We start from the raw sequence: 56,323 nt of genomic DNA, 5'->3' as shown, positions 1-56,323 counted from the left end.
CATTCCCCAAGCTAAGCGCTGGGTAGTAAAAATCGGCAGCGCTCTCCTTACCAATGATGGTAAAGGTCTTGATGCCGAGGCCATTGCCGGTTGGGTCAAACAAATGGCTGAGCTGCGTCTGCGCGGCATTGAATTAGTGTTGGTATCCTCCGGTGCGGTGGCCGCTGGTATGCGCCGTTTGGGTTGGGCGGCGCGCCCGACTGAAATCCATCAGCTGCAAGCCGCGGCGGCCGTTGGTCAAATGAGTTTGATCCAAACCTACGAAGTGGAATTCCAGCGCTACGGTTTGCTCACCGCGCAAGTGCTGCTCGACCACGACGATTTATCCTCCCGCCAGCGCTATTTAAATGCACGCTCCACCTTAAAAACTCTGGTGGGTTTAAATGTGGTGCCGGTGATTAACGAAAACGACACAGTGGTTACCGACGAAATTCGCTTTGGCGATAACGACACCCTCGGTGCGCTGGTGGCCAATTTAATTGAGGCGGATTTGCTGGTCATTCTCACCGACCAAAAAGGCATGTACGACAGCGACCCGCGCTCCAATCCCGATGCGCAACTGCTGAGTGAAATCGCCGCTGATGATAATCGCCTGGAGCAAATGGCTGGGGGTACTGGTGGTGCCTTGGGGCGCGGCGGCATGATTACCAAAGTGCGCGCCGCACGAGTTGCTGCGCGCTCCGGTGCCGACACAGTAATTGTGGGAGGGCGCATTGAAAATGCATTGCTGCGTATTGCGGACGGTGAAAGCCTAGGCACTTTTTTGTGGGCCGAACAACAGCCACAAGCCGCACGCAAACGCTGGATCTCCGGCCAGTTGCAAACCCGCGGCACCATTATTCTGGACGACGGTGCAGTGCGCATGGTGCGCGAGAAAGGTAAAAGTATTTTGCCAGTGGGCGTCAAAGAAGTGCGCGGTGATTTCACCCGTGGTGATATGGTGATTTGCGAAGATTTAAACGGCAAAGAAATCGCGCGCGGATTAATTAATTACCACGCCGATGAAGCGCGTAAAATTATCGGTAAACCCAGTAGCCAAATCGCCGATGTTTTAGGTTATCGCGATGATAACGAATTGATTCATCGCGATAATTTGGTTGTCGGCTAAGTTTTTTATTGAATCTGTAAATATAAAAAAGTCCGCGCTAAAAACGCGGACTTTTTTGTTGTGTATTTACTTCTGCGATTGCGCTAGTTTGTTGCGCAGTGCGATAAATGCAATCATTCCCAGTAGCAGTAACATGCTGGACGGCTCTGGTACGGAAACGCTGTTGACCACCACGGATAAATTGTTAATGGGTGCAATAAATAATTCCTCGCCATAGGCATCGCTCAATGAGTTTGCGGTCAATGAAAGAATGCTGCTGCCGTCTGCGATGGCATTAAGCAGCACGGTGAATAAAATAAACTCTCCTGCTTGCAGTAAATTCAAATCTGCTGCGCTATCAAAAGATAATTCAAATAAATTTAACCATCCGTTGCCAGAGCTGCTGTCTTGAAGGCTGCCGTAGTTCATTAAGTCCAATTGATTACCTTGTGTGGCGTCGCCCCACATGATGCTGTGAATAGCAAACAGGTTCGGGTCGTAATTAAAGTCGAGGTCGTAAGCGCCGAGTGATGGTGAGCTGCCATGGTTCAGCCCGCTAATGCGTACGTCGATTGCAAGCGTATCGCTCAGGGTTAAGGCATTTTTATCGGTTGTTAATTCGATATTGATGGCATTGGCATTGGCATTCAGCGACAATGCCAAGCCAAGGGTAACTAAAAGTGCTAGTACTTTTTTCATAAAAAACTCCGGTTAAGAATAAGCGCCTCCCTTTACGGGAGGCTTTGTCAATTAATGAGTGGCGCAACCCGGGCGGGTGCATTGCAATGTGAGTGTGCGTGCATCGAGTGCATTGATGACGGCGTCGCCGTTTACATCGCGTTGATCAAATGCAGTTGGCGTTACCCCGCGTGCGTTGGTGACGAGTTGCACATCGTTTTTATCCACATCGCCGTCGCCATCGAGGTCCAAAATTAATTTCAATGAAACTACTAACGGATCATGATCGGATGAGCGATATGCGTCGGCGCTATAAAAGTTGGCAATTTGTGTGGGCGATTTAAATTCAGTGTTGTAGTCGAGGCTGATAGGTTCGTCGGCATTGATATGCCAGTCAGCAGTGAATAACACTTGTGGTGTTAATGAGCTGCTTGCCAAGCTGTGATCCAAATAACCGGCTTGCCCGTCGAACACATAAGAGTAAGCACTGCTGCCGCCGAATTTATGGATCAGATCGGTATAACCCGCATTGATAATCTGCGTGATGGGATCTTCTTTGGCGTACGCATTTAAATCGCCAATGATTAAATAATCCGGATCATTAACGCCGGTTGGATTGGTGCTCAGCCAATTCACCAAGGCGGTGGCGGCTTGGGTGCGAGTGATATTGCAGTTGCCTTGGCCATCGCCGATATCCAAATCGCCTAGGTCATTACAATCCGAACCTTTGGATTTAAGATGATTGACGACAGCTGTCGCAATTGCACGGTTGCTGTTGGCGCGAAAACTTTGCGCGAGCGCGGGGCGATTTTTGGTGTCGATAAATTGTTGGTCAATGCTTGAATCCAAAATTGCGGTTGTGCCAATCGCAGTAGCTTTGTCGCTGCGATAAATAAACCCGACCGCAATTTCATCGGTGCCGATTTTATTTACGCCTGGATTGATATATTTCCAAGTGTTGATTCCGTTAGCGGTATTCAGTGCTGACGCTAATTCGGCAATTGCGCTGGTGCTGCTGTAACCATCGTTTTCAATTTCAACCAAGCCGATTACATCGGCGTCCAGTCCAACAAGAGCACTAACAATTTTTGCTTTTTGCCGCGCAAATTCCACTGCTGTATTGGCACCGCGTGAGGTGGGGAAGCCACCGCCAGTGCCATTACCGTTGAAAAAGTTTAAGACGTTAAAACTGGCGATTTTTAAATTCGCCGCTGAATCTGTTACCGGTGTGAGTGGGCGTGCATTGGTGTGTAAAAAATTGGGTGTGACGGTGGGTAGTATGCGATACACACCAAAATCGTAAGTGATTACACCTTGTAGATTTGCCACAGTATCGCCGCTGCGCAGTGTGTTCTGTGCAGACAAACCGGGTGCGGGGAAAATAACCGGATCAGGATTTTGCAGATTGCTGGCGTCATCCATCATCAATTTATTTAAATTATTTTGCGCTTGTAATGCATTAGCCGCTGCACCGGGTTCAACCACATTGGTGGGCTGTTGCAAACGGCCATTGGCGAGCAGCACTTGGCCGAAGCGACCTAATTGATAGGTTTCGTTTACGGTGAGTGTTTGTGCAATAGCCACGGACATGCCTTCAATTTTTTCAAAGGTATCCAGTGAGGTAACCGGCAGTGAAAGAGTGGCTGGCGTCGGCAGGGCTTGATTGCTCGCGCACACGGCTACCGTTGTTTCGCTGAGTTGGGTTAATTGAAAAGTCTCTGCGATTTTCCCATATACGCGTACCCGATCACCCACTGCAACAGGTGTAGTACTGGCGATATAAATGCCTTCGGATGTGTCTGCATTGCCATCGCTGTCGGTATCTTCTTCTTGCACAAAAAATCCGCCGAGCTGATTGGCATTTTGGAAATCCGCAACCACGATGGCTTCAATGCTGACGCCGCTAGCCAGTAGCGGGCTGCTTGCGCCGGCGCCCTGAACAGTGCTGATCAAGGTGGCAGCGTCGCCGCAACTGCCGGTTGTTCCGCCATTGTCGCCGCCATTATTGCCACCGCCATTGCTGCTGCCTTGATAGGTGCCGAGATGATCAAAAGTATCTTGCGCGAAACCTTCCCACTCCAGCGCGGGGTCAAAACTGTTATTGATGATTGCATCGCCAGCGGTGATGGAGGTTTTGCGGCGCAGAGTGTTGTCGGCGGTGCTGGTAAAACCCGTGCCCCATTCGCTGCCGGGGTCAACGCCGACTTGCCCGATGCTATCCAAAATTGTGTTGCCATTTTTCAGCACAATCGCATCGTCACCATTAAACCAGCCGGAACTGTTGGTTTGGTTGGCAAGGGCAAGAATGCTTGCATTGGCGCTGCCATGGGCGAGTACAAAGACGCCGTTTGCGGGGATGTTGCCGATGAGGTTGATGGTCAGGCCAGCGCTATTGCTGCCGTTGAAATACATCTCCACTTTATGGCCGCTCAGGGCGATGTCATTGGTACTGCTGTTGTAGATTTCCAATGCTTTATTGTTGCTGCTGCCTTCTATGTATTCAGAAAAATACAGCGTGGCGGCGGCGGGGAAGCTGGCGCTTGCAATCAAGCAGGCCAGCGACAGGTGAATCGCTCTTACTGAACTCATGGTGTGCGCTCCCTTGGCAAATGCCCGATATGGGCAATTAACTGTGTCAGGGGCGCAGCTTAGGTGGGCTTTGTTACGGAGCTGTGGCGGGATTTGGACTATTTGGTGATGTTTTTGTGACTAGCCCATGGGGGCGTCAATTTTGTGGGCCCTGTTGGGCGATTGTCGCCTCGTCTACTTCCACCCTGTCCAGCGAGCCTATGTCCAAAAAGGGCGAGGCATCAATTGCTTCGGCATCCATCATTTCTGCCACGCGCTGCAGCGAAGCGATAATCATGTGCTGCTCCCAGCTGTGCAGCTGGTCAAACTTGCGCACAAAACTGTCTTGCAGCGGGGTGGGGGCGGTATCCAGCAGGGCATTGCCGCTGTCGGTAAGCTGCGGATGAATTTTGCGTTTATCGGTCAGCGAGCGCACCCGCGCAATCAGGCCACGGCTTTCCAGGCGATCCATAATGCTGGTGACTGTGGCTTGGCTCAGGCTCATGGCGTCCGCCAGCTCTTTTACTGTGCCGCCCTGCTGGCTGCGGATCAGCTGCAACAGGCGCAGTTGCGGGCCGGTGACACTGGCGGTTTTCACCAGTTGGCGCGAGTGGAGGTCGATGGCGCGAATTACACGGCGCAGTGAAGTGAGTACCTGGTCGATCTGGTTCATTTAAGATGTCGTCAGTAAAGGTTAGGGGGCGGGGATAGCAGCATGCCTGTGGGAGTGCTTCTTGTCATCCTCAGCGCAAAGGCCAGGTTATGTCACAAAATTATCACTAGACCTGTGCTGATAAATTTTGTACTATCAAAAATATACTTTGTGTACTAAGTATATTTTAAGGCAAAAAGTTTAATTAAGTGCCAATAAAAACGATTTTGTGCTGTTAATTCGATGTTTACTAAATTTTAATCCTTTCTTAAAGCCTTTTAATCTATTAAAAAGGCTTCCAATTGATTAGTGTTGTAATAATATTGCCGCTATCAAAGACGCACTATGGAGGTTTTTATGAACGCCAGAAACGATCTTTTATGGGACAACCTGGAGCTGCGCCACCCTCTACCAACCGATGGTTATGCTCTCAACCAACTGGTTGCTGCCAGCCCACCGCTAGATACCAACTCCGTCTACTGTAATTTGCTGCAATGCCAGCACTTTGCCGATACCTCGGTTGCCGCCCTGCTCAACGGGCAGTTGGTCGGTTTTATCTCGGCTTATTGCCCGCCGAATGACAGCGAGACCCTCTTTGTGTGGCAAGTTGTGGTGAGCGAGGCAATGCGTGGTTCCGGCTTGGCCAAGCGCATGCTCACGTGGTTGGTGGATCAGCCGGGCACCGAAAAAGCCCAGCGTCTTACGACCAGTATCACCCCCGACAATCACGCCTCCTGGGCGCTGTTTGAAAGTTTTGCCCGCGACTGCGGCGCCATCCCCGTGAAAAGCATGATGTTTGATCGCGATCGCCATTTTGGCGGTGAGCATGACGACGAATACTTGCTGCAAATTGCCCCGCTGCCCAACCGCCCCGACAAATCCATGGCCTATCACCTGGACGATCTGCGTGCAGGTTTGCGCTGCTCCAACCGGCGCTGGCTGGATTAATGATGGGCAACGCGCGCGGTGCAACTCGTTGCCCGCGCTGCGAACATCACCCATAAATCGTTAAACCGTTAAACCTTTAAGGGCCAAGCCCTACCCGAATGGTGATACCTCTGTATCGCCAGGGGAAGCTGCTATCCAAAATTTAGCTATTCCCGTTAGCACAAATCATATTCACCAAGAGGATGACGACAATGAAAATTTTTCAACAAATGGAATCGGAAGTTCGCTCTTACTCTCGCGCTTTTCCCGTGGTATTTCACCACGCGCGCGGCAGCTATTTATTTGATGATCAGGGCAAAGCCTATCTTGATTTTCTCTCTGGCGCCGGCTCGCTGAACTATGGACACAATAATCCGTTGCTTAAAAAAGCACTGCTGGATTACATCGAGCAGGATGGCATTGCCCACGGGTTAGATATGCATACTCAGGCCAAGTCGCAATTTTTGACCAGCCTGCGCGATATTATTTTGGCGCCGCGCGGTTTGGAATATCGCGTGCAATTTACCGGGCCGACGGGCGCCAATGCAGTTGAAGCGGCATTAAAAATTGCGCGCAAAGTCAAAGGCCGTAGCGGTGTAATTGCGTTTACCAATGGTTTCCACGGTGTCTCGCTCGGTGCGGTCGCTGCCACGGGTAATCAACATCATCGCGGTGGCGCCGGTGTGCCGCTGAACAATATTGAGCGCATGCCTTTTTGCGGTTATCACGGGCGCGATGCAGACACCCTCAAAATGATGGACAAATTATTGTCTGACCCTTCCAGTGGTGTGGATATTCCCGCCGCTGTGATTATTGAAGTGGTGCAAGGTGAGGGCGGTTTAAATGTTGCGGCCGATACCTGGTTGCAGGGGTTGCAAAAACTGTGTCGCAAACACGACATGTTGTTAATTGTTGATGACATTCAAGCTGGCTGCGGCCGCACCGGTAGTTTCTTTAGTTTTGAAAGCAGTGGCATTAAGCCAGATATTGTCACCTTGTCAAAATCCCTCAGCGGTTTTGGTTTGCCCTTGTCGATTGTGTTGTTAAACCCCGCGCTGGATCGCTGGTTGCCGGGCGAACACAACGGCACCTTTCGCGGTAATAACCATGCCTTTATCACCGCGACAGCGGCGCTCGAAACCTATTGGCGCGACCAACATTTTGCGCAGGAAATTGCGCAGAAATCCCTCATCGTACAGCAGCAATTAAAAGCCATGCTCGATGCATTCCAGCCGCTCACCCTGCGCGTAAAAGGGCGTGGTTTAATGCAGGGCATTGAATGCGCCAGCGGTGCTATTGCCGATTCAATTTGTCGCCATGCATTTGAACGCGGTTTGGTGATTGAAACAGCCGGTAATCAGGGGCAGGTAGTAAAAGTGTTTTGTCCGCTCACGATTGGTGAGGAGGATCTGCGCAAAGGCCTGAAAATTCTTGAGCTAAGTTTTGCTGCTGCCATGAGTGAATATGTCGCGCGTAAAACGGCATAAGTCTTTTGGCCTGATTAAAAAATAGAGAGGTATCTATGATTGTTAGAAAATTATCCGAGGCAAAACTGCAAGGTCGCACCATTAATGCAGAAGGGTGGGAGAGTAACCGTCTGTTGTTAAAAAGTGATGGCGCCGGTTTTTCATTCCATATCACCCGTATTTTTAAAGACGCGGTGCTGCCTATGCACTACCAAAACCATATTGAGTCGGTGTATTGCATTAGCGGTTTTGGTGAAATAAAAGATGTCGCCAGCGGCGCTATTCACACTATAGAACCGGGCACTATTTATATTTTGGATAAACACGACAAACATATTCTACGTGCGTTTGAAGAAATGGAATTAGCCTGTGTGTTTAATCCGCCGCTGATGGGGCGCGAAGTGCACAATGCCGAAGGTGCCTATGCGCTAGCGGCGGAAGTGATTGTATGAAGCAAGACTCCGCGTTTAAGCGCGCCTTTATTCTGCTGCTAATTGTGCTCCTGCCGCTGTTATTTGCGGCGGGTATTCAGGCGCAAAGTTTGCCGGAAAAAAAGGCCAGCGCTGCGGCAGAGCAGGCACAACAAATTGTAGAGCAGCTGGACGCACCGCTCTACAGTGCGTTTACCGAGCGTTATATTTTGGATGAATTAAAATCCCTGCGTACCGACATGGCCGCGCAGCGCGTGGAATTTATCCAGCAAATTACCGATCGCCAAATTGAAGCGGTTGACCGCAGCGTGAGTTATGCCACCAATACCGTCTCCAATTTTTTCTACATTATCGCCGCGGTAAGTTCGGTATTGGTGATTGTGGGTTGGACATCCATCCGCGAAATGAAAGAAAAAATGGGCACTCTTGCCGATAAAGAACTGCGCAAATTAATTGGTGCTTATGAAGACCGGCTGCGTGAAATTGAACAGCAGCTGCGGGAAAAATCCACCTACATTGATGAAAACCGCGAAGCCATTGAGCGCACCAAAGAAATTCACGCGCTCTGGTTGCGCGCTGCACAAGAGTCGGCGCCCGCCAATAAAATTGCGGTTTATGATCAAATCCTGGCGCTCAACCCACGGGATTGTGAAGCGCTCACGTACAAAGCCGATGCTGCACTGGAATCCAATGAGCCCCAGTGGGCGATTAATTTGTGTCAAAACGCGCTGCAGCTGGATGCTTCCAATGCGCATGCGTTTTATCAGTTGGCCTGCGCTCATGCGGCGCTTTCCCATTTTGACGATGCAATTAATTTCTTAACCAAAGCGCTCGTCAATGGCGATGCGCGTTTGGATGATTTCGCCAAAGACCCCGCGTTAGAACCACTCCACCATTTGCCCGCGTTTGAGCAGTTGCTGCTTGATGCCCATAGCACCGTCTAAAATCCGGGCCTTGTTATGCTGATCAGTTTTATTGTTTGCCTCGTACTTTTTCTGGTTATTGGTTTAGCCTCAGCGCGCGTGCGTAAAAATAATGCGCAGGATTATTATCTCGCCAGTCACAGTGTGCCGCCCTGGTTGGTGGGTTTGTCGGCGGTGGCCACGAATAACAGCGGCTATATGTTTATCGGGGTGATTGGTTATACCTACGCCGTTGGTTTGTCGGCCAGTTTATTAATGATCGGTTGGATTCTTGGGGATTTTCTCGCGTCGCTCTGGGTTCATCAGCGCTTGCGCGCGCAGGCTTTTAATAACGGCGAAACCAGTTATATCGGTGCACTGACGCGCTGGGCCGGTTTTTCGGGGCGTGGTTTTCGGGTAATTGCGGCACTGATTGCGCTGGTGTTTTTATTGTCCTATGCCGGTGCGCAGCTAGTCGCGGGCAGTAAAGCCTTGCAGGTATTACTCAATTGGCCCGCGTGGTTGGGGGCAGTAATCGGCGCGTGTTTGGTGATGCTTTATTGCATTGCTGGTGGTATTCGCGCGTCTATCTGGACCGATGCGGCGCAATCAATCGTGATGATTGTTGCCATGGGTTTGATGTTATTTATCGCGGTGCAAACGTTGGGTGGCGTATCGGCCAGCGTTACCGCCATGAATGATATTCCCGGTTTTCTTTCATTTGCACCTGCGTCGGTGGTATTACCCGGTGCGGCGGGTGTGGGTATATTTTTTATTGGCTGGCTGCTTGCCGGTTTTTCGGTTATCGCCCAACCGCACATTATGGTGCGTTTTATTACGCTCAATGCTGCGCAGAATTTTGTGCAAACCCGCCTGTGGTATTACGCCTGGTTTGTAGTGTTTTATTGCATGGCGACCGCCGTGGGAATGCTCGCGCGAATTTATTTACCTGAGTCGGCAAACTTTGATGCCGAGTTGGCGCTGCCGCAAATGGCGGTGGAATTATTGCCACCACTGCTGGTCGGCTTGGTGCTCGCGGGAATATTTGCGGCCACAATTTCCACGGCGGATTCATTGCTGCTGAGTTGTTCGTCATTTATCTCGCAAGACTTGGCGCCGCGTCTGTTTGCGGCGCGCAGTAGCACCAACATCATCGGTATAAAAATCGCCACACTCTTAGCAACCTGTGCTGCACTCGCGTGGGCGCTGCTGAATCAACAATCGGTTTTTGCGTTAGTAGTGTTGTCCTGGGCGATGCTCTCGGCAGCATTTGTGTCGCTTATTTTATTGCTCTGTCTTGGTAAAACCTTGTCGCAAACTATGGCGCTATGGCTGATGGGTCTTGGCTGCGGCACGGTACTTCTTTTGCATTGGTGTGGTATCGGCGGCGATTTATATTTGGGTTTACCGGCGCTGCTGGTTTCACTGTTGGTTTATGGCCTGGTATCCCTCATTAAGCGCCGCTGATCTTCGCTATTGATCTTTATGGATACCTGCGTTCGCAGGTATGACGAAAATCCTATTTTACCTGCCTCCCTGGTCTCGCCCCTGCGACAATTTGTCACTGTTCGTCGCGCCGCAAACTGCCTACTCTGCTCCTCAGGAAAAACCATTAAAAAGTAGGGTGGGTGAGACTAGTGAGACGGTTGTTGGCGGTTGTGCTGGCGGGTGCTGGTGTGCTGAGTATAGGTATGACCAGCGTTGCGCAGGCACATGAACAGGTGTTGAAAAAAAAGCGCGCTAAAAATCCGCAGCCGGTTGAAGAGGTAAAAGTCTGGGGTGACGCACGCGATGCGAGTCACGCCGGTTATACCAATCCCACCAGTGTGCTGACGCAGGAAGATATGGTCAGCATCAATGCGACCACCACTGAGGACTTGGTGAAATACGAACCCAGCCTGGTGATTCGCAAACGCTATATTGGCGATTCCAACGGCACCCTTGGCCTGCGCGGTTCCAATATGTTTGCCACGCCGCGCTCCATGGTATTTGCCGACGGCGTGCCGCTGCATTATTTGCTGCAAACCCGTTGGAGTGGCGCGCCGCGTTGGACCATGGTGAGTGCGAGTGAAATTGCACAGGTGGAAATTCTCTACGGCCCTTTTTCTGCCGAGTACAGCGGTAACTCCATGGGCGGTGTAGTGCTGATTGAAACCGCCTTGCCGCAAACACGCAAAGTGCATGTGGATCTGGATTATTTCTCGCAAGATTTCTCCGCCTACGGTTTTTCGGATCGCTTAACCGGCACCAAAACTTTTTTTTCCTACGGCGATAAAATTGGCGACTTGAGCGTTTATTTTTCTTACAACCATCTCGAAAACGACAGCCAACCCCAGTCGTTTTATTATGACTATCGCGCAACACCCGCTAGCGGCGCCGCAACGGTTACCGGCGCCATTGTGCAGCGCGATGTCTATGGTAAGCCCGCTTACTACTACGGCGATACCGGCGTTGAACAAGCGCAAACTGATAATTTTAAAATCAAATTAGGTTACGACTTTAGCGACGACTGGTCAGCATTGCTCAACCTTGCCTATGAAGATCGCAATACCCTGCGCGATGCCGCCAACAGCTATTTGCGCAATGCCGATGGCAGCACAGCCTGGGCGGGAAATTTTGTGCAGGACGGTATTGGCATGAATATCGCCGCTGGGCGCTTGGGTAATAGTGAGTTGGAACGCAAAAGTTTATCGACCGGCCTGCGCGTAAAAGGAAAATTGAATGATCAATTGCGTGTGGAAACCAATCTCAGCGATTTCCGTATTCTCAAAGACAATAGCATTAGCTCTAGTCGCAACCCCCAAGATCCACTCTTTAATAACACCGGCTTAACTGCGGATTATGACGATACCGGTTGGCAGACTCTCGATGTGAAATTGGTGCTGGATGATGTGGGATTGGAAGGCATGCAATGGCTGGGTGGTGTGCGCCACGAAGGCTATCGCCTCAATCTGAACCAATACAATTCCAGCAATTGGCTGCAGGGCGACAACGCCGGTTACACCAGCCGCAGCGGTGGTGAAACCAGTATCGATGCTGCGTTTGTGCAATTAAATTGGGATATTAGCACGCGTTGGGATTTAGCTTTGGGTGGCCGTTACGAACAATGGGAAAGTAAAAACGGTTATTTTAGCCGTAAGAATCCCATCAGCTCCGCTTTTGAATTAGTCGATGTGGATGATGCAAAACATAATCAATTCTCGCCAAAATTTTCACTCGGCTTCGTGCCTGCCGATGAATGGCTGGTGCGTTATTCCGCCGCGCGCGCCTATCGCTTTCCAATTGTGGAAGAGCTATTTTCCCAAAGCCAATCCTATTCCGGTTCTACTGTGCCGCGCCCGGATTTAAAACCGGAAAATGGTGTGCATCACAATGTAATGTTGGAAAAACAATTTGATGGTGGCTACGCGCGTATTAATTTATTTAGCGAAACCATAGAGGACGCGATTGAATCGCAAAGCAACTTCTCCACACTGGTAACCACTTTTTCTGCCGTCGATGAAGTGCAAACCGATGGTGTGGAATTGATCCTTAATTATTCTGGCCTGTTGGTGCCCGAGTTGGATGCGCGGTTTAATGTCACCTATACCAAATCAGTCATTGAAGATAACAGCACCGCCGAAGGCCCCAACCCAACCACCACCATTGAAGGCAATGACTACCCACGTATGCCACGCTGGCGCAGCAACTTATTGCTCACTTATCACGTGAATGACAAATGGGATCTCAGTGGTAATGTGCAATATGCCGATAAAAGTTTTGGTCGCCTGCAAAACGACGACATCGCCGAAGGCGTGATGGGCGCACAGGATGGCTATACCCGTGTGGGCGTAAAAACCACATATGATTTCAGCGAGCAAATTGAAGTCGGTTTCGGTGTGGATAACCTCACCGATGAGCAAAGTTATGTGGCACACCCATGGCCAGGGCGCACACTTTATTTAAGTCTTTCTTATGACTTATAACCTATAAAAAGTGGTAAAAATTCCTACCCTGCACAGAAGACGAATTCGAAGAGCCGCAAAAATATGAATGCATTAATTCAAACAAGCAATAATCAAAAAGCTCTTTATCGCACCATTTGGCGCTGGCATTTTTATGCCGGCATTTTTGCTATTCCGTTTGTGATTTTATTATCGCTCACCGGCGCGATTTATTTATTCAAACCCTATTACGAACACTGGCAAGAGCGTGACTATCGGGGCCTGCAAGTAACGGGTGAGGCGCTTGCACCTAACGATCAAATCACTGCGGCGCTGGCAGCGGTCGAAAACGGAAAATTATTAAGTTATCGCCTGCCGCAATCCGCCAATGAAGCCGTGCTAATTAAAGTGCAGGCGGATACCAACTGGATGGTGTTTGTAAATCCCTACACCGGTGCTGTGCTTGCAAAAGAGCGTACTGACGAACAGTTAATGAATATCGTCAAAACCATTCACGGCGAATTGTTGCTCGGTAATGTCGGTTCAATATTGGTAGAGCTGGCGGCCTGTTGGGCAATTGTATTAATCGTCACCGGTTTGTATTTATGGTGGCCGCGCAATACACGCGGCATGGCAGGCATTATTTATCCGCGCCTGCGCGAAGGCAGCAGAACATTCTGGCGTGATATTCACGCGGTGACCGGCATCTGGATTTCTGCACTGGCATTATTTTTATTAGTCACCGGTTTACCCTGGGCATTAGTTTGGGGTAGCGCATTAAAAGAAGTGCGCGCAATAGATTTCTCTGCACAACAGGATTGGAGCCAAAGCCGCGCACAAGAACACCAGCATTGGCGTGCGCAGGCCAGTGAGGTTTTTAATTTAACGCCCGCTGTGATCACTACTGCGCAACAATTGCAGCTCGCACCGCCCGTGGAATTAAGTGTGGCAGCCTCTTCTCAGGCTTCACATCACACAGATCACAGCGAGCATAATCATCATGAGTTGATGGCGCAAAGCTGGAAAGCCTCCTCGCAGACGTCTAATCGCCCCCAGCGTGCGGATGTATGGATCAATGGCGATGGCAGCATTGAAAAGCGCAGCGATTTTGCACAGAAAAAATTACTGGATCGCGCCATCGGTATCGGCGTGGCAGCGCATGAAGGTTATTTATTTGGCTGGTTTAATTTAGTGTTAGGCGTACTCACCTGCGCAGGCTTAATACTCATCAGCGTTAGCGGATTTATTTTATGGCGCAAACGCAAACCCGAATCAGCATTGGGCGCACCACCACCGATGCCCGCCCGTGTTGGTTTTACAGTAGTGGCAATCACCCTTGGTCTGGCAATTTTTCTGCCGCTATTGGCGATTTCATTGATTGTGCTTTTGGTAATTGAATTTTTTGTACTGCGCAGGTTAAAAGGTGTCAACCAGTGGTTGGGTTTGGGGAGGTAATGTTTTTCTGATTGACTAGTTTGTCTTGTCCTTATCATACTCTGTGACGCAATGAATCATGTGAGTCCAAAAAATGACCTCCTCCCCAGAACTGGTAATGAGTTTCGGCGATGTCGCCCACGCCATTCAGCTTGCGCTGGCGCCCGTGTTTTTGCTCACCGGTATTGCCGGTTTGCTGAATGTAATGGCCAGTCGCCTTGCGCGGATTATTGATCGCGGGCGCAGCCTCACAGAAGAGGAATTGCCCGTACATCTGCACGATACTGATTTACTTCACAAAGAATTAAGTCGCCTTGAACGCCGCCGCCACTATGCCAGTTCGGCAATCACGGCTTGCACTTGTTCTGCGTTGCTGGTGTGTATGGTGGTGGCGTTTATTTTTTTGCAGGTATTGTTGCAGGTGGAATTCAAATGGGTGATTAGCGCGTTATTTACTGCATCAACGCTAACCTTAATTGTTGGGCTTGGATATTTTTTGCGTGAGGTACATTTGGCAACGCGCACGGTACGGATTCAGATAGTGGCGCGTGCCAACTAAAAATGCTCGCTTTGTAGTGGAGGGATTAAAAATCTACCAAATCGATCTTCATTCCCAATTTTCACTATTCTTCGATCAGGTGATCTATGTCTACAGCAATCGGATTCACGTTTGCATCATAGGAGCGTCTCAACGTACCCTTCTTTCGTCTTAATGCATAGGCTCTCATCGTAGAAATGGGGGCAAACTCTAGCCCGTCAATCGGTGAGTGTCCTGTTATAACAGGAGTATTGAAATTTATATTTTTTTCATTATCTAAAGGAATTGTCCATTTTCCTCCATTTCTATTTATCATCAGCTCGCCTAAATATCTAGCAAAAAAAACCACCATTTTAGATAGTTCATCTTTGGGTAAATCTTGAGAAACTATGTCAAATAATTTCTCAAGGTTTTCGAGGTCCCTTAATGAATAATCAAGTGTTATTTGATTTTTTTCGGCGGTGCCTTTCAAATTTTCTAATTGATCATCCATTATCATTAAAAAATTTTCGAAGGTTTCTTCTGCTTGTTTTCTTGTAAAAGCCATTTTTCCTGCTAACTAGTTTTGGGGGGATGTAAATATATTTTTTGAATTTTTAATTCTTACGTATTTCACTAAAACTTTAAAATAGTTTTTTTGATGTATGCAATGAATATTATGAGAGCGATAGATCCACTGGGTAGTGCCAATGTTTTTTAATCTCGGAGTCGTCTATATTTAATAGATTCACTATCAATACAGCTTCCAGACTCCAGTAGCCGAAATAGAAATCCCAGTTTCCCTCTTCTTCATTTTCCTTGCTGTGATTGTTGTACCACGCTGACTGCCAACAGCTTGAATACCAATCATCCAGAAAGATTTTCAATAATTCTATCCGTTTGCCAGGTGCTTCTTCAAAAACCTTTAGCAATGGTCGATACAGGTGTGGAAAACATAAGGAGCTTGCTTGTGCTGTGTTTTCATCCCCTAGTGTAATCGCAATCTTGTCCAGATGTTCATCTTCACCTCTGTTGCCTATGCAGGCGAGGATTTCCAAGCAGTGTTCTTTGGATTGTTTTGTGGCTACAGCAAGGGATAGCCACCACAGGCTATTGATGTAACGGCTAATCGGGTGTATTCCATCAATTTCATCGTCACCGGTAATCCGTTCAAATTGTTGACGATAAATTTGTTGCCTTTGAGGCAACGTGCTGGCCTTTACGAGAAATATTTTTCTTGATTCAAGAATTTTCCCCACTTTTGGTTTTAGTGCATCAAGCGGTTCGCCACTTGAATAGCTGGCGATGGAGTACATTAATTGCAACTCAAACAAGTCGTTCGCTACTTTGGTTTGTTCGTCAGGAAGTGGCATAGAGCCGTCTTCCAGCGCAAGGGTTAAATTTTCTATTCCTTCGATGTATTGCGGTAAAAGATTCTTAAAGTAGTCTGCACTTTTTCGTGTATCTCGTGGCATTTCTTGTCGCTCGTAAACGATTAAAGTTGATTAATCACCATGCACTAATGCAGCGGGATAATATTTATGGTTTCGGTAGCCGCTATCATCTAGTTTGAATACTAATGTTACTAACGCGGCTTCAAAGCACCAGTAGCCTGCATAGCCAAAGTTATTGGTGATGTTGTGAGTATCATAGAATCCATTTTTAACGCACGCGGGGTACCAGGCATCCATAAATTTGTTCATTAGCATAGGTTGTTGTTCTTTTTTTGCCTCAAGGGCATCCAGCAGTAACTGGTAAGGTTTTGCATAAAGTACTTTGGTGCCAATAGGGCGATCTGTATCGCCTAGCTTTACTGCAATCCGATCAAAAATTGTATCCAAACCTTGGTTGTCAACCAGCTTAAAAAGTTTAGCAAAATAATCTGTTGATGCGCCTGCTGCTAAAGCAAAGGAAATCCAAGAAAATGTTTCTTTATATGTTGAAAAATCTAAACGCTCCCACTCGACTCTTCGATCTGCATCTTCTGGTGGCAATTCGTCAGCAAATTTCTTTTGCATTTCTCGATATTTCAATAAATCCACCAAATTGTGCTGTAAATTTTTAAGAGTATCACCTCTTGAGTAGCAATATTTCATCCGATTAAGAATGAGCCGACAAAGCCCTGCTGAGCCGCCCATTCTACCATATGGCACTAATTTTTCTGGTTGCGCTAATCGCTTTTGATAGCGTGCGATACTATCATCTATGTCTGCAATAGCCTCATCGAAATAGTTTTTATCTCTTAGAGAATCACGTAACATTTTATACCTCACTATTTAATTATTTTTGATGTGACACTTCCGTCTGGTTTTACACGAATTAATCGCTTTTCAACGGTGCCATCACCAAATTCCAAACCTTCACGGATCGCTTTAATATCTTTTTGGGTTAAACCAGCTTTTTCCAATCTATCACTGCCAGTAACCCATGAATCACTCATCTGTATGCCATCGGTAGTTTTCCCTAACTTCGCCGTACCATATTTTGCTTCCGTAATAATGTAGTCTAGTGGTGGACTAGTATTTTTATAAACTCCATCAATTCTTGTCGCTCGTAAACGATTAAAGTTAATTAATCACCATGCACTAATGCAGCGGGATAATATTTATGGTTTCGGTAGCCGCTATCATCTAGTTTGAATACTAATGTTACCAACGCGGCTTCAAAGCACCAGTAGCCTGCATAGCCAAAGTTATTGGTGATGTTGTGTGTATCATAGAATCCATTTTTAACACATGCGGGGTACCAGTCATCCATAAATTTGTTCATGAGCAAAGGTTGTTGTTCTTTTTCTGCCTCAAGAGCATCTAGTAGCAACTGGTAAGGTTTTGCATAAAGTACTTTGGTGCCAATAGGGCGATCTGTATCGCCTAGCTTTACTGCAATCCGATCAAAAAGAATATCCAGACCTACGTTATCAACGAAGTGAAAAAGTTTTTCCAAATAATTCTGGCTGGCTCCTGCACTTACTGCGAAAGCTAGCCAAGTAAATGTTCCTTTATACGTTGAAAATCCTAATCGTTCCCATTCGACTCTATTTTTGGCCGCTTCTTTAGGTAATAGGTTTGCATAATGAAGTTGCATTTCTCGATGTTTTAATATGTCAATAAGGTCTTTTTTTGAATCTATTGTGGTGTCACCGCGAGAGTAGCAATAGATTAATTTTTCTATTAAGTTATTGCATAATCCTGCATTGATTTTCATTGCTGCAAGTGGTTTTGGCGTGGCTGTATTATTTAGATAATCGATATCTTCTGATATGAAATCAGTGCTATTTTGAATCGCATTATCAAAATAATATTTATCTCTTAATTTATCTCGTAACATGATGTTGTCCTTTTTTTAAATTCTTTACCCGCTTAAGGTATTGTTCTCACAGTAGTGCTTCCATCAGGTTTAACTCTCAGAAGAAATTTTCCACTGTGCCATCGCAACGCCTTAATCCTCGTTTAATCGCGTCTATCTAATTTGTTGATAGTCCTGCCTTCTCTAATCGATTACTTTCCGTAATCCAGCCATAACTCATCTGTTTTCTATCTGCAGTATTTTCTAATTTTTCAGTATTGTATTTGGCTTCGGTAATTACATAGTCTGGTGGTGGATTTGGATGTTTGTATACACCATCAATACCTGTTTCACCTGGCTTATAAGTTCCATTTGTATTGCCTAAAGGTTGATATCCATCGTTTACCATTTTATCGCGTGCAGTTTTTTCGCCGAAGGCCGATTTTTGAAGAGCATTTTTTGGTGAATAAGTTTTTATGTCTGGTGGTGGATCGGTATTTACTGTGTGTTTTTTATCAACACTGTCTGATATTTTCTTGCGCTTCAATAATTTCCCTAAATTTCTAAATGTCGAGCCAACGCTTTTTAGTTTTCCGGCGTGGCGGATTTTGCTGAAGCCACGAAATATTCTGCTTATTTAAAATGCAAGAAATGGCACAATAAATGCCCACTATAAAATGGGCATTTATTCGTTGTTAAACTGGGGGATGTGGAAAAATAATATATGCTTCGATTTTAAATCTATTCAATATTAAGATAACCTAAATCACCCAACATATCGCGAACATTTATTGCTAATTTTATTTTTTCGGATGAAACATCGGAAACCTCATCATCCAACCAAAAATAAACTCCTTCTTTTGTTGCTTGTTTTGATATTTCATGCGGAATCTTTTTTAAGATGTCATTTTTTTTAAAATAATTTAACCACCCTATTTGTATATCATAGGGCTTTTGGTAATCAACAACTTGATCAAAGAGACTATCTATAGATACGTATGCAGCAAGTAGCGGAATTACAGATAGCAGATGTTCTATAAAATTTTTCATTGTATCTGTCTGGTAAAATTTCTCGTGACCGATCTGAGGAAATTTTACATTGACAAAACCGATGCCGTCTTCCCCGCCAGCTCTTATTGTTATGGTGTATTTCCCATCTTGAGATTTCTTTGTATTTGAGTATGAATTAGAAAATCCCGCCCATGAAATGGAATCCAACAAAAAATCCTTTGAACCCGTTGGATTTTTATAGTTAATTTCTTTGTCATAGATATGCTGAAACACTATTGAATTAAAATTTGAAAAATCATCTTCGATCTTTGTCCAGGAGCTTGCCGTATTACCCCAACTATTAACAATCTCGAAAATAGGGTCAAATTTTTGTATATGCGAAATAATAATCTCGCTTAGCTTTATGTATTCATTTGCAGTCAACATTGAGCATTTGAATCTAGTGATTAATTCCAACATATCTTTCATATTTTTTATCCTTTTGGTGTTACGAAAACTTGGTATTACCCACAAAAAGTAGACACCCTTTCGATCCAGTCTCCCAATCTTTTGCATCAATTAACGTATTGGTTTCAGGGTCGTAACCATCAAATTTCTTTTTGCCACTTTTCATTCGATCTGTTTTAACAACGTATTCCGTATCCTTTGGCGCACCAGTAACTTTGGCCTGATAATCTGAACCTTTTTGTGGTGTTGTTTATTTTTGCCAAGTACCAAGACCCCCATCACTTTGCCCGTGTTGGTAGGTAGGTTTTTTCTTCGGTGTTAATTTTTTATCCTCTGGCAGCTCTGTCTTAACCGGTTTTTTCGTATCAACATTAACACGAACTTTTCTGCGCAATTTTTTGCGCTTCAATAATTTCCCTAAATTTCTAAATATCGAGACAAGGCTTTTTAGTTTTCCGGCGTGACGGATTTTGCTGGCGCCTTGGGCGACGTTGCCTATGCCGCCGGTGAACATGAGGAGCAGTGCGGTGAGGACGATTTCAAATACGCCACCACCGGCGAATTCTGCCCATTCGATGCTGGATTGCGCTCCGGCGTAATCTTTGCCAGGTTTAGTGAGTGTGTCGGCGATTAATTCACTAGATGTGCGTTTCGTGCTGCCACAACGTGAGCAATAGCCTTGCTCTTCTTACAGGCTTTTAGTTAAATTTTTGAAGAGGGGAGATGTAGTTAAAACGCCCTCATTTTTCGGTTGAGGGCTTAATAAAAAATATATTAAAAGCTACTTTCCGAACGCTTTGTTGGCTAGGCATTTAATGTCCATAATCTCGCGCTGGCCCATACTGGCTAAAATTTCATTTTGGATAAAGAAGTTTACTTTGTTAACTGCTTTAAATGTCTGTTCTCCACCCAGAAATGGCGCAGGCTCAAAGGTAAACATTTCATCATCTGCTAAGGCCCCCAATCTATCGATAGCGTATTGGAATATTGGTTCTTCGGTGTTGATGTCCTCTATATCCAAAGAAGAGGGCTTTAAGACGGTAAAGAAATTCAGAATTGCTTCGCTTGAACCCTCCTTGTTAATATAGTTTTCATCCGATCCATTATCAAAAATAGATCCTTCTAGTATCTCAATGTTGAAGTGTTGTCCGGTTTTTTCACCCCATAAAAAAAGTTCACCAAATCCAGAGCGAGCGAAAACATGAAAAGTGTCAATTTCAAGTAAACCAGTTCCCTTTAGCCAAGTTGGAATTGTCTCTTTGTAGATTTCTGGATTTACTATTTGGAATAGTCCGTCTAGAAAGCTACAAAACCCATATTCTGTCCAGCAATCGATTAGTGCATCGGGTAACCTATTTCTATATTTTTCAATTGTTTCTTGCGTAGCAATTTGTGAGTGTATCGGGCTTCCGAATTTTTTCAAAAACCATTCAAATTTTTTATTTTCAGTAATGCGCATCGTTTTCTCCTGTTATTTGCATCTCTCTAGGGTTACATTCATTTTTGCATCAGATCCTAGCTCTGCTGCTGCTTTTTTTGCTTGCACATCCATTATGTCCACCCGGCCGTCTTTGGCCCACTGGGATCCAAGGGATGAATTAATATTTTTATTGCCAACCCTAGAAATCGTATCGCCACCACCTGCAATCAAATCTGGATCATGTAAAGCAGCAAGCTGGGATAGTTGTTCTTTAGCCTTTTGGGCTGCCAATTTTTCCGCTTCTTCGCCAAAAATGTTTCTTTTGGCAAGTGTTACTTCAATTGAATCCTGAATTTTTCTCTGCAGTTTTTTTCTTGCTGCTTCTTGAGCCTTTCCTCCTTGCGTAAGAATTTCCCTTGCTTTTTCATGACCATATTGATCGGTTAGTTGTTGCAATGTTTGCCTGTTCTGCAAATACTCTCCAACAGTCATTTTATTCAATCCAGCTTCCTGCGCTTTTAATTGCTTATAAAATTCCTTTTCCATTGCTTGGGGGTCATCTTTAAGCTTTTCTTTGAGTGCATCGCCAGGCTTAAAGCATTTTGGTTTATGTTCATCCATTTTCTTAATTGGTTTAACGGAAGGTTTTTTATCCTCTGGCAACTCTGTCTTAACCGGTTTTTTCGTATCAACATTAACACGAACTTTTCTGCGCAATTTTTTGCGCTTCAATAATTTCCCTAAATTTCTAAATATCGAGCCAAGGCTTTTTAGTTTTCCGGCGTGGCGGATTTTGCTGGCGCCTTGGGCGACGTTGCCTATGCCGCCGGTGAACATGAGGAGTAGTGCGGTGAGGACGATTTCAAATACGCCGCCACCGGCGAATTCTGCCCATTCGATGCTGGATTGCGCTCCGGCGTAATCTTTACCAAATTGGGTGAGCATGTCGAGCGATTCTTTGTCGTCGGCGATGAAGGCGGTGATTTCGTAGGCTTCGGCGAATAATTCTTTGAGGCGCTGTAGCCCTTCGGAGGATAAATATTTGGCATCTATACCCAGAATGCGGGCGATGTCTTTTATCTCTTCGTCTTGCAGGTTTTTGGCAAGGCTTTGTTTCCATTGCGCTGAGGTGAGTGTGCCGTCTTCTTAATTATTTCTTTGCCTTGCTTTATTTTTAGTTGTGGTTTTTCTTTAAGATAATCAATGCTCTCGCCTAATAGTCGAGAGCATATACGATAATTATTTATTATATTATTGTTCTAAATTCAGATATCCAAGGTCTCCTAATATATTGCGTACTTATTTATATTGATTGTTTTCTCGATTGTGAATCAATTTTAAATTTTTTATAAAAATTTTCTGTGTGATTTATTAGATAGCTCTATGGATATGTACAGCTGCTATTTTTTAAAATAGTTTAACTAGCTATCTCAATGTAATAGTCTTTTTGTGGCCTACAGTGTATTCGTATAGATTTCTCTACTATTTCCCAAATGCTTTTTTGGCTAAGCTTTTAATATCCATAATTTGACGTTGTCCCATGCTGGCCAGAATTTCTGATTGGATAAAAAAGTCTACCTTGCTAAGTGTTTTTATCGTTTGTTTGCCGCCGAGAAACGGTGCAGGCTCAAAGGTAAACATTTCATTTTCTTTTAATGGGCCAAACTTTGCAATTGCTTGTTCAAAAATTGGCTCATCGATGTCAATATCTTCTAAATCAACGTTTTCTGGCGAGATGACACCAAAAAAACCTTTTAGTGAAACATCCTCTCCTTCGGATAGAATACGTTTTTCATCGCTACGCTTAAAAAAAAGTTGTGAGTCAATTATGTCTATTCTCCAGCTCTGCCCTGTTTTCTTTCCCCATAGTAGCAATGAGCCGAAACCAGTTCTAGCTATAACATGAAAGCTGTCGAGGTCTAGTACTCCTGTGCCTTTAAGCCAAGTATTCATCGATTCATGATAGTCACTAGGGTTGACAATCCAAAAGAGCCCATCTTTAAAACGGCAAAATCCGTACTCTTGCCAATATTCTAATAATCGATTGGGTAAAACACCTTTGTACGCGCCAAGAGTTGAGTTGTCGACAGCAATAGAATTTTGTGGTTCGCCAAATTGTTCTAAAAACCATTCGAATCTATCATCTAATTGAAAAGTCATGATTAATCCTTCACAAGATTGGTACTTAGTGCCTAGGTCAAGAACACTGGCATTTGCATATTGTTGTGTGTGTGAATAAAAAATGCCCACTCTGTGGTGGGCATTTTTTAGTTGCTATTTACTAATTTGATCCAAATAACTCGCCTGCACTAGGTAGTACAACTGGAGTATCCAAATCACAGAGAATAGAGAGCTGCTCTAATATTTTTACCTTTTTGATGTTGTTGATGTCGGCTATACCGCCCAATGCTAGTGCAGGTGAAAATGTATACATTTCATCATGCTCTAGAATTCCGTACTTTTTTAGGCAGCGCTGAAACAGTGGTTTATTGTTTTTATCATAGTAGTCAACTCTCTTTTTACTTTTAAACATAAAAAAAACTCCAACTGCTTTATCTATTTCTTCTGCGCTGAGTGTTTTTTTTGCTGCTTCACCAGGAATAATGTTGTTTAGGTGTGGATCAATAATTGTTGTTGAATCACTTTGACTTCCTCGAATATATAATTCGCCAAAAGCTGATCTTGCAATTGCGTAAAAATTCTCTCTTCCCCACATTGGAGTTTTTTGTAGCCACTTATCGACAATATTTTGATAGTCTTGTGGATTTACTATCCAGAATAGCCCTTCTGCAAAACCAGAAAATCCATATTCAACCCAGTAATTTTTCAGTTTATTGGGTATTTTTTCGTGAAAGTGCTTTAGCGTTTCTTCGTTGACCGGAATGGAGGAGGTGATAGGAGAAAATCCCTCCTCATTCAAAAATTCATTAAAATATTCATCCATATTTATACCCTCTTTTACGGACAGCGATGCATGTTAACATTCATTTTGTAATCCCCTTGGCCATTTGCGATGGCCTCTGCTGCTGCTTTGTCTAACTCAGTGACACGACTTTTCCATTGAGCGCCGATAGATTGGTTGACGCTTCCATCACCAAAGTCAGCAATAATGTCTTTGCCGCCTGCAATCATATCTGGATTATGTAATGCATTAAGTGTCTTCATCTTATCATCTGCCATACTCTTAGCTTCTGATTTTGATTTGGCAGCACCACTTTTGAAATAATTTTCGGCCAGTTCTTCAGCATACGCCTCTCTTTTGGCTGCTGTACTAGCTCTTTTTCCTGTGTATGCTTTCCTTCCCTCTAGATATTCCTTTGCTGTCATATTATTTAAGCCATCTTGCTGGCCTTTCAGTTGGCGGTCATATTCTGCCGGGGTTCCTTTTGCATTCTTCTTAAAGCAAGGCACATCTTTTTCTTTTTTTTTTTGCTGGAACAACAGAAGGTTTTTTATCCTCCGGCAACTCCGTCTTAACCGGTTTTTTCGTATCAACATTAACACGAACTTTTCTGCGCAATTTTTTGCGCTTCAATAATTTCCCTAAATTTCTAAATATCGAGCCAAGGCTTTTTAGTTTTCCGGCGTGGCGGATTTTGCTGGCGCCTTGGGCGACGTTGCCTATGCCGCCGGTGAACATGAGGAGCAGTGCGGTGAGGACGATTTCAAATACGCCACCACCGGCGAATTCTGCCCATTCGATGCTGGATTGCGCTCCGGCGTAATCTTTACCAAATTGGGTGAGCATGTCGAGCGATTCTTTGTCGTCGGCGATGAAGGCGGTGATTTCGTAGGCTTTGGCAAAGAGTTCTTTGAGGCGCTGCAATCCTTCCGATGATAGGTGTTTGGCGTCTATACCCAGAATGCGGGTGATGCTTTTTATTTATTCAGATTACGGGAAAGGGAGGTTAATGGGAGAATGCATTAAGCCTTTTGCTCTCTGCAAAAGGCTTAATTAAAGGATGAGTTAAGCGCTACTATCCTAGTGTTTTTTTAGCTAAACCTTTCATATCTGTTATTTCTCGTTGCCCCATACTTGCCAATATTTCAGATTGAATAAAAATATTAACTTTATTAATAGTTCGTAATGATCTTTCGCCGCCGATGAAGGGCGCAGGCTCAAAAGTGAACATTTCGTTGCTTTTTAAAGGATCAAATTTACTAACCGCATCCTCAAAAATAAAATTTTGAGTGTTCGAGTCTTTGGTATCTATCGTGTCAGGACTTATAATGCCAAAAAAGCTTTGAATTACATCGTCTGCATTATCTGCCAATATTTCTTTTTGGTAACTTCCATTATTAAATATTCTGCCATTCAAAGGCTCAATGCTCCAGCTTCTACCCGTTTTTTCGCCCCACAGATAAAGCACCCCAAAGCCTGAACGAGCAAAAACATGAAAATTATCCGTTTCCAAAATTCCAGTCCCTTTTAGCCAAGTATAAACTAATGATTTGTAGTCGTTAGGATTAACGATCCAAATAAGGCCATCTTTGAAGCTACAAAAGCCGAACGTCCTCCAGTATTCAAACAGTCTATTTGGTAATAACCCTTTGTAAGTATCAATTAAGTTTTCAGTCACATCTTCGGCTAACTGGGGTTTTCCAAATTGTTCCAGAAACCAAGAAAAATCTTCATCAAGTACGAATGTCATAGAAATCTCCTACTTGCATCGTTCTAATTTAACGTTCATTTTTGTGTCGGGGCCGGAAGTACTCATTGCGTTTTTGGCAGTATTATCCATTCCATCTACGCGACCATCCTTAGCCCATTGCGATCCAAGAGATGAATTTACATTTTTATTCCCCATTCCAGAAATTGTATCATTTCCCCCTGCTACAAGGTCAGGATCGTGTAACGCAGCTAACTGATCCATTTGTTTCTTGACTTGATTATTAACAATCACTTCTGCCTCTTTACTTCTTATATTTTTTTTCTTAGAGACTCTTTTATTGACTCCTTCATTTTTGCAGCAAGGTCATCTCTAGCATCTTGCTGTGCTTTACCCCCATTAGTAAGGATTGCGCGTGCTTTTGAATGTCCATGTTGCTCCGTAAGTTGTTGTAGCGTTTGGCGGTTTTGCAAATATGTGCCAACGCTCATTTTATTGATTCCCTCTTCCTGAGCTTTTAGCTGGCGATAAAATTCTTTTTCCATCCCTTGGGGGTCATCTTTAAACTTTTCTTTGAGTGCATCGCCAGGCTTAAAGCATTTCGGTTTGTGCTCATCCATTTTCTTAATTGGTTTAACAGAAGGCTTTTTACCCTCCGGCAATTCCGTCTTAACCGGTTTTTTCGTATCAACATTAACACGAACCTTCTTGCGCAATTTTTTGCGCTTCAATAATTTTCCTAAACTTCTAAATATCGAGCCAAGGCTTTTTAGTTTTCCGGCGTGGCGGATTTTACTGGCGCCTTGGGCGACGTTGCCTACACCGCCGGTGAACATGAGGAGTAGTGCGGTGAGGACGATTTCAAATACGCCGCCACCGGCGAACTCTGCCCATTCAATGCTGGATTGCGCACCGGCGTAATCTTTACCAAATTGGGTGAGCATGTCGAGCGATTCTTTGTCGTCGGCGATGAAGGCGGTGATTTCGTAAGCTTCGGCAAAGAGTTCTTTGAGGCGCTGCACTCCTTCCGAGGATAGGTGTTTGGCGTCTATAACCAGAGTCTGGGCGATGGAATCTAATTGTTGATATAAATGAAAAATACCCACTAGTGGGTATTTTTTACAGATGAGTAAAGTGTGTGCTTTTTTTGGAAAGTTTGATAATTATTATGAGAACGATAGATCCGCTGGATAGTGCCAATGTTTTTTAATGTCGGAATCGTCAATATTTAATAGATTCACTATCAGCACAGCTTCCAGGCTCCAGTAGCCGAAATAGAAATCCCAGTTTCCCTCTTCTTCATTTTCCTTGCTGTGATTGTTGTACCACGCTGACTGCCAACAGCTTGAATACCAATTATCCAGAAAGGTTTTCAATAATTCTATCCGTTTGCCAGGTGCTTCTTCAAAAACCTTTAGCAATGGTCGATACAGGTGTGGAAAACATAAGGAGCTTGCTTGTGCTGTGTTTTCATCCCCTAGTGTAATCGCAATTTTGTCCAGAAGTGCATCTTCACCTCTGTTGCCTATGCAGGCGAGGATTTCCATACAGTGTTCTTTTGATTGCTTTGTGGCTACAGCAAGGGATAGCCACCACAGGCTATTAATGTAACGGCTAATCGGGTGTATTCCATCAATTTCATCGTCACCGGTAATCCGTTCAAATTGTTGACGATAAATTTGTTGCCTTTGAGGCAACGTGCTGGCCTTTACGAGAAATATTTTTCTTGATTCAAGAATTTTCCCCACTTTTGGTTTTAGTGCATCAAGCGGTTCGCCACTTGAATAGCTGGCGATGGAGTACATTAATTGCAACTCAAACAAGTCGTTCGCTACTTTGGTTTGTTCGTCAGGAAGTGGCATAGAGCCGTCTTCCAGCGCAAGGGTTAAATTTTCTATTCCTTCGATGTATTGCGGTAAAAGATTCTTAAAGTAGTCTGCACTTTTTCGTGTATCTCGTGGCATTTCTTGTCGCTCGTAAACGATTAAAGTTGATTAATCACCATGCACTAATGCAGCGGGATAATATTTATGGTTTCGGTAGCCGCTATCATCTAGTTTGAATACTAATGTTACTAACGCGGCTTCAAAGCACCAGTAGCCTGCATAGCCAAAGTTATTGGTGATGTTGTGAGTATCATAGAATCCATTTTTAACGCACGCGGGGTACCAGGCATCCATAAATTTGTTCATTAGCATAGGTTGTTGTTCTTTTTTTGCCTCAAGGGCATCCAGCAGTAACTGGTAAGGTTTTGCATAAAGTACTTTGGTGCCAATAGGGCGATCTGTATCGCCGAGCTTTACTGCAATTCGATCAAAAAGAATATCGAGTCCAGTGTTATCAACCAAGTAAAAAAGTTTTTTCAAATACTCCTGGCTGGCTCCTGCGCTTACTGCAAAAGCTAGCCAAGTAAATGTTTCTTTATAAGTTGAAAATCCTAATCTCTCCCATTCAACCCTGTGCTTCTCTTCTTCTTTTGGCAGCAGATCTGCATAATGAAGTTGCATCTCTCTATATTTCAATAGATCGATAAGATAATTTTTTGACTTTTCTATTTTGTCACCACGGGAATAACAAAATTCTAATCTGTCCAATGTTATTTGACATAATCCTGCACTTGTTTTCATCGCGGCAAGTGGTTTAAGTGGATTTGTCGTATTGATGTATTCAATTTCTTCACTGATATACTCGTCAGTAAATTTAATCGCCTCATTGAAATACTCTTCGTTTCTCATTTTATCTCGCAGCATTAAGGCTCTCCTGTTGAATTGCTTTGTTTAAATGATGTTGGTTATGGGATTTTTTTAATTACAGTAGTGCCATCTGGTTTAACCCTTACAAGAAGTTTTTCTACTGTACCATCTCCACGCTTTAATCCCTGAGCGATAGCCTTTTGCTCCGATGGTGATAAACCAGCCTTTTCTAAACGCTTTCCCCCTGTAACCCATTTGTCGTCTAACTGCTTGGTACCATCCTTTAATTTGCCTAATTTTGCAGTATTGTATTTGGCTTCGGTAATTACATAGTCTGGTGGTGGATTTGGATGTTTGTATACACCATCAATACCTGTTTCACCTGGCTTATAAGTTCCATTTGTATTGCCTAAAGGTTGATAGCCATCGCTTACCATTTTTTCGTGTGCAGTTTTTTCGCCGAAGGCCGCTTTTTGATGAGCAGTTTTTGGTGAAGAAGTTTTTTTGCCTGGTGGTAGATCGGTATTTACAGTGTGTTTTTTATCAACACTGCCTGATATTTTCTTGCGCAATTTTTTGCGCTTCAATAATTTCCCTAAATTTCTGAATATCGAGCCAAGGCTTTTTAGTTTTCCGGCGTGGCGGATTTTGCTGGCGCCTTGGGCGACGTTGCCTATGCCGCCGGTGAACATGAGGAGTAGTGCGGTGAGGACGATTTCAAATACGCCGCCACCGGCGAATTCTGCCCATTCGATGCTGGATTGCGCTCCGGCGTAATCTTTACCAAATTGGGTGAGCATGTCGAGCGATTCTTTGTCGTCGGCGATGAAGGCGGTGATTTCGTAGGCTTCGGCGAATAATTCTTTGAGGCGCTGTAGCCCTTCGGAGGATAAATGTTTGGCATCTATACCCAGAATGCGGGCGATGTCTTTTATCTCTTCGTCTTGCAGGTTTTTGGCAAGGCTTTGTTTCCATTGCGCAGAGGTAAGTGTGCCGTCGTAATAGCTTTTGTAGCCTGCGTGCAGCAGGTTGTTGAGCCGTTCCAGTGGACTCAAGTATTGCGCGACTTCGGCGGTTTTGACCACTACATCTTTAGCGAAGGTGACAAGGCCAACCGCGCCATTCCAAAAACCTTTGGTGTAGGCCCAGTAATGGCTACCTGCTTGTTGCAGTGCATTTTGTTGCGCGAGTTCTTTTTCGTGTTTGGCGGCTTCGGCTTTTTGTTCCGCAACTATCGAGTCCAACACGGTTTTGATATTGGTGCGGGTTTGTTTGAGTTCGTCCTCCAGATCGTCTGACACCAATTCAAATTCAACGGAACCCGGTGGCAAATTGCTGAGGCAGGCTTGGCCTTGGTCGTTGAGTTTGCCGGCCCAGGTCATGCCTTCACTGTCGGTTGCAAGAAAGCTGCCTTTTACCGGCTTGCCGTTGGCGTATTTGTATTCCACTTGAACCCAGTGTGGTCTGTCCGGGTCGGTGATACTGGTGACGGCTATGCCTTCGCCTAGTTGAGTCATGCTGAGATCCTTTCTGGAATTACACAGATAGCAGCGCGATAGGCGCTATCGGAGGAGGTGCACACAAGGGCGGTGGTAGGTGTTGAGGGTTTAAGGCAGTTTAAGGCGGCGAGTGTGATCAGTGCGCCGCCGGTGGCTGCCCCCAAATCGCCGTAACAATCGGCGGGGTGTTCGTGTTTGAAATTGATGAGCCTGTGGCTTGAGCGGGTCATGGCGACGCCGAATTCTTTTGCCCAATAGTGCTCGCCGTTCATGCTGCTGAACACTGTACTGATGGAGAGATGTTCCGGTAGCTGCGACAGGGCGGCTTTTACTGCTGTGTCCAGGCCTTTGCCTTGAGAGGGCAGTTCACTGTAAATATGTCCCGGTTCTTCGCCAAAACCGGGTTGGCTCAGGGTGATGCGATAACCCTTGTCGCTCATGGCCAGCGCGGGGTTGTTGGTTAGCAATAAAAAGACAATGCCTTCGCCGGGCACAAAGGTGTCGGCTCTGCCGTGAGGGCTTTCGGATTTGAGGCGCCCATCGCGTTCCAATGCGTGCAACCACTTGCTGTGTTGGCAGCTATCGACGCCGCCAATCAGGATTTGCTCGAAGTGCCCGCCCTGTAGGTAGTGTTGCGCCAGTCGGATGGCTTCCAGCATGCCGGTGCGCCCGGTGCAGAGGATGCGACTGGCGCTGTAAAGGATAGGCAGTTCCGCCTGCGTGCGCAGCAGGGAGAGAAATTGGTTGGGTAATTGATTGTCCACACCGGGGTAGTTTTCCGGCCCGGCCATAATCAGTGGAATGGGGGCGCCTTGGTGTCCGGCAAGTATATCGAGCGCGCCAGTGCTGGCCATTTGTAACAGGCGTTCGTCGCGAAAGCTTAGGTCTGTGTCTTCCAGATCTTCGGCCAAGGGCAACAGTGCGCCGTCTGGTATGAGGGACAGCGTAATTTGGTGATGATCTGCGGTGTGGTAATTCGCCGATTGATAAGTGTTGATGCCTGCGCGATAAGCGTAAAAATTACTGAGAGAGTTGGGGCCAGCAGCGGTAATAAGGTGGGTCTTGGCAATATAGGTGGTGTGCACGCGACTAATCTCCCTGTTAGGTCGCGGTGGATGCTAGCGATTCCTTTCGCGTAAAAAAACCTACTGGTGCAAACTTTTTGTGATCGCCATCAATAATATTTCAACTGCGTCGCCTTGCCATGGAATACGCGATAGGCAAAGAAGGTGTAGCCGAGGATGGTGGGTAACACAATTATCACGCCGTACAAAATAAACATGAGTGACTCGGGGGCGCTGGCGGCTTGCCAGATGTCCATTTGGTTGGGTACAACGTAAGGATAAAAGCTGTAGGCCAAGCCGATAAAACTTAACAGGAAAATCATCGCGGCGGCGACAAAAGGAATCCAGCAGCCGACATCATTCGCGTAGGGTGCGCGGCGTAAATAGCGGTCGGCAATAAAAAATAAAAGAAAACAAAATACCGGAATTACCCACAATACAATTACCAGCGGTGTGCCAAACCATTTATCAAAAATGGTATTGCTCACTAATGGATTAACGATGGATACCGCGATAATGCCGAGTGCCATCAACCATGCGCAGCGGCGTGCCCACCAGGCGGCGCGTTTTTGTAAATCACTTTCGGTTTTCATTACCAGCCACGCCGCGCCGATAAAGGTGTAACCCGCTGTTACGCAAATTGCACTGAGTGCGGCAAATAAATGCGCGGCGATGGTGTCTTCAAAACCCATGACAAAAAGGCCGAGCATATAACCCTGCGCCAGAGTGGCGAGTAATGAGCCTGCTTGAAAAACCCGATCCCACAAACGTTTATGGTCTTCCGGCGCTTTGGCGCGAAAGTCGAATGCCACTCCGCGCAATATCAACCCGGCAAGCATTACGGTGACGGGCAAATATAAATTCAACAAAATCATGCTGTGCGCGCTGGGGAAGGCAATTAATAAAAGACCTATACCTAATACCAGCCAGGTTTCGTTGGCGTCCCAAAACGGGCCGATACTTGCGATCATGGTATCGCGCTGTTCTTCGGAATCGTTTGGCAATAAAATCCCGACGCCTAAATCGTAGCCATCAAGAATCGCATAAATAAATAATGCGAGCCCCATCAAGCCAATAAAAATAACGGGCAACCAAAATGCTTCGCCGGACAAGGTGCTGATATCGGTCATACTATTTTCCTCACAGATTTTCTTCGACGAGTTTTTCTTGCAGCGTTTCAATTTCTTGCGGACGATCCACCAACACCGATTTTCTCGCCATCACAAACAATGTGCGGATATAAGCAAACAGCAGTACTACGTAAAGCGTTAAATAAATGGCCAGCGAGGTGCCGACATTCGTGGCGGGTGTGCTGGTGACCGCGTCGGCCGTTTTTAATACACCGGTCACTAACCAGGGTTGGCGACCAATTTCTGTGACGTACCAGCCTGCCAGCGTGGCCAACCAACCGGAGAAAGTCATGCCGACAAATACTTTCAGTAAGAGCGGCGGAATTTCCTGCTTGCGCCAATAACAATAACAGCCCCACCAGGAAACGAGCAGCATGAGTACACCTATGCCCACCATCATGCGAAAGCCATAAAACAGCGGTGCAACCGGTGGGTGTGCATCAGGAAATTCATTTAAACCTTTTAATTCGCCGTCCATTTTGTGGGTGAGAATCAAGCTCGCCATGTTGGGAATTTCAAGCGCGTATTTGTTGGATTGGGTTTCCTTATCGGGAATCGCAAATAGCACCAAAGGCGCGCCCTTTTCGGTATGCCATACTGCTTCCATCGCCGCAATTTTTGCCGGTTGATGTTCCAGTGTATTTAGTCCGTGTAAATCACCCAGAAAAATTTGCATGGGAATTAATAGTGCTGCCGCAATAGTGGCCGTTTTTAAGGCAAGGCGCGGTGCGGGTTTGTGATCGCCTTTTAAAATGCGATAAGCAGAAATACCCGCAATTAAAAATGCAGCGGTTAAACCTGATGCGATCAGCATGTGCGATAAACGGTAGGGCATGGATGGATTAAAAATAATTTCCCACCAATCCAGTGGAAAGGCTTTGCCATCACGCATTTCAAAACCGACTGGCGTTTGCATCCAGGAGTTCAGGGCGATAATCCAAAACGCTGACATGCTGGTGCCAAAGGCGACTAAAAATGTGGCAAGGGTATGAATGCGGTTGGAGACGCGATCAATACCAAACAACATAATGCCGAGGAAAGTGGCCTCCAGAAAAAATGCGGTCAGTACTTCGTAGCCGAGCAGCGGGCCTGCAATATTGCCCACGGTTTCCATATAACCCGGCCAATTAGTGCCGAATTGAAAACTCATGGTAATGCCGCTCACTACACCCAGTGCAAAACTCAGGGCAAATACTTTTACCCAAAAGCGATAGGCGCGCATCCATACTTCGTCGCCACTGAAGTTGTAGCGCACTTTGAAATAAAACAAAAACCAACACAACGCGATGGTGATGGTGGGAAATAAAATGTGAAAGGAAATATTGGCCGCGAATTGAATGCGGGAGAGCATAAGCGTTTCGAGCATGACGGGTACCTCGGTCAATTATTTCGTGGATTCTTTTTTGCCACCCAATAAGCGGTCTTTCATATCGAGCACTTTGCCAATACTGCTACCAAGCTTGAGCAGCTTGCCGAGGTTGGCGGAATCGAGCCGTTGAATTTCCTGCGTCCAGAGCGTGATCATTTCGATCAGCTCGTGCATTTCACGCATCCGTTGCTGCGCGTATTCTTCGTCGGCATTGGCGGGTTTTTCGATCAGCAAATTGCGCAAGGTGGAAAGTGTCGGATCAATTTCACGCTTGCGGCGCTGTTCGATCAAAGTCTTGGCGATGTCCCACACATCGCCCGGCGCTGAATAAAATTCTTTGCGCTCACCGGGACGATGCTGCAGCTTCACCAGCTCCCACGACATTAATTCTTTTAAACCCATGCTGACATTGGAGCGGGAAATACCCAGCGCCTCGGTCATATCGTCGGCACACAGGGGTTCTTTGCTCAAGACTAACAGGGCATACATCTGCCCGACTGTGCGGTTGATCCCCCAGCGGCTCCCCATTTCACCAAAGTGGAGGATGCAGGATTGGATCATCGGGGTGAGGGTAATAGACATTTGCGAGATTCCTGTAATTTCAGTAATTACTGAAATTACAGGAATCATTGATTTGGGTCAAGATGAAAAGCACTTCATTGTGCGTTTGCGGAACAGGTGTAATTGCGAAGCTTGTGTAATCGAGGAGCTAGGGCAATGTGGATTCTTTAGGCGGCGGCTATTGCCCCCACTTCATTTCGCCCATGATGACTTTTGCACTTAAACCCAAAATGCTGTCGCCACCAATAGTGGGGTAGCTGGTTTTCATCTTGGCAATCAATTCAGCGGAATTGATTGAGGATTTGGCGGCGGCCTCAAAGTCCTTAATGTAGTTGCGGGTAAAGTTAACGGCATCAAGAGTCATTGGTTTGTCGCCCAGCATGTGGCCTGCAATGACGGTTTCCGGTTGTAATTTTTCAATTGTATCGAGCGTTTTGTACCACTTCTGACGCGACTCGGGCGTTTGGGTATCCGCTAAAAAAACATGCATGTTGTTAAATACCACTACACCACCCAACATGGTTTTGCTGGAGGGAATCCACACAAAAGTATGTTTGGGATCGTGGCCATCAATACCGACTATTTGTACTTTTTCACCATCAATCATCAATGTGTCGCCTTGCAGCACCTCCGGTACAACCAGTGTTTGCGGTGCATTTTCTTTGAGGATCGGCCCCCAATAAGCCTTTTTCGGCTCCATTGATGCTTTGATATAAGCTTGGGTATTTGCCGTGGAAACTACCTTGGCATTGGGGTAGGCGGCGGTGATGACATCCAGGCCAAAATAATAATCAGGGTCACCATGGCTGATATAAATAGTCGTTAATGCTTTACCGGATTTTTTGATCAGCTCAACAACCGACTGCGCATCATTCCGCTGGAACTGGGCGTCAACCAAAATGGCCTCCTTGGGGCCGGTAATTAATACCGAACTCACCGGGAACATGCTTTTTTCCTGAGGATTAAAGAGGGTGGTTTCCAATGTTGCACTGAGTGCCTGTGCGGCGCCAGTCACCATGGCAAAGAATGCACCTGCCTTAATTAATGTTGATGAAATTTTCATAGTAGCCTCTAAAAATTGGGTTGGTAGGTTTGTCCTGAAGGTGGACTTTAGGCTGATCAGGTCGCGTGAAAAATAGGCTATGATCTAAATCATCTTTCGCTTAAACAGAACAATACTATGCAACTTGATCGATTAAGGCGGATGGCGCTATTTGCGATGGTGGTGCGCCACGGCTCCTTTTCCGCTGCATCGCGCGCGTTGGATTTGGCAACCTCAGTGCTGAGTTCCGCCGTTAGCCAGCTTGAAGAAGAATTGGGTGTTCGCCTGCTAAACCGCACCACGCGCAGCCTGTCGCTCACCGAGGCGGGACAGCTGTACCATGAGAAATGCGTGGAGATGCTTGCAGCGGCGGAGACTGCCGAGGAAATGGTGGCCGGTGGTGTGGGCGAAATTGCCGGGCGGTTGCGTATTTCTGCGGCTTCCGATACGGCACAAAAAATTCTATTACCAGCGCTGGCGCCACTCGCCCGCCAGCACCCTAAATTGCTGCTGGATATTGTGGTGGATGACCGCATCGTAGATATGACTACCCAAGCTATCGACCTATCCATCCGCTCCGGCTGGCTGCGCGATTCATCGTTAGTGGCGCGCAAGCTGGCTGACTTGCACGAAATGTTGGTGGCAGCGCCGGATTATTTGCGTCGTTTTGGTGTGCCTGATTCGCCCGAAAGTCTGCGCGAACATCGCATTATTGGCTTTAATCGCTTTGCGGAACCGACCACGCTGGCTTTCAAAAACGCCGCCGGAGAAAGCGCACGCATTATGCTTACCCCGGGCGCCATGACCGACAATGTGGCGATGCTGCGGGATTTTGCGGTACAGGGTTTTGGCCTCGCCCGCTTGCCGAGTTATATGGTGCAACGCGAGTTAGCCAACGGTGAGTTGGTATTGCTCCTGCCTGATTGGGCGCTGCCCGGCGCGGGCATTTACGCTGTAACTTTGAAGCGTACACTTCAGCCACCCAAGGTGAGTGCGGCGATTGAGGCTATTGGAAATTATCTTGCTTCGTTACACGTCCCGCGTAAGTATGGTTGATGCTGCGTTCATCCTTGAAATCAGCCGTGCATGTGCTTCATGTGCCAAGTTTATTCAGCTATAAATTTTCTTTAACTGATCTGGCTCTTAGGTTCGAAACATAGACGTTGTCTGGCTCCAGCGCAGCATTATTGTTCACCGCACCTATCCACTCCTGTGTCGTTGCGACAGCGGCAAAATTGGAGTGGAACACGGTGCTAAAAACCCGATGTATTTCTTCTGCACTCGCTTTTCCGCCGGCATTTTCATAGGGCAAGGCGCCGGTGGCATCTGATAAATACTCCACTTTGTAGCCTTCATGGGCCGCGTGATAAATAGTCGATGCATTGCAGTTGTGCGTCATATAACCGGTGATCGCCAAGGTATCTATGTTGTTGGCCGACAACCATTGTTTGAGATCCGTGCCCGCAAAAACATCGGCCATGACTTTGTTGATGTGATGGTCTGCCGCAATTTCTTTAATCGCGGAATGCAATTGCCAGCCATGAGACCCTTTAGCGAATATGGGGGATTCTTCTGGAGCGTCATGTTGCACAAGGATAACGGGCGTTTTGTTTGCACGAGCCGTTTCAATTGCTAACAAGATATTGGGCAGTGATATTTCGACGGGCGGGTATTCAATCGGCATATTGCCGGTGAAGTATTCGTTTTGCACATCAATAACAATTAAGGCGCGGCGAGGGCTTACAGACATTGTATTCTCCTGGGATTGTTTGATCGCAAGGCTGTTTTGATGTGTTCATTGTCGCCAGCTTGTGGAGTAGAAAATAGTGGCCTGAAAGACATTATTCGATACAATCAGGCCATGAAAAAAGAATCTCCCCATTTACGACTCATCAATGTGGCGGTCATCGCCTTTGACGATATAACGCCATTCCATTTATCGGTACCGAGCATTGTGTTTGAGGCGGATCTTGGCAGCACTGCTGAGGTTAAGTTCAAGGTCACAGTTTGTGCGGAGAATGAAGGCCTTTTGAGTACCTCCAGTGGGTTTACGATTTCCACAGAACATAATTTATCGACAGTGGCTCACGCGGACATAGTCATCATGCCCAGCTGGTATGACGACTATCGCAGTGCGCCTACTGCGTTGCTTGATGCTTTGTGTTCAGCACATGCACGCGGCGCGCAAATAGTGGGCTTATGCTTGGGTGCATTTCCGCTTGCTGAGGCGGGGCTGCTGAATGGGAAAGGGGCGACAACACATTGGCTGGCGACTGGCGAACTGGCCAGCCGCTATCCCGATATTCATGTCAATCCGGAAGTCTTGTATGTGGATGAAGGCAATATCATTACCTCGGGTGGTGTGGCGGCAGGGCTTGATTGCTGCCTTCATATTTTGCGCCACATTGTGGGTGCTGAGGCCGCCAACAAAGTTGCCAGAAGGCTGCTGATTGCACCTCATAGGGATGGTGGACAAGCACAATTTATCGAGCGGCCATTGCCCATCTCCGGCAGTGACAATCGCTTGTCACAGATTCTGGAGTGGGTGGGGCATCATCTGGATGAACCGCATAGCGTCGATTCGTTAGCGGAGCGAGCGGCCATGAGCCGCCGCAATTTTACGCGGCATTTTCGCCAGCTTACCGGCACCTCGTTCAAACAATGGCTGTTAAACCAGCGCTTGTCCTATGCACAGCGAATACTTGAAAGTGGTGACCTATCAATTGAGTCCATTGCGCAGACAACCGGTTTCGGCACGGCTCTGTCGCTCCGCAAGCATTTTAAAAGCGCTTTTCGTACCTCGCCGTCGGTTTATAGGCGATTGTTCAAGCAGGAGACTTCAACACCGGCAGCGGAACGCTAAGATCGGCCAAGCTCGCCTCGTTGTATTTTACATTCCCCATAATTGTTTCATTCGGCACTGCGTCGCCCCAGGTTTTCATTGACTCCAGCACATCGCGTAAGCCTTCTCCTAACGGGGTTAGTTCGTAAACAACTCGCGGCGGTGTTTCTGCATAGGCTGTGCGAGTGACCAATCCGTGTGCCTCAAATCGTTTCAGCCGGTGAGTCAGGGTGTGCGCGCTTATACCCGGTAGTGCATCCCGTAATTGCGTGAAGCGCTGGGGGCCAAGGAGCAATTGCCGCACGATTAAGGTCGCCCATGGCCCATCAAGAAGGACTAAAAACCTGGCAACTCCACAGCAGGGAACTTTATTTTCATTCATGGCAAAAATTCTCTAATAGTGCATTTGACGTAACCAATCTTAGCATAGCACCATTAATACTCTGTTTAATTAACTATTGAGGAGTATTTATGACATATGTAGTTCACGGCGCAACCGGCGCACAAGGATCACCCTTGTTTAGAAAATTAGCGGCTGAAGGTAAACCGGTAGCGGCTGCCATTAGAAATCCACAAAATCTCGGTACGGGTTCAGCTGTAGCGGTTGATCTCATGTCGGTTCAATCCTTGGTTGCAGCTTATTTAGGTGCAGAAGGTGTTTTTATCCATCTGCCATTAGGGCCTGAAAGCCTGCGCCTGCAATACGCACACAATATCGCAGAGGCAGTTGGGCTCGCGCGCCCTAAGCGGGTGGTAATTTCTACTAGCGGGTGGGCATTGGGTGATTCAGAGGATAAGAGCGCGCTAGCCGAGTTGATTCGTAGAGTTGAAGCAACAGGCGTCTCTACCGCGATAATTGCGCCACGCTTATATCTCGAAAACCTGCTGTTACCGATAGTGATTGAGGCAGTGAAAACCGAGGGGATACTCCCTTATCCACTTCAGGCAGATTACCCGGTTTCCTGGTGTTCGCATCTGGATGTTGCTGATATCGCAGCCGCCCTTTTGACGAACCATGCGATCACTGGAGTCGTTGAGATTGGTCAGTTACCGGCGGTCACCGGTGATGAACTTGCGAAAGCATTCGCCAATCATTTTGGGCGAGACGTCAGCTACGTGAGTTTGACCCCAAAAGAATTTGGAGCGCGCTTGGCGGTATTGTTTGGCGAGGCGGTAGCGGCCGACGTTGTGGCAGGTTATGAAGCGAAAGCGCTAACCACGGATTCTGCGATCGATGTAACAACAAGTGCGCAGCAGCTATTGGGCATTAATCCACGCACAGTTGAACAGTGGTTGGTTGATATTGGAGTGTGAGACGAGTAGATAATTGAGCGGGTTTTTATTGGCAGACGTAGCTCAATTAGTGGCAATTAGAGATAGTCGTTGGTTATCTTGGTAGCCTATATTCTCCGATTGAACCCATCACCCGAGCCGATACTTATGTTAGATGCCGTTACCCTCGATCAACTTCGAACCTTTATTGCCGCTGCCGAGACGGGCAGTTTTTCGGCGGCAGGGCGCAAGATAGATCGCGCGCAGTCGGTGGTGAGTCAGTCGCTGGCCAATCTGGAATTGCAGTTGGGTGTGAGCTTATTTGATCGGGCGGGTCGCTATCCGCAACTCACCGCGCAGGGGCGTGCGCTGCTGCGTGATGCCTATGCCGTGGCCGATAATATGGATGGATTTAAAGCGCGGGCGTCGTCGTTGCGCGAAGGGGTGGAGACGGAAATTTCTATTGCAGTGGATGTGATGTTTTCGATGGATGGACTTACTCGCGCGGTGGGGTTTTGTCGCGATGTATTTCCGGATACGCCATTGCGCGTGTATGCCGAAACGCTGGGTGGGGTAATTCAACCAGTATTGGATCGGGTTTGTAGAATCGGCATTATCGGCACTTTGCCATCGGTGCCTGATGAGCTGATGTCCGAGCCATTATGCGATTTGCCTATGGTGACGGTGGTTTCCGCGACGCATCCCTTGGCTGCTATTCAACGCCCGCTAACCAGCGCGGAACTGGCGCAACAGGTGCAATTAATTCTCACTGATCGCACGGCGTTATCGGACGGAAAAAGTTTCGGTGTATTGTCGCCCCTGACCTGGAAACTGGCGGATCTTGGCGCGAAGCATGAATTTCTAAAGGCGGGTTTTGGTTGGGGGCATATGCCTTTACATCTGGTAGAAGCCGATATGGCCAGCGGTCAGTTGGTAAGAATTCTGATTGCGGGCAGTGAGCGGCAGAGCGCAGCCTTACCTATGCGCATTGTCTACCGCAAGGATTTGCCGCCCGGCCCTGCAGGCCGTGCGTTTATCGATCAACTCAAAAGCTGGGATATAAACGCCCTGCCTGCAGGGCCGGGTGGATCATCCGCGCGATAAACCCATTGCATGCCCATAAACATTTCGGCGGCCGGAATACTGTGCAGTTGAATACTCACCAATTCCCCGGCGGCAATATCTTTTTCTACCATATGCAAGGGCATATGCCCCCAGCCAAAGCCCGCTTTTAAAAAGGCGCGTTTTGAACCCAGGTCAGATAAACGCCACATCAAGGGTGACATCACCCCATAATTTTGCCCGCTCGACAATGCCGTGCGGTCAGTGAGGATCAACTGTACATGGCGTGCGAGTTCCGTATCGCTAATTAAACCTTGTATGGAAGCTAGTTCGTGTGCGGGACTGACGACAGTCACAAACTGAATTCGCCCCAATGGTTCCGCGACCAATGATTCCGGCACAATCGGCAAAGAGCCAATAATGCCCAGCCGACAACTGCCATCAAGTACTAACTGCGCAACGCCGCCTAACACCTCCACATGCAGCCGCAGCGGTGTATGCACAAAATTATCCTGACAATAACCGGCCGCTTGGGTCAGTTTATTCATGGGATACATCACATCCACCGCCACCGATAGCTCGGGTTCCAAGCCTTCGTACAGCGATTGCGCCCGCGCTTTAAACGCATCCATGTTCTGCACAACCGCGCGCGCATCAACCAATAAAGTCGCGCCGGTTTCAGTCAGTTTGGGGTAGCGCTCACGTCGATCAAACAACACCACACCCAGCTGTGTCTCCAGATTGGCAAGGGTTTGGCTAACCACCGATTGCGCCCGTTTGAGCTTGCGCCCCGCCGCCGAAAAGCTGCCTTCCTCTGCTGCCGCAATAAAGGTACGCATTTGGTCCAGTGTGACGTTACCCAACATATATCTAATTTCCCGATACTTATCATCCAATAATATAGGATTTTCAGTTTGATCTTCTAGCCCTAAGCTGTGTTCATTCCTTGGTGAGAGCACAAGGACAACCAAACTGGAAGCTGGAGAGATTTATGAATATCGCCCTGAACATCAAGCCTAACGCACAAGATCAGAAGACAGTGAGTTTCCGCAGCATTGTTGCACGCACCACCGGTAGAACTCACGGGGTGATTACCCGCCTCATGAGCCCGTCAGATTTAGGTCAACTCGTTAAACCGTTTGTATTTCTTGATTACGGTGTTATGCCGCCCTCCAACGCGCCCATTGGCATGCATCCTCACTCAGGCTTGGCAACTCTGTCATTGCCCATCACCGGCGGTTTTGGTTACGAAGATACAACCGGTAAAAGCGGAATCGTTAACGCCGGTGGTCTGGAGTGGATGAAAGCAGGTAACGGCGTTTGGCACGATGGTTATGCCGCCGGTAAAGACCCGCTGGAATTCTATCAACTTTGGTTGGCGCTGCCCGCCGCCGAAGAAAACGCACCAGCGCAAAGCCAATACATCACCGCAGAAGAAGTACCTGTCGTCGGTTCAGTAAAGGTGCTGTTAGGCCAGTATCAACACGCACGAAGCCCGATTCGTTCAGCGCCCGGCATCAATTACTTTTTAGTGCAATTAAAAGATGGCGAGGTGTGGCGTTACGAACCCGAAGCCAATCAAAACGTTGCCTGGCTCTCTGTATTTCGCGGGGAGTTAAACACACCCGAAACAGTGCGCAAAGGTGAGATGGTGGTGTTTGCTGAGTCCACCAACGCAATCACCATCCGCGCCAAGGGCGATAGCGCTTTTGTTTTTGGTGCCGCGATTAAACACCCGCACGATTTGGTATTGGGTTACTACTCGGTGCACACCTCCAAACAAGCGCTACAGCAAGGCGAGCAGGAAATTAATCGCATTGGCAATCAGCTGCGTTTGATGGATCGCATTTAAGCATCGTTCACCCCAATTTTTTGAACACCCAGTACATCGGCTTTTGGGGCGCCGCTGACCGGGAAATTTATCGCCCCTTTTTCGCTTAATTGTTTTTTTATCTTTTAATTTTTTATCCCTGTATGGGACGGAGTTACAACATGAGTATTGGAATTATTGGTTCAGGTGCATTGGGTTCAAACTTGGCACGCGCATTTGCTAAAAAAGGTATATCGGCCACTATTGCGACTCGTCGTGGCCCAGAATCTTTAGCTTCACTGATCAGCGAAGTTGGTCTAAGCATTAAAGCGGGCACTGTGGCAGAAGCGGCCAGTGCAGACATCGTTATTGTTGCTGTGCGTTTTGAGGATTTGGGTACAGCGCTGGGCCATTTACCTGCCTGGAATAATCGCATTGTTGTTGATGGCACCAACGCTGTGGCGTTTTTAGAGCCAGGCTCACCGGAAACCCAAGACCCAACCAATCCACTTGCGGCCTATGGCATCAAAGCGATTGATCTTGGCGATAAACAATCGAGTGAAGTATTCAGTACATTTGTGCCGGGTGCCCGTGTTGTTAAAGCATTTAATCATTTGGATGTGTCTGCGTTAGTGGAGCCTGAATTATCGGGCGGTCAGCGCGTATTGTTTTATTCCGGTGATGACGCAGCAGCAAAAACAGAAGTGCGCACACTGATCGAAAATACCGGCTTTTTCCCGGTCGATTTAGGTTCACTGGCAGTGGGCGGGCAGTTAGCGGGCTTGCCGTTTGGTTCTCTCTCGGCGATTAATTTTATTAAAGTTTAATTTCACTAAGGTGTTTGTCTCGCGCTGGATTTTATTTTCCCTTTCAGCTTCGGAATTTTCCAGCGCAGGCTAAGGTTCGCTAGCGAACAGACACCGAGGGCTCCGGCTGAGATGGTTAGCGTATTACTGGTGCCGCTGTGGCACCAGCCGCCCAACATCCATTTTTGGATGGGCGCGTTACCCAGCGGAGAATTCTTATGATACGTACAGCGACAGCAGTCTGGACTGGCACCTTAAAAGAAGGAAAGGGTTATATATCTACCCAGAGTGAAGTCTTATCTAACGCGCAGTATGGTTTTAATACTCGCTTTGAGGACGGCCCGGGCACTAATCCAGAAGAGTTAATTGGTGCCGCGCATGCAGCCTGTTTCAGCATGGCATTGGCCGCGCAGTTAACCGAAATGAAATTTGTCATTACACAAATTCAAACCAATGCCCAGGTCACCCTGGAGCAGTCAGGCAAGGATTTCACTATTACAAAAGTGCATCTGGATTTACAGGCAAAAGTCGCCGATATAGCGGCGGATGAATTTGAAAAAATCGCCAACAAAGTAAAAGAAGCTTGCCCCGTTTCCAAAGTATTAAATGCACAGATTAGTCTCACTGTTAATTTGGAAAATTAAACGGAGGATAAAATGACTAAAGCACCCGAGGAAGTTGCGTTTGCCATGGAGGTAAACAGCAGGCTTAACGAACTTATTGCATGGGTTCTGGAAAATTCCCCCACTAAAGATAAGCAGCTGTGCAGCGAAGATTTTGCAGAGGTACGCGATACATTTCGCAAACTGGCCTGCGGGATTGATGCGCAGAAAATGGAGCCAGAACCCTCCGAAGGGGGCGCACAATATATCAACGTCACACCCGCTCCTTGGCCATAAGTCAGCGATTTAATTAATGAAAATATTTTTGACTTATGTTTGTTTCCGCACTGAATAAATATATTTTTATTTATATAGTGAATTCGTAAAGTGCTATTTTCAATTGAATTGGAGTTTTTCACTGACGATATTGAATAGGCACTTGTGTTAGGGGATTGTTTGCGAACGATCAACAAAGAGTCCCGATCCTGAATATCATTCATCGAGGAAATCATCATGAATAAAGATCAAGTGAAAGGTACAGTAAAGCAGGCTGCCGGTAAGGTACAACAAAAAACCGGTGAAGTTATTGGTAGCGAAAAACAGCAAGTCAAAGGCGCTATTAAGCAAGTGGAAGGAAAAGTTCAAAAAGGAATTGGTGATTTGAAAGAAAATCACAAGTAAGTAGTGTGCAAGTGAGCAACGCTCAAGGAGAGTAGTCAGAACTTATAGTTCTGCTGTCGCAAAGGAATGCGTTCCTTCCCCCTCGCTTCGCCGAGTTTACGTTATTGGTGGCCGCTGTATATACTGGCTGGACTTGTATCGCCCGATATATCCATCCCCTGTGCACCAATGAGATAAACATGACCGGCTCCCCTGTTTCTGATTTAACCAGCTTTATTGCTATGTGCCAACAAACTGCCAGCAATGGTGCGTTGCAGCGTTTGGTCTTATCCAAATACAAAGGTGCAGAAGAAGAGTTGACTCGGGTGGTAATTCGCCCCGTAGAAATCAAAGCGCAAACATTACTCTCCTTTTTATACGAATACCGCACTAACCATGTGACCAAAAATCTGGCTGTTGATGAAGCGATGACGCAATTGCAGCAGTGGCTGGGCGGCGATTTTCATAATGCCCATATGATTACTGATGAATGGGAAATCCAGCTAAGCTTTAGCAAAAAAGGTAAGGTGCTGATCAATAAAAATCGCAACAAAAACTCACCAGCGGCGGGCGATAAAACATCTACCCAAGTCGAGCTGGCGCATAACCGTACCAAGCTGCGTTATGTGGAGCAGGACCGTCCCTATTTACGCGAGTTGGGCATCACGGATGCGAATGGCCAAATTATTCCGGCTATGTCGCGCAAGTGGAAACAAATTAATAAATTTATCGAGGTGCTTTCTACTGCAATCCAGCAAACGGGGTTGGATAAACGCAGCGAATTACACATCGCCGATTTCGGTTCAGGCAAAGCCTATTTAACCTTTGCGGTACACGATTATTTAACCGCGAATCTCGGTGTAAAAACTCAGGTAACAGGTGTGGAGTTGCGTCAGGGGTTGGTGGATTTATGCAATCAAACCGCGCAGAAGTTAGCCCTTGCCGGTATTAAATTTGAACAGGGCGATGTGCAACATTTTTCCGCGCAGGGCATTAATATCATGATCGCCTTGCACGCCTGCGATACCGCGACCGACTACGCGCTCAATATGGGGATTCGCACCGGTGCAGACATTATTATGTGCTCGCCCTGCTGTCACAAACAAATTCGCCCGCAACTAAAAAGCCCCGCACTGCTGGCGCCCGTATTGCAACACGGTATTCACTTGGGGCAAGAAGCAGAAATGATTACCGATGGTTTACGTGCGCTCTTGTTGGAAGCCCATGGCTATGACACTAAAGTGTTTGAGTTTATTTCACTGGAGCACACCAGCAAAAATAAAATGATCCTCGCCCAAAAACGAAAAGCCGCACGTGATAACGCCGAGGTGCTACAGCAAATCGCAGATATTAAAGCGTTTTATGGTATCCAAGAGCATTGTTTGGAAACGCTGCTATTAAATTGAACCTGCTGTTCTAGCGTTTATATTGAGTAGGGCAGTAGCCGCGATTAATCTCGGGTGAGCGCAATAATAGATGTTTGGTTTTGCGCCCGCTTACACGTTCACGCCATAGTCGAAACGAAGCGGGCTTTAGTTCGCGGCGCATCAGTTTGCGCAACTCGGGTTCACCCAGGCCGTAAAGTTTTTCTATGGCTTCGAAGGGGGTGCGATCCTCCCACGCCATTTCAATAATGCGTGAGATGTCTGCTGGAGTGTGTGGAAATTCGTTGTGCATATGCGTACCTGTGAGTCTGGTTACTGGTACGTGTTATGGCGTTGCCAGATCACTGCCACATAAAAAAGCCCCGGTCAGTTAGTTGGCCGGGGCTTTTTATTTTTATCTTTGCGCTTATTTCAAATTCATACAACTCGCATAATAACTCACGCTGGCGGGCCAGTCGGAGAAAATGCCAATCACACCCACATCTTTCGCTAGCACATGCAGTGCATCCATCATGTCGCCATCGTTATTGATAGCCGGGTTGATAGTTTGGTAATACCAACCGCCACCATTTTTTAACGGGCCTGAGCGCTCAAATGACCAGGTAATCATTTTTAGCCCGGCTTTTTTGGCGTGGCGTGCGTATTCTGAAGGGATGATTTTATTGTTGTTATCCAACGCTAACAGCACCCAAATAGGTGGTGCGACAATATTGAAGCCTTCGTCGGCATACATTTGTAATTCACTGGCAGTCGGTAAATCGGCGATGCTATTGGCATCGTCCAAATAGACGGCTTGTTTACCAAACGCCGGTTCGTTGTTAATCCAGTAGCGAATGTCCTGAATGTCGAACGATTGTGGCCAGACATCGCGCGCTTTTACGCCAGCTGCTTTGTATTCATCAATCATTTGTTGTGCATACATGGCTTGGGTGTAGGTGCCTTCAAACGGCATAGCTACGCTGGCTGATTTCAATTCGGGTGTCATTTTTACACCGAGCTTTTTAAACAACTGAATACTTTCCGCGTGCGTAAGCAGTGTGCCTTTGTCGGCGTATAAGTCGGTGCGCCAGCTAGCGGTGCCTTTCAGGTATTCATCCACAGTGGTTGCTTTGGGGTTGAACGCATCCATTTTTCCGCGCAAGGTTTTAAATTCAGCGAGGGTGATATCGCTGGTGCAGCAATTGGCGCTGGCTGCTTTGCCGCTTACCGGATCAAAGGGTGAAAAATTCTGGCTGCATTTATTGGCGAGGGGCGTGGCGAGAATATTGGTAGTGGTGTGCAAATCGCACTGCGAGTGACGGCATACCAGTTGTTTGTCTTTAGTGAAGGTGACATCACACTCCATAATGCCTGCGCCCATTTTCGCTGCGGCTTCATAGGATTCTTTGGTGTGCTCGGGAAATTGTAAGGGCGCGCCACGGTGACCAATTGAAAAATCGGTTTTTTTAACCGGGCGATTTATGCAGCTTTGTAATTTCTTTTTCAGCGCACTGTCATCCATGTCATTGATTAAAAATAATGGGCGAGGGCCGAGCTGGATACTGGCGTTGTTATGTTTGTGTTTGTCGTACTCATCATGGTGGTCGTGTTTATCCTTATAGGCAGCGGCGCTGCCGGCCATTAATAGCATCAATAGCATACTGCTGGTTAATACATGAATTCGGCGTAGCATGGGAACCTCCTTGGGCCAGGGTTTGATGTTGCACGCTCAACCCTAGCCTTCAATTATGAAAGTAATTTGCCGATTTGATGACAGCTTCGCGATGCCGGGTCATTTTGTGCACTTTATCGCAGTGGGTGAAATAGCGTGAAATACCAAAATCCCCAATTTGCGATAGGCTTATGGCAACTCCCCCATTATTGTTTTAAGGATTCTGATTGATGGCTACTGATCTGCGCCAGCTTGTTATCCAATTGCTCGCCTGCACCACGGCGGGCGAAGCCAAGCCAATTGTCGACGAACTGGTGCGGCGCTTGTGTGCTATCACCGGGCTGGAATTGCACCCGTCACTCTTTTTGGATGAGCATGCCACTGTCACCGCGCAGGGCAAGGCAGTGTCACCCACCACGGCGGCACAGTGTGCTGAAGATGTGCAGCGCACGCGCATTTTTATGCAGGGTGTTTACGCGGCGATCCAACAAAAGCTGCAACACCATAATCATCAAGTCAATCATCAAGTCAATCATCAAGTCAATCATCAAGTCAATCATCAAGTCAATCATCAAGCCATCGATGTGTTGTACGCCGGTACTGGCCCTTTTGGTTTATTGCTGATTCCCTTGTTGCCGTTATTGGATGCAAGACAGCTGCGGGTAACGCTGTTAGATATTCACCCGGAGTCACTGACAAAATTACAGCGGTTGATAGATTTTTTGGACGTAAGTAATTTTATTGTGCAGGCTGAATGTGCCGATGCTTGTGAATGGCAGAGCGCCAAAAAGTTTGATCTGATTATTTCTGAAACTATGCGGCAAGGTCTGATACAAGAGCCGCAAGTCAGTATTTTTAGTCATCTGCAACAATTTTTAAAAGCGGATGGTTGGCTGATACCGGAAATTATTCGCTTGAATTTATGGTTGAGCGCTGGCGCTTTTCCCACAGGGAATGAATGCAAAAATCCTGATGTGCATTTGGGGTCGGTATTTCAGCTGGACAAGACTACTGCGATGCAATTAGGTAATGGGGATACTGCTTGTGCGCAGGGCAGTCTATTGGTGCCCCACTATGACTTGCTGTTGCAGGATTTAAAATTAACTACCTTTATTCAAGTGTTTGGCGCTTATCAGCTGCACGACAATCAATCGCAGCTTACCTTGCCACTGTATGAACGTAACGCACGAGTCTTGCCCAATTCAGTGCTGCATTTTCGCTACGCGCTGGGCGTTTATCCCCAATGTGTCTTTACCTATGAGAAATTGCCCGAGCTTACCGATTGCGCATTGCCTGATAGTTTGGAAAAAAATAGTCAGGGTATTTATCACGTAAAACGACTGTGGCACAAAATCCAGTTGCGCAAACAGGCGAACTCGTCTGCGGCAGCGCGGCAGCAATTAACCGCCGTTCCCGACAGTGAATGGCTGTTGGATCGCATTTTATTGGACCAGTTGGGTGTGGGGCTTGAGCCTGCCATGCAACAACTCTATTCGGCTCGCACATTGGTCGATATTGAATATTGGCTCGCCAGTGCCAATGCTGGCACGCTTGCGCCGCAACAAGTTGAGCGCACCAATAGCGCGATACGCAATTTTATCGAAAATAAACACGAGGCATTGAAGCCCCACGCGGGGTTGCCGCTGAATGATGAGCAGCTCGCTCACTGGGACGAACAGGGCTACCTGATCGTGCCGGGCGTGTTAGCGGCCAGTGAATCTGCAGCGGCGCGCGCTGCTATTTGGGATTTTTTAGGCATGCACGAACATGATCCTGCAAGTTGGTATCAATCTTCCACGCAGATGAAAAAAATTATGGTGCAGTTATTTGCCCATCCCGCATTTGAGGTTGCGCGTCGTTCGGATTATATCCGCCGTATTTTCCAGCAGCTGTGGCAGCGCGAGGATCTGGTGATGACAACGGATCGCGTGGGTTTTAATCCGCCGGAAACTGATCGCTGGCAGTTTCCCGGGCCGGGAATGCATTGGGATGTGGAATTAACGGCGCCGGTTCCTTTTGGTACCCAGGCGTTAATTTATTTAACCGATGTTGCCGAACACCAGGGGGCATTTTGTTGTGTGCCGGGATTCCATAAAAAAATTGACCGGTGGTTGGCCGCGCAGCCAGAGGGAATCGATTTGCAACAACAGGATTGGACGCAGTGGCCGGTGAAACCTATCGCGGCCAAGGCGGGTGATTTAATTATCTGGCATCAAGCCTTGCCTCACGGCAGCAGCCCCAATCGCGCCGATTTTCCGCGCATGGTGCAATACCTGAATATGTACCGTTAGCGGTTTGAGCTCGCCCTGTAGCTACAGGGGCGAGCACCGCCAGAGGCAATTATTCGTTGAATGTGTAGGGATTGAACCAGAGTGATGCATCGTCCACCGGCGTGTTTTTGGGCAGCCCCGGGTTATCCAATTTAATCAGTGTGCGGTTTTTCAGGTTGGCCTTGGTCATTACATCTTTTACGGTTGGGTCATTAAAAAAATACGCATCAAAACTGCCATCTTCAATCGCAAGGCGTAGGCCGCGCTCTATATCTTGCGCGAGTTTGGTATTGGTTTTGTTGACGAAAAAATAAAAAGGGTTGGTGTAGGAGAGCAGCAGGTTTTGCTCTACTTCCAGCGCCAGATCCGGGTAGCGTTGCATTTCCGACCAGGGTTCGTGGGCGCCGCGTGGAAAGGCATCAAACCGGTCGCCATCGAGCATGTAAAAAAGTCCTTCGTACTTCAGCACTCTCACCACATTTAAACTATTGGCGGTGAGCACATTGGTGTCTGCCCAAAAGTGCCCTTGGCCCAAAGACACCTGCCGCAAATCGCTCAAGGTTTTAATGCCATTAAATTTATGCTGAGTGCCTTTTTTAATCATCAATACCCGGTAGCCCAGCAGCCCGCGATAAATAGGTATACGAATTGGTTGCAGTTTTTCTTCCAGTTCATTGGTGGTTGCGTACCAGACCACATCCAACTGGTTGTCCATCAGCATGCTTACCATGCGCTCCTCGCTGGTATTGGGCACTGTCTCTTGTACTTTGTAGGATTCGGGCAGTTTGCTGAGCGCCAGTTGCAGTAAACCTCTGGCGTATACCTCAATGCTGTTATTGCCTTGTACTATTCGCAGGGTGTTTGCATGTGCACCAAGCGAAGCGCTGAATAACATTGAAAACAGCAGGGCGCTAAGGACCAAATAGGTGTGACAGGGGCGAGCCTGGGGAGTTTCTGAATGCATGTCGTTTTCATCCACAAGTTTATTGTTATGGTTTATCCGCTGCGGCGAGGCCGGGGTAAATAGTTATATGGTAAAAATGACAATAACACAAGAAAATGAAAAAACCACCGCACCCGTTGAGGTTCCATAGGAAAGGTGCAGTGGTGAAAGCGATTCGTTTCTGTGGTCGCTTGTGGCTGACAAACGGACATTAACGAATGGTTGGAAGCCGGTGTGCAGTGCTGAGAACAACAACTGCTGGGGAGTAGTGATTACCCGCAGCAAAAGCACACCTTTACACGAACAAACCAATGAGTGGTAATTCAGTTGTTTGTGGGGTGTTAATGGCTGTGTGGGCGGCCATTAACGGCACGGGCGAGTGTGGGCGCACCCGTGCTTACAGAAACCCTTGCTGCCTAGTTGTCCTTGTCCATGGCGGCGCCGGTTTTGCTGTTCAGGGTTGCGGGCTTTTCGTAGGTGAAGGGCTGCAATAATTCATCGGGCTTGCCTTTGCAGGCTTTTGCTAACAATTCGCGGCGTTGCGCTAATAACAGCCCAATCGCTTCGCTGTGTTGTTCATCGATACCGGGAATGTTGTCTTCTATCAACTGGGTGATGTTGGCAGCAAGTTCCAGATACTTATCGTGCTCTTCTGCGATTTTTCTGTCTTCAAACATACTGCCATCCCGATCACATAACCAAACGGCGACTACTGCCATGGGGTAAATCCTCAAAAGGTTGCTACTGTTTTTATATACAGTATCTGCGGCGGGGCGGGATGTCAACCTGCTTTTTAATCAGCAGTTTTACAGATTAACTCTGTCAACCCGGTTCCCCAACGGATTCGTACTTCGCCCTGATGTTCCCAAAAGCTGGCGTCCGGCCCTTCGTACTTACTGCCGCTGGCGGCTGGCGCTTGTAGTAGTTCAGCAGCATTTTGACCGTGCTCCAGAATAAGTGTGCCCGGTTCGGTGGCGTAAAACGTGGCGGTAAAGGTGGGTGCTGCCTCGCTTGCGCAGGTAAATACAAAGGGGCCTCGTTTGTTGTTAGCGGCGAAGCGCTCGTGCAGGGTGGCAACCGGATCGGGGCGCGGCTGGCTGTAGTCGACGGTGTGATCGCAGCTGCCATCATTTTCACAATCATTCACGCCGTTTTGGTCTGCATCCCAGCTGGGGTGCATAATTTTGGCGACTACGCTGGAACTGGCGGCAACGGAAATATGCGCTGAGGACGGAGCAATTTGGGTCTCGGTAGTTTCTTTGGAGCAGGCGCTAAGCAGTGTAATCAGGCTGGTAATAACTGCCGCAGTGCGGTGGCGTGATAGGTTGCGCATAGATTCTCCTTGATCGTGATGGCTGGGTGTTGTGCCTGAGTATACCAGCCGTTGATAATGCCGCTTCTTTTCACCTGCACAGGATTTGCCCGTGTCTGACTCTGCGTTACCTCCCGTTCCATCACCTGAACCGCCATCGCCGGAAAAGCCCTCTTCGGAGAAACCCTCACCGGAGAAACCAACGGGCCCCAAAAGTCTGCTGCGTTCCAGCTTGCTCACGGGTTCCATGACGATGCTGTCGCGGGTGCTGGGGCTGATCCGCGATATCGTATTGGCAAGTGTGTTGGGTGCGGGCGGCGCGATGGATGCTTTTGCCATTGCCCAGAAAATCCCCAACTTCTTTCGGCGTCTATTTGCCGAGGGCGCCTTTTCCCAGGCATTTATTCCGGTGTTATCCGAGTATCGCGAGAAAGGTACTCATGCTGCAGTGAAAGAGTTGGTCGATAAAGTAGCCGGTTGCCTTGGTTCGATTTTACTGTTGGTGACTGTGATTGGCGTGCTGGGTGCAGTTGGTTTTGCCTATATTTTTGGTTATGGCTACGCCGATGAGCCAGAGAAGTTTTCGCTATTGACCGACTTGGTGCGCATCACCTTTCCCTATTTGATGTTGATCTCGCTTACCGGTTTTGCCGGGGCGATTTTGAATAGCTATGACCGCTTTGCGATCCCCGCCGTGACGCCGGTTTTTCTCAATGTATTTATGATCGCAGCGGCGCTGCTTGTAGCCGATTTCTTCCCCAATCCCGCCTACGCACTGGCGTGGAGTATTGTTGCGGCGGGTATTTTTTCGCTGCTGTTCCAATTGCCGTTTTTGCGCCAGATCCACCTCTTGCCATCGCCCAAGCTGGATTGGTCGCACCCCGGCGTTAAACGCATTTTGGTGCTAATGACGCCGGCGCTGTTTGGGGTGTCGGTAAGTCAATTGAATCTGCTGCTGGATTCGATGATTGCCACTATGTTGGGTGATGGTGCCGTAAGCTGGCTGTTCTATTCCGACCGCTTGGTAGAGCTGCCGCTTGGTGTATTCGGGGTGGCGATTGCGACGGTAATTATGCCCGGCTTGTCGCGCCTGAGCGCCGCGCAGTCAGGCGAAAAATTTAGCCAAATGCTCGACTGGGCGATTCGTTTTGTGGTGCTGATCGCGCTGCCCGCCACGCTCGCGCTGATCATTCTGGCGGAGCCGATTCTCTATACCCTGTTCTACCACGGGGAGATGAAGCAGTCGGATATCCTTATGTCCTCTTACAGCCTTAAAGCCTATGCGCTCGGGTTATTCGCTTTTATGCTGATCAAGGTTCTGGTACCTGGCTATTTTGCGCGGCAGGATATGAAATCACCGGTGCGTATTGGCATCATCGCGATTTTTGCCAATATCCTGATGAAACCGCTGGTGGTGATTCCGCTGGTAATGCTCTGGGGGATGGGGCATGTTGGGCTGGCGTTTACCACGGCGATGGCGGCCTACGTAAATGCCTGGTTGCTTTATCGCGGCCTGCGTAAGAGTGAAGTCTACAGTCCTGCCAGCAACTGGCCGGCGTTGTGGTTGCGCTACGGTGCGGCCAATTTGGCTCTGGTGGCGGTCTTGACCGGTTTTCTATTGCTCTGGAATATCTGGCCCGAGTGGTCGGCGTTGGAGCGGATCCTGCGCTTGATGGTGATTTGCGTGGTTGGCTTTGTTGTCTATCTATTGATGCTGTTTGCCGTGGGCGTGCGCCTGCGTGACTTTAAGGCCCAGCATTAGCAACAATATTGATTGGGAGGGAGGGGGTGCGGCTTGCGGGGTAGGCTCAGGTGCCACCGCTCCTGTATACTTCCGCCCTCCATTTTTCAGGCAAATTGGCTGAGGGCAAAACACAGAGTGAATCCAGCGGCACATGCGTTTATTCGTGGGTTACATAACCTGCGCCCCTGGCATCGCGGCTGCGTGGCGACCATTGGCTCATTTGATGGTGTGCATTTAGGGCATCAAGCCATCTTGCGCCAGTTGATTGATGTTAGTCGCTACTACAACTTACCGGCGGTGGTAATTGTATTCGAACCTCAGCCGCACGAATTTTTTTCGGGTGACAAAGCCCCCGCACGCTTGATGCGCCTGCGCGAAAAAGTACAGGCATTACTGGCTGCCGGTGTGGCACGCGTACTCTGCGTGCAATTCAATCAAGCCTTGCGCAACCTGACTGCCGAAGAATTTATCGAAAAAGTCCTGCTGGATGGTTTGGACATCAAACATTTGGTGGTGGGTGATGACTTCCGGTTTGGCTGTGATCGCCGCGGTGATTTTACGCTGTTGCAAAACATTGGGCGTGAGCGTGGTTTTGGTGTAACGGATACCTGTACTCTGGAACTTCGGGGTGAGCGTGTTAGCAGCACCCGCATCCGCCAGTTGTTGGAAGTAGGCGATTTTGCACAGGCCGAAATCCTGTTGGGTAAACCTTACAGCATTAGTGGACGCATCGCCTACGGCCAGCAACTCGGGCGCAAACTCGGCGTGCCCACTGCCAATGTGCATTTGCGTCGCTATCGCTCACCGCTGCACGGAGTGTTTGCTGTTACTGCGCGCTTTGTCGATGGCAGCGTGCATCAGGGCGTCGCTAACGTTGGTGTGCGGCCAACTGTTACAGGGGATAAAAAGCCTCTGCTGGAAGTGCACCTGTTTAATTTTTCGCGCAAAGTCTACGGCGCGATGATCGATGTGGTGTTTCATACCAAATTGCGCGATGAAAAAAAATTCAATTCATTGGATGAATTGCAAGCGCAATTACAAACAGATATCAGTCAGGGGCAAGATTATTTCAGGGGCAATAGCCTCAGCTGATTTACAAGTTGCTGAAGATTGTCGATGTTCGGTTTTCGTAAAATGGAATACAAACTATGAGCAGCATTTGGCAACAAATAACCAGCACATTGGTGGCAGAGTTTTCTGACCTAAAAGATGTAAGCGAGATTACCACTCTCGTAACCCGCTTGCTGATGGCAGCATTGTTGGGTGGAATTCTGGGTTTTGAGCGCGAGCAGCGTGGCAAGGCGGCCGGTATTAAAACACATATGCTGGTAGCCATAGGCTCTGCATTATTCGTATTAATTCCCCAGCAGGCAGGTCTTTCAGAGCAAGAGTTAAGCCGGGTAATGCAGGGCATTATTGCGGGTATTGGTTTTTTGGGTGCCGGGGCAATCTTGAAAGGAAATGATGAAAAGGATCTTAAGGGTTTAACAACCGCTGCCGGTATTTGGTTGACAGCAGCCATTGGTGTGGCGGCCGGTTTAGGGCGCGAATCTTCAGCAATCCTCTGCACCTTATTAGCCCTGGCAATTCTGGTCACCATGCCAAAGGTGGTTGATCGGCTTGAAGTGAAAGACAAGCAATAATTTTCTGGCGATTTTCGCTAATTTTTTCTAAACATTTTTGTTAACAAGTTGACCGTGAATCATGATCGATTACAAAACAACACTGAATCTGCCTAACACCGGTTTTGCGATGAAAGCAAACCTCGCCCAGCGCGAGCCGGACATGTTGAAACAATGGCAAGCGAGCGATCTGTACCAACAGATTCGCGCTGCGCGTGTTGGCCGCGAGCAATTTATTTTGCATGACGGCCCACCCTACGCCAACGGCGATATTCATATCGGTCACGCGGTCAACAAAATTCTTAAAGACATTATTGTCAAGAGTAAAACCCTGAGCGGTTTTGATGCGCCCTATGTGCCGGGTTGGGACTGCCACGGCTTGCCGATCGAGCACAATGTTGAGAAAAAAATCGGCAAAGCGGGCGACAAAGTGGATGTAAAAACCTTCCGCAACAAATGCCGCGAATACGCCGCCAAACAAGTTGAAGGCCAAAAGGCTGACTTTGTGCGTTTGGGGGTTTTGGGTGAGTGGGATAAACCTTATCTCACCATGGATTACAAATTCGAAGCCGACATTATTCGCGCTCTCGGTAAAATTGCTGAAAACGGCCATCTGCACAAAGGTTTTAAACCTGTGTATTGGAGTGTGGTCGGCGGTTCCGCGCTCGCGGAAGCCGAAGTGGAGTATCAGGATAAAACCTCTTTCTCCATCGACGTAAAATTTGCGTTTGTCGATCAAACGGGGATTGCAAAAGCCATTACCGAATTAAGTGGCAGCGGAAAAATCTCTTTGGTGATTTGGACCACTACACCTTGGACATTGCCTGCAAATCAAGCTGTGTCTGCCAATGCGGAAGTTGATTACGCGTTAGTGCAAGTTGGCGATGAGCGCCTGCTAATTGCAGAAACCTTAATCGGCAGCGTGCTGGCGCGCGCAAAAATTGAAAGCCATGAAATCGTTGGCCGTGTAAAAGGTGCTGCGCTGGAAAACTTGCTGCTGCAGCATCCTTTTTATGCGCGTCAGGTTCCGGTGATTCTCGGTGATCATGTTACTACTGATGCTGGTACCGGCTTTGTTCACACCGCGCCCGATCACGGCGCCGACGACTTTAATGTCGGTGTGAAATACGGTATAGGTACGCTGAACTATATCGACGATCACGGTACCTATCGCCCGAATGTAGAAATTTTCGCGGGCGATCACGTTTACAAAGTCGATGAAAAAGTTATCGCTTTATTAATCGAAAAAAATGCATTGCTGGCGCAGGCAAAAATTACTCACAGTTTCCCGCACTGCTGGCGCACCAAAACCCCGCTGATTTTCCGCGCAACGCCGCAGTGGTTTGTGAGCATGAGCAAAAACAATTTGCGCGATCAGGTTGCGCAAGCGGTGGAGTCGGTTGAGTGGGTGCCGGACTGGGGCAAGGCGCGTATCGATGCAATGCTCGCCACCTCGCCCGATTGGTGTATCTCCCGGCAGCGCACTTGGGGCGTGCCCATTGCGTTATTTGTAAACAAAGAAACGCAAGAATTGCATCCGGAAACGGCACGCCTGATTGAAGCAGTTGCACAAAAAGTCGAGCAGGGTGGAATGGATGCCTGGTTTGAATTGGATGCCGCAGAATT

General features: G+C 47.4%; 61 protein-coding genes and 1 pseudogene (2 of these 62 only partly in view). 25 read left to right on the top strand and 37 right to left on the bottom strand.

Annotation, left to right across the window (positions count from 1 at the left end; translation table 11 throughout):
- Positions 1-1,108: the 3' portion of a glutamate 5-kinase gene (gene proB, locus NNX04_RS11830; protein WP_261945875.1), read on the top strand. Its footprint begins 17 nt before the window's first position; only the last 1,108 of its 1,125 coding nucleotides appear in the window; its start codon lies off the left edge, out of view; its stop codon occupies positions 1,106-1,108.
- 66 nt (positions 1,109-1,174) lie between these two features.
- On the opposite strand, the gene NNX04_RS11825 is transcribed toward proB, so the two are convergent.
- From NNX04_RS11825 to NNX04_RS11815, 3 genes are all read right to left on the bottom strand, one after another.
- Positions 1,175-1,786, bottom strand: coding sequence for a PEP-CTERM sorting domain-containing protein (locus NNX04_RS11825; protein WP_261945874.1), 612 nt, complete (start codon positions 1,784-1,786; stop codon positions 1,175-1,177).
- 51 nt (positions 1,787-1,837) lie between these two features.
- The gene (locus NNX04_RS11820) at positions 1,838-4,354 is read right to left on the bottom strand and encodes an ExeM/NucH family extracellular endonuclease (protein ID WP_261945873.1); all 2,517 of its coding nucleotides are present in this window, start codon (positions 4,352-4,354) and stop codon (positions 1,838-1,840) included.
- Positions 4,355-4,490: 136 nt separating this feature from the next.
- Positions 4,491-5,006, bottom strand: a complete 516-nt coding sequence (locus NNX04_RS11815; RefSeq protein ID WP_261945872.1) for a MarR family winged helix-turn-helix transcriptional regulator — start codon at positions 5,004-5,006, stop codon at positions 4,491-4,493.
- Between the two features lie 336 nt (positions 5,007-5,342).
- Between NNX04_RS11815 and ectA the strand changes: the two genes are divergently transcribed.
- The 8 genes from ectA (at position 5,343) to NNX04_RS11775 (ending at position 14,627) form a co-directional block, all read left to right on the top strand.
- Positions 5,343-5,933: a diaminobutyrate acetyltransferase gene (gene ectA / locus NNX04_RS11810; protein WP_261945871.1), complete on the top strand. Its 591-nt coding sequence runs from the start codon at positions 5,343-5,345 to the stop codon at positions 5,931-5,933.
- 191 nt (positions 5,934-6,124) lie between these two features.
- Positions 6,125-7,399 carry a diaminobutyrate--2-oxoglutarate transaminase gene (gene ectB, locus NNX04_RS11805; RefSeq protein ID WP_261945870.1) on the top strand — a complete coding sequence of 425 codons (1,275 nt, stop codon included), beginning with the start codon at positions 6,125-6,127 and terminating at the stop codon, positions 7,397-7,399.
- A 35-nt stretch (positions 7,400-7,434) separates the two neighbouring features.
- Positions 7,435-7,830: an ectoine synthase gene (locus NNX04_RS11800; protein WP_007640072.1), complete on the top strand. Its 396-nt coding sequence runs from the start codon at positions 7,435-7,437 to the stop codon at positions 7,828-7,830.
- The gene (locus NNX04_RS11795) at positions 7,827-8,753 is read left to right on the top strand and encodes a TPR end-of-group domain-containing protein (RefSeq protein WP_261945869.1); all 927 of its coding nucleotides are present in this window, start codon (positions 7,827-7,829) and stop codon (positions 8,751-8,753) included. Before NNX04_RS11800 ends, NNX04_RS11795 begins: the two co-directional genes overlap by 4 nt.
- 15 nt (positions 8,754-8,768) lie before the next feature.
- Positions 8,769-10,178: a sodium/proline symporter gene (locus NNX04_RS11790; RefSeq protein WP_261945868.1), complete on the top strand. Its 1,410-nt coding sequence runs from the start codon at positions 8,769-8,771 to the stop codon at positions 10,176-10,178.
- 170 nt (positions 10,179-10,348) lie between these two features.
- Entirely contained in the window at positions 10,349-12,676 is a 2,328-nt protein-coding gene (locus NNX04_RS11785) for a TonB-dependent receptor (protein WP_261945867.1), read from the top strand.
- 63 nt (positions 12,677-12,739) lie between these two features.
- Complete coding sequence (locus NNX04_RS11780) at positions 12,740-14,089, top strand: PepSY-associated TM helix domain-containing protein (RefSeq protein ID WP_261945866.1); 1,350 nt, start codon at positions 12,740-12,742, stop codon at positions 14,087-14,089.
- 73 nt (positions 14,090-14,162) lie between these two features.
- Complete coding sequence (locus NNX04_RS11775; protein WP_261945865.1) at positions 14,163-14,627, top strand: DUF2721 domain-containing protein; 465 nt, start codon at positions 14,163-14,165, stop codon at positions 14,625-14,627.
- A gap of 64 nt (positions 14,628-14,691) precedes the next feature.
- On the opposite strand, the gene NNX04_RS11770 is transcribed toward NNX04_RS11775, so the two are convergent.
- The 9 genes and pseudogenes from NNX04_RS11770 to NNX04_RS11725 form a co-directional block, all read right to left on the bottom strand.
- A complete protein-coding gene (locus NNX04_RS11770) occupies positions 14,692-15,153 on the bottom strand; it encodes a hypothetical protein (RefSeq protein ID WP_261945864.1) in 462 nt (153 codons plus the stop codon).
- A gap of 109 nt (positions 15,154-15,262) precedes the next feature.
- Positions 15,263-16,060, bottom strand: coding sequence for a DUF1911 domain-containing protein (locus NNX04_RS11765; RefSeq protein WP_261945863.1), 798 nt, complete (start codon positions 16,058-16,060; stop codon positions 15,263-15,265).
- A 30-nt stretch (positions 16,061-16,090) separates the two neighbouring features.
- Positions 16,091-16,846: a PoNe immunity protein domain-containing protein gene (locus NNX04_RS22840; protein WP_315973047.1), complete on the bottom strand. Its 756-nt coding sequence runs from the start codon at positions 16,844-16,846 to the stop codon at positions 16,091-16,093.
- Positions 16,847-16,857: 11 nt separating this feature from the next.
- Complete coding sequence (locus tag NNX04_RS11750) at positions 16,858-17,025, bottom strand: hypothetical protein (protein ID WP_261945862.1); 168 nt, start codon at positions 17,023-17,025, stop codon at positions 16,858-16,860.
- A 131-nt stretch (positions 17,026-17,156) separates the two neighbouring features.
- On the bottom strand, positions 17,157-17,912 hold the full coding sequence (locus tag NNX04_RS22835) for a PoNe immunity protein domain-containing protein (RefSeq protein ID WP_315973046.1): 756 nt from the start codon (positions 17,910-17,912) through the stop codon (positions 17,157-17,159).
- Between the two features lie 136 nt (positions 17,913-18,048).
- Positions 18,049-18,417, bottom strand: a complete 369-nt coding sequence (locus tag NNX04_RS11735) for a hypothetical protein (RefSeq protein ID WP_261945861.1) — start codon at positions 18,415-18,417, stop codon at positions 18,049-18,051.
- Between the two features lie 194 nt (positions 18,418-18,611).
- Positions 18,612-19,349 carry a hypothetical protein gene (locus NNX04_RS11730; protein WP_261945860.1) on the bottom strand — a complete coding sequence of 246 codons (738 nt, stop codon included), beginning with the start codon at positions 19,347-19,349 and terminating at the stop codon, positions 18,612-18,614.
- A gap of 19 nt (positions 19,350-19,368) precedes the next feature.
- A pseudogene (locus NNX04_RS22905) lies at positions 19,369-19,497 on the bottom strand (hypothetical protein); the annotation flags it as partial.
- An 81-nt stretch (positions 19,498-19,578) separates the two neighbouring features.
- On the bottom strand, positions 19,579-19,737 hold the full coding sequence (locus NNX04_RS11725; protein ID WP_261945859.1) for a hypothetical protein: 159 nt from the start codon (positions 19,735-19,737) through the stop codon (positions 19,579-19,581).
- 51 nt (positions 19,738-19,788) lie between these two features.
- On the opposite strand from NNX04_RS11725, the gene NNX04_RS11720 reads away from it, so the two are divergent.
- Complete coding sequence (locus NNX04_RS11720) at positions 19,789-19,962, top strand: hypothetical protein (RefSeq protein ID WP_261945858.1); 174 nt, start codon at positions 19,789-19,791, stop codon at positions 19,960-19,962.
- A 147-nt stretch (positions 19,963-20,109) separates the two neighbouring features.
- Here the strand turns inward: NNX04_RS11720 and NNX04_RS11715 are convergent, their stop codons facing one another.
- From NNX04_RS11715 to NNX04_RS11635, 17 genes are all read right to left on the bottom strand, one after another.
- A complete protein-coding gene (locus NNX04_RS11715; RefSeq protein WP_261945857.1) occupies positions 20,110-20,787 on the bottom strand; it encodes a GAD-like domain-containing protein in 678 nt (225 codons plus the stop codon).
- Positions 20,788-20,799: 12 nt separating this feature from the next.
- Positions 20,800-21,693: a polymorphic toxin type 15 domain-containing protein gene (locus NNX04_RS11710; RefSeq protein WP_261945856.1), complete on the bottom strand. Its 894-nt coding sequence runs from the start codon at positions 21,691-21,693 to the stop codon at positions 20,800-20,802.
- Positions 21,694-22,230: 537 nt separating this feature from the next.
- Positions 22,231-22,908: a GAD-like domain-containing protein gene (locus NNX04_RS11705; protein ID WP_261945855.1), complete on the bottom strand. Its 678-nt coding sequence runs from the start codon at positions 22,906-22,908 to the stop codon at positions 22,231-22,233.
- A 121-nt stretch (positions 22,909-23,029) separates the two neighbouring features.
- Positions 23,030-23,692, bottom strand: a complete 663-nt coding sequence (locus NNX04_RS11700; RefSeq protein ID WP_261945854.1) for a GAD-like domain-containing protein — start codon at positions 23,690-23,692, stop codon at positions 23,030-23,032.
- Between the two features lie 14 nt (positions 23,693-23,706).
- Positions 23,707-24,189, bottom strand: coding sequence for a polymorphic toxin type 15 domain-containing protein (locus NNX04_RS11695; protein ID WP_261945853.1), 483 nt, complete (start codon positions 24,187-24,189; stop codon positions 23,707-23,709).
- Positions 24,146-24,496, bottom strand: a complete 351-nt coding sequence (locus NNX04_RS11690; RefSeq protein ID WP_261945852.1) for a hypothetical protein — start codon at positions 24,494-24,496, stop codon at positions 24,146-24,148. The genes NNX04_RS11695 and NNX04_RS11690 overlap by 44 nt, the downstream gene beginning before the upstream one ends.
- Positions 24,497-24,725: 229 nt before the next feature.
- Entirely contained in the window at positions 24,726-25,400 is a 675-nt protein-coding gene (locus tag NNX04_RS11685) for a GAD-like domain-containing protein (protein ID WP_261945851.1), read from the bottom strand.
- A gap of 9 nt (positions 25,401-25,409) precedes the next feature.
- A complete protein-coding gene (locus NNX04_RS11680) occupies positions 25,410-25,652 on the bottom strand; it encodes a polymorphic toxin type 15 domain-containing protein (protein WP_261945850.1) in 243 nt (80 codons plus the stop codon).
- Positions 25,653-25,669: 17 nt separating this feature from the next.
- Positions 25,670-26,464, bottom strand: a complete 795-nt coding sequence (locus NNX04_RS11675) for a polymorphic toxin type 15 domain-containing protein (RefSeq protein ID WP_261945849.1) — start codon at positions 26,462-26,464, stop codon at positions 25,670-25,672.
- A gap of 60 nt (positions 26,465-26,524) precedes the next feature.
- A complete protein-coding gene (locus NNX04_RS11670; protein ID WP_261945848.1) occupies positions 26,525-27,322 on the bottom strand; it encodes a DUF1911 domain-containing protein in 798 nt (265 codons plus the stop codon).
- A gap of 30 nt (positions 27,323-27,352) precedes the next feature.
- The gene (locus NNX04_RS11665; RefSeq protein WP_261945847.1) at positions 27,353-28,108 is read right to left on the bottom strand and encodes a PoNi-like cognate immunity protein; all 756 of its coding nucleotides are present in this window, start codon (positions 28,106-28,108) and stop codon (positions 27,353-27,355) included.
- Positions 28,109-28,149: 41 nt separating this feature from the next.
- Positions 28,150-29,568: a hypothetical protein gene (locus tag NNX04_RS11660; protein WP_261945846.1), complete on the bottom strand. Its 1,419-nt coding sequence runs from the start codon at positions 29,566-29,568 to the stop codon at positions 28,150-28,152.
- Positions 29,565-30,635 (bottom strand): beta-ketoacyl synthase N-terminal-like domain-containing protein, encoded by a 1,071-nt coding sequence (locus NNX04_RS11655; protein ID WP_261945845.1) that lies wholly within the window; start codon positions 30,633-30,635, stop codon positions 29,565-29,567. Before NNX04_RS11655 ends, NNX04_RS11660 begins: the two co-directional genes overlap by 4 nt.
- A gap of 89 nt (positions 30,636-30,724) precedes the next feature.
- Positions 30,725-31,744, bottom strand: coding sequence for a cytochrome d ubiquinol oxidase subunit II (locus NNX04_RS11650; RefSeq protein WP_261945844.1), 1,020 nt, complete (start codon positions 31,742-31,744; stop codon positions 30,725-30,727).
- 10 nt (positions 31,745-31,754) lie between these two features.
- Entirely contained in the window at positions 31,755-33,110 is a 1,356-nt protein-coding gene (locus NNX04_RS11645) for a cytochrome ubiquinol oxidase subunit I (protein ID WP_040391196.1), read from the bottom strand.
- 18 nt (positions 33,111-33,128) lie between these two features.
- Entirely contained in the window at positions 33,129-33,689 is a 561-nt protein-coding gene (locus NNX04_RS11640) for a GbsR/MarR family transcriptional regulator (protein WP_040391534.1), read from the bottom strand.
- Between the two features lie 163 nt (positions 33,690-33,852).
- Entirely contained in the window at positions 33,853-34,737 is an 885-nt protein-coding gene (locus NNX04_RS11635) for an MBL fold metallo-hydrolase (protein WP_261945843.1), read from the bottom strand.
- Positions 34,738-34,854: 117 nt separating this feature from the next.
- Between NNX04_RS11635 and NNX04_RS11630 the strand changes: the two genes are divergently transcribed.
- Entirely contained in the window at positions 34,855-35,772 is a 918-nt protein-coding gene (locus tag NNX04_RS11630) for a LysR family transcriptional regulator (RefSeq protein WP_261945842.1), read from the top strand.
- 58 nt (positions 35,773-35,830) lie between these two features.
- Here the strand turns inward: NNX04_RS11630 and NNX04_RS11625 are convergent, their stop codons facing one another.
- Positions 35,831-36,466 (bottom strand): cysteine hydrolase family protein, encoded by a 636-nt coding sequence (locus NNX04_RS11625; RefSeq protein WP_007640148.1) that lies wholly within the window; start codon positions 36,464-36,466, stop codon positions 35,831-35,833.
- A gap of 39 nt (positions 36,467-36,505) precedes the next feature.
- Here NNX04_RS11625 and NNX04_RS11620 point away from each other — a divergent pair, with 39 nt between their 5' ends.
- Positions 36,506-37,579 (top strand): GlxA family transcriptional regulator, encoded by a 1,074-nt coding sequence (locus NNX04_RS11620; protein WP_081489638.1) that lies wholly within the window; start codon positions 36,506-36,508, stop codon positions 37,577-37,579.
- Here the strand turns inward: NNX04_RS11620 and NNX04_RS11615 are convergent.
- Complete coding sequence (locus NNX04_RS11615; protein WP_081489639.1) at positions 37,542-37,940, bottom strand: winged helix-turn-helix transcriptional regulator; 399 nt, start codon at positions 37,938-37,940, stop codon at positions 37,542-37,544. The genes NNX04_RS11620 and NNX04_RS11615 overlap by 38 nt on opposite strands.
- A gap of 89 nt (positions 37,941-38,029) precedes the next feature.
- On the opposite strand from NNX04_RS11615, the gene NNX04_RS11610 reads away from it, so the two are divergent.
- Complete coding sequence (locus tag NNX04_RS11610; RefSeq protein WP_007640155.1) at positions 38,030-38,872, top strand: SDR family oxidoreductase; 843 nt, start codon at positions 38,030-38,032, stop codon at positions 38,870-38,872.
- A gap of 126 nt (positions 38,873-38,998) precedes the next feature.
- Positions 38,999-39,934: a LysR family transcriptional regulator gene (locus tag NNX04_RS11605; protein ID WP_261945841.1), complete on the top strand. Its 936-nt coding sequence runs from the start codon at positions 38,999-39,001 to the stop codon at positions 39,932-39,934.
- On the opposite strand, the gene NNX04_RS11600 is transcribed toward NNX04_RS11605, so the two are convergent.
- Positions 39,871-40,758, bottom strand: coding sequence for a LysR family transcriptional regulator (locus tag NNX04_RS11600; protein ID WP_261945840.1), 888 nt, complete (start codon positions 40,756-40,758; stop codon positions 39,871-39,873). The genes NNX04_RS11605 and NNX04_RS11600 overlap by 64 nt on opposite strands.
- Before the next feature lie 125 nt (positions 40,759-40,883).
- On the opposite strand from NNX04_RS11600, the gene NNX04_RS11595 reads away from it, so the two are divergent.
- The 6 genes from NNX04_RS11595 (at position 40,884) to NNX04_RS11570 (ending at position 45,176) form a co-directional block, all read left to right on the top strand.
- Positions 40,884-41,744, top strand: a complete 861-nt coding sequence (locus NNX04_RS11595) for a pirin family protein (RefSeq protein ID WP_261945839.1) — start codon at positions 40,884-40,886, stop codon at positions 41,742-41,744.
- 140 nt (positions 41,745-41,884) lie between these two features.
- On the top strand, positions 41,885-42,529 hold the full coding sequence (locus NNX04_RS11590; protein ID WP_261945838.1) for an NADPH-dependent F420 reductase: 645 nt from the start codon (positions 41,885-41,887) through the stop codon (positions 42,527-42,529).
- A gap of 197 nt (positions 42,530-42,726) precedes the next feature.
- Positions 42,727-43,152: an OsmC family protein gene (locus NNX04_RS11585; protein ID WP_261945837.1), complete on the top strand. Its 426-nt coding sequence runs from the start codon at positions 42,727-42,729 to the stop codon at positions 43,150-43,152.
- A gap of 12 nt (positions 43,153-43,164) precedes the next feature.
- Positions 43,165-43,407, top strand: coding sequence for a hypothetical protein (locus tag NNX04_RS11580; RefSeq protein WP_151054442.1), 243 nt, complete (start codon positions 43,165-43,167; stop codon positions 43,405-43,407).
- A 216-nt stretch (positions 43,408-43,623) separates the two neighbouring features.
- Complete coding sequence (locus NNX04_RS11575) at positions 43,624-43,791, top strand: CsbD family protein (protein WP_007640164.1); 168 nt, start codon at positions 43,624-43,626, stop codon at positions 43,789-43,791.
- Between the two features lie 179 nt (positions 43,792-43,970).
- Positions 43,971-45,176 (top strand): class I SAM-dependent methyltransferase, encoded by a 1,206-nt coding sequence (locus NNX04_RS11570; RefSeq protein ID WP_261945836.1) that lies wholly within the window; start codon positions 43,971-43,973, stop codon positions 45,174-45,176.
- Between the two features lie 10 nt (positions 45,177-45,186).
- On the opposite strand, the gene NNX04_RS11565 is transcribed toward NNX04_RS11570, so the two are convergent.
- Positions 45,187-45,447: a TIGR03643 family protein gene (locus NNX04_RS11565; protein ID WP_007640173.1), complete on the bottom strand. Its 261-nt coding sequence runs from the start codon at positions 45,445-45,447 to the stop codon at positions 45,187-45,189.
- 114 nt (positions 45,448-45,561) lie between these two features.
- On the bottom strand, positions 45,562-46,827 hold the full coding sequence (locus NNX04_RS11560; RefSeq protein ID WP_151054438.1) for a glycerophosphodiester phosphodiesterase family protein: 1,266 nt from the start codon (positions 46,825-46,827) through the stop codon (positions 45,562-45,564).
- A 209-nt stretch (positions 46,828-47,036) separates the two neighbouring features.
- Here NNX04_RS11560 and NNX04_RS11555 point away from each other — a divergent pair, with 209 nt between their 5' ends.
- Positions 47,037-49,097: a phytanoyl-CoA dioxygenase family protein gene (locus NNX04_RS11555; RefSeq protein ID WP_261945835.1), complete on the top strand. Its 2,061-nt coding sequence runs from the start codon at positions 47,037-47,039 to the stop codon at positions 49,095-49,097.
- A gap of 49 nt (positions 49,098-49,146) precedes the next feature.
- On the opposite strand, the gene NNX04_RS11550 is transcribed toward NNX04_RS11555, so the two are convergent.
- From NNX04_RS11550 to NNX04_RS11540, 3 genes are all read right to left on the bottom strand, one after another.
- The gene (locus NNX04_RS11550) at positions 49,147-50,040 is read right to left on the bottom strand and encodes a transporter substrate-binding domain-containing protein (protein WP_232283038.1); all 894 of its coding nucleotides are present in this window, start codon (positions 50,038-50,040) and stop codon (positions 49,147-49,149) included.
- 395 nt (positions 50,041-50,435) lie between these two features.
- The gene (locus tag NNX04_RS11545) at positions 50,436-50,738 is read right to left on the bottom strand and encodes a YebG family protein (protein ID WP_007640183.1); all 303 of its coding nucleotides are present in this window, start codon (positions 50,736-50,738) and stop codon (positions 50,436-50,438) included.
- A gap of 74 nt (positions 50,739-50,812) precedes the next feature.
- Positions 50,813-51,352, bottom strand: coding sequence for an MliC family protein (locus NNX04_RS11540; protein ID WP_261945834.1), 540 nt, complete (start codon positions 51,350-51,352; stop codon positions 50,813-50,815).
- A gap of 226 nt (positions 51,353-51,578) precedes the next feature.
- Between NNX04_RS11540 and murJ the strand changes: the two genes are divergently transcribed.
- From murJ to ileS, 4 genes are all read left to right on the top strand, one after another.
- Positions 51,579-53,093 carry a murein biosynthesis integral membrane protein MurJ gene (gene murJ, locus NNX04_RS11535; RefSeq protein ID WP_261948409.1) on the top strand — a complete coding sequence of 505 codons (1,515 nt, stop codon included), beginning with the start codon at positions 51,579-51,581 and terminating at the stop codon, positions 53,091-53,093.
- A 117-nt stretch (positions 53,094-53,210) separates the two neighbouring features.
- Positions 53,211-54,167: a bifunctional riboflavin kinase/FAD synthetase gene (gene ribF / locus NNX04_RS11530; protein ID WP_007640186.1), complete on the top strand. Its 957-nt coding sequence runs from the start codon at positions 53,211-53,213 to the stop codon at positions 54,165-54,167.
- A gap of 56 nt (positions 54,168-54,223) precedes the next feature.
- A complete protein-coding gene (locus NNX04_RS11525) occupies positions 54,224-54,718 on the top strand; it encodes an MgtC/SapB family protein (protein WP_007640187.1) in 495 nt (164 codons plus the stop codon).
- A 61-nt stretch (positions 54,719-54,779) separates the two neighbouring features.
- Positions 54,780-56,323: the 5' portion of an isoleucine--tRNA ligase gene (gene ileS, locus NNX04_RS11520; RefSeq protein ID WP_261945833.1), read on the top strand. It continues 1,255 nt past the right edge of the window; 1,544 of the gene's 2,799 nt are visible here — the first part of the coding sequence; it begins with the start codon at positions 54,780-54,782; the stop codon falls past the right edge of the window.

Origin of the sequence: Cellvibrio sp. QJXJ (genome assembly GCF_024452345.1) — a bacterium.
Classification (GTDB): domain Bacteria; phylum Pseudomonadota; class Gammaproteobacteria; order Pseudomonadales; family Cellvibrionaceae; genus Cellvibrio.
Note: the sequence above shows the minus strand (reverse complement) of the source record. Positions and strands in the feature narration are given on the sequence as shown.

Coding starts and splice junctions, on each gene's coding strand:
- NNX04_RS11825 (WP_261945874.1), bottom strand. CDS start 1,786: ATGAAAAAAGTACTAGCACTTTTAGTTACCCTTGGCTTGGCATTGTCG.
- NNX04_RS11820 (WP_261945873.1), bottom strand. CDS start 4,354: ATGAGTTCAGTAAGAGCGATTCACCTGTCGCTGGCCTGCTTGATTGCA.
- NNX04_RS11815 (WP_261945872.1), bottom strand. CDS start 5,006: ATGAACCAGATCGACCAGGTACTCACTTCACTGCGCCGTGTAATTCGC.
- ectA (WP_261945871.1), top strand. CDS start 5,343: ATGAACGCCAGAAACGATCTTTTATGGGACAACCTGGAGCTGCGCCAC.
- ectB (WP_261945870.1), top strand. CDS start 6,125: ATGAAAATTTTTCAACAAATGGAATCGGAAGTTCGCTCTTACTCTCGC.
- NNX04_RS11800 (WP_007640072.1), top strand. CDS start 7,435: ATGATTGTTAGAAAATTATCCGAGGCAAAACTGCAAGGTCGCACCATT.
- NNX04_RS11795 (WP_261945869.1), top strand. CDS start 7,827: ATGAAGCAAGACTCCGCGTTTAAGCGCGCCTTTATTCTGCTGCTAATT.
- NNX04_RS11790 (WP_261945868.1), top strand. CDS start 8,769: ATGCTGATCAGTTTTATTGTTTGCCTCGTACTTTTTCTGGTTATTGGT.
- NNX04_RS11780 (WP_261945866.1), top strand. CDS start 12,740: ATGAATGCATTAATTCAAACAAGCAATAATCAAAAAGCTCTTTATCGC.
- NNX04_RS11775 (WP_261945865.1), top strand. CDS start 14,163: ATGACCTCCTCCCCAGAACTGGTAATGAGTTTCGGCGATGTCGCCCAC.
- NNX04_RS11770 (WP_261945864.1), bottom strand. CDS start 15,153: ATGGCTTTTACAAGAAAACAAGCAGAAGAAACCTTCGAAAATTTTTTA.
- NNX04_RS11765 (WP_261945863.1), bottom strand. CDS start 16,060: ATGCCACGAGATACACGAAAAAGTGCAGACTACTTTAAGAATCTTTTA.
- NNX04_RS22840 (WP_315973047.1), bottom strand. CDS start 16,846: ATGTTACGTGATTCTCTAAGAGATAAAAACTATTTCGATGAGGCTATT.
- NNX04_RS11750 (WP_261945862.1), bottom strand. CDS start 17,025: ATGAGTGATTCATGGGTTACTGGCAGTGATAGATTGGAAAAAGCTGGT.
- NNX04_RS22835 (WP_315973046.1), bottom strand. CDS start 17,912: ATGTTACGAGATAAATTAAGAGATAAATATTATTTTGATAATGCGATT.
- NNX04_RS11730 (WP_261945860.1), bottom strand. CDS start 19,349: ATGAAAGATATGTTGGAATTAATCACTAGATTCAAATGCTCAATGTTG.
- NNX04_RS11715 (WP_261945857.1), bottom strand. CDS start 20,787: ATGCGCATTACTGAAAATAAAAAATTTGAATGGTTTTTGAAAAAATTC.
- NNX04_RS11710 (WP_261945856.1), bottom strand. CDS start 21,693: ATGCTCACCCAATTTGGTAAAGATTACGCCGGAGCGCAATCCAGCATC.
- NNX04_RS11705 (WP_261945855.1), bottom strand. CDS start 22,908: ATGACTTTTCAATTAGATGATAGATTCGAATGGTTTTTAGAACAATTT.
- NNX04_RS11700 (WP_261945854.1), bottom strand. CDS start 23,692: ATGGATGAATATTTTAATGAATTTTTGAATGAGGAGGGATTTTCTCCT.
- NNX04_RS11690 (WP_261945852.1), bottom strand. CDS start 24,496: ATGCTCACCCAATTTGGTAAAGATTACGCCGGAGCGCAATCCAGCATC.
- NNX04_RS11685 (WP_261945851.1), bottom strand. CDS start 25,400: ATGACATTCGTACTTGATGAAGATTTTTCTTGGTTTCTGGAACAATTT.
- NNX04_RS11670 (WP_261945848.1), bottom strand. CDS start 27,322: ATGCCACGAGATACACGAAAAAGTGCAGACTACTTTAAGAATCTTTTA.
- NNX04_RS11665 (WP_261945847.1), bottom strand. CDS start 28,108: ATGCTGCGAGATAAAATGAGAAACGAAGAGTATTTCAATGAGGCGATT.
- NNX04_RS11660 (WP_261945846.1), bottom strand. CDS start 29,568: ATGACTCAACTAGGCGAAGGCATAGCCGTCACCAGTATCACCGACCCG.
- NNX04_RS11650 (WP_261945844.1), bottom strand. CDS start 31,744: ATGACCGATATCAGCACCTTGTCCGGCGAAGCATTTTGGTTGCCCGTT.
- NNX04_RS11645 (WP_040391196.1), bottom strand. CDS start 33,110: ATGCTCGAAACGCTTATGCTCTCCCGCATTCAATTCGCGGCCAATATT.
- NNX04_RS11635 (WP_261945843.1), bottom strand. CDS start 34,737: ATGAAAATTTCATCAACATTAATTAAGGCAGGTGCATTCTTTGCCATG.
- NNX04_RS11630 (WP_261945842.1), top strand. CDS start 34,855: ATGCAACTTGATCGATTAAGGCGGATGGCGCTATTTGCGATGGTGGTG.
- NNX04_RS11625 (WP_007640148.1), bottom strand. CDS start 36,466: ATGTCTGTAAGCCCTCGCCGCGCCTTAATTGTTATTGATGTGCAAAAC.
- NNX04_RS11620 (WP_081489638.1), top strand. CDS start 36,506: ATGTGTTCATTGTCGCCAGCTTGTGGAGTAGAAAATAGTGGCCTGAAA.
- NNX04_RS11615 (WP_081489639.1), bottom strand. CDS start 37,940: ATGAATGAAAATAAAGTTCCCTGCTGTGGAGTTGCCAGGTTTTTAGTC.
- NNX04_RS11610 (WP_007640155.1), top strand. CDS start 38,030: ATGACATATGTAGTTCACGGCGCAACCGGCGCACAAGGATCACCCTTG.
- NNX04_RS11605 (WP_261945841.1), top strand. CDS start 38,999: ATGTTAGATGCCGTTACCCTCGATCAACTTCGAACCTTTATTGCCGCT.
- NNX04_RS11600 (WP_261945840.1), bottom strand. CDS start 40,758: ATGTTGGGTAACGTCACACTGGACCAAATGCGTACCTTTATTGCGGCA.
- NNX04_RS11595 (WP_261945839.1), top strand. CDS start 40,884: ATGAATATCGCCCTGAACATCAAGCCTAACGCACAAGATCAGAAGACA.
- NNX04_RS11590 (WP_261945838.1), top strand. CDS start 41,885: ATGAGTATTGGAATTATTGGTTCAGGTGCATTGGGTTCAAACTTGGCA.
- NNX04_RS11585 (WP_261945837.1), top strand. CDS start 42,727: ATGATACGTACAGCGACAGCAGTCTGGACTGGCACCTTAAAAGAAGGA.
- NNX04_RS11580 (WP_151054442.1), top strand. CDS start 43,165: ATGACTAAAGCACCCGAGGAAGTTGCGTTTGCCATGGAGGTAAACAGC.
- NNX04_RS11575 (WP_007640164.1), top strand. CDS start 43,624: ATGAATAAAGATCAAGTGAAAGGTACAGTAAAGCAGGCTGCCGGTAAG.
- NNX04_RS11570 (WP_261945836.1), top strand. CDS start 43,971: ATGACCGGCTCCCCTGTTTCTGATTTAACCAGCTTTATTGCTATGTGC.
- NNX04_RS11565 (WP_007640173.1), bottom strand. CDS start 45,447: ATGCACAACGAATTTCCACACACTCCAGCAGACATCTCACGCATTATT.
- NNX04_RS11560 (WP_151054438.1), bottom strand. CDS start 46,827: ATGCTACGCCGAATTCATGTATTAACCAGCAGTATGCTATTGATGCTA.
- NNX04_RS11555 (WP_261945835.1), top strand. CDS start 47,037: ATGGCTACTGATCTGCGCCAGCTTGTTATCCAATTGCTCGCCTGCACC.
- NNX04_RS11550 (WP_232283038.1), bottom strand. CDS start 50,040: ATGCATTCAGAAACTCCCCAGGCTCGCCCCTGTCACACCTATTTGGTC.
- NNX04_RS11545 (WP_007640183.1), bottom strand. CDS start 50,738: ATGGCAGTAGTCGCCGTTTGGTTATGTGATCGGGATGGCAGTATGTTT.
- NNX04_RS11540 (WP_261945834.1), bottom strand. CDS start 51,352: ATGCGCAACCTATCACGCCACCGCACTGCGGCAGTTATTACCAGCCTG.
- murJ (WP_261948409.1), top strand. CDS start 51,579: ATGACGATGCTGTCGCGGGTGCTGGGGCTGATCCGCGATATCGTATTG.
- NNX04_RS11525 (WP_007640187.1), top strand. CDS start 54,224: ATGAGCAGCATTTGGCAACAAATAACCAGCACATTGGTGGCAGAGTTT.